46 protein-coding genes (1 of these 46 cut by a window edge) are annotated in these 57671 nt (G+C 51.6%); 23 read left to right on the top strand and 23 right to left on the bottom strand.

The window, feature by feature from the left end; translation table 11 throughout:
• Positions 1–42: 42 nt before the first annotated feature.
• Complete coding sequence (dnaK, locus tag HF324_RS08130; RefSeq protein ID WP_168811240.1) at positions 43–1947, bottom strand: molecular chaperone DnaK; 1905 nt, start codon at positions 1945–1947, stop codon at positions 43–45.
• Between the two features lie 306 nt (positions 1948–2253).
• Here dnaK and HF324_RS08125 point away from each other — a divergent pair, with 306 nt between their 5' ends.
• From HF324_RS08125 to argS, 4 genes are all read left to right on the top strand, one after another.
• Complete coding sequence (locus HF324_RS08125) at positions 2254–3615, top strand: OmpA family protein (protein ID WP_168811238.1); 1362 nt, start codon at positions 2254–2256, stop codon at positions 3613–3615.
• Positions 3616–3737: 122 nt separating this feature from the next.
• Positions 3738–4214: a GNAT family N-acetyltransferase gene (locus HF324_RS08120; protein ID WP_168811236.1), complete on the top strand. Its 477-nt coding sequence runs from the start codon at positions 3738–3740 to the stop codon at positions 4212–4214.
• An 82-nt stretch (positions 4215–4296) separates the two neighbouring features.
• Positions 4297–4878, top strand: a complete 582-nt coding sequence (locus HF324_RS08115; protein WP_168862259.1) for a porin family protein — start codon at positions 4297–4299, stop codon at positions 4876–4878.
• 152 nt (positions 4879–5030) lie between these two features.
• Positions 5031–6959, top strand: coding sequence for an arginine--tRNA ligase (gene argS / locus HF324_RS08110; RefSeq protein WP_168862258.1), 1929 nt, complete (start codon positions 5031–5033; stop codon positions 6957–6959).
• Positions 6960–7309: 350 nt separating this feature from the next.
• Here the strand turns inward: argS and HF324_RS08105 are convergent, their stop codons facing one another.
• The 5 genes from HF324_RS08105 to HF324_RS08085 form a co-directional block, all read right to left on the bottom strand.
• Complete coding sequence (locus tag HF324_RS08105; protein WP_168862257.1) at positions 7310–8224, bottom strand: tetratricopeptide repeat protein; 915 nt, start codon at positions 8222–8224, stop codon at positions 7310–7312.
• 90 nt (positions 8225–8314) lie between these two features.
• Positions 8315–8806, bottom strand: a complete 492-nt coding sequence (locus tag HF324_RS08100) for a cytidine deaminase (protein ID WP_168811226.1) — start codon at positions 8804–8806, stop codon at positions 8315–8317.
• 134 nt (positions 8807–8940) lie between these two features.
• The gene (lepB, locus tag HF324_RS08095) at positions 8941–10128 is read right to left on the bottom strand and encodes a signal peptidase I (protein ID WP_168862256.1); all 1188 of its coding nucleotides are present in this window, start codon (positions 10126–10128) and stop codon (positions 8941–8943) included.
• A gap of 200 nt (positions 10129–10328) precedes the next feature.
• Positions 10329–10982 (bottom strand): alpha/beta hydrolase, encoded by a 654-nt coding sequence (locus tag HF324_RS08090; RefSeq protein ID WP_168811222.1) that lies wholly within the window; start codon positions 10980–10982, stop codon positions 10329–10331.
• A gap of 12 nt (positions 10983–10994) precedes the next feature.
• Entirely contained in the window at positions 10995–12179 is a 1185-nt protein-coding gene (locus tag HF324_RS08085; protein ID WP_168811220.1) for a sigma-54-dependent transcriptional regulator, read from the bottom strand.
• Between the two features lie 288 nt (positions 12180–12467).
• On the opposite strand from HF324_RS08085, the gene HF324_RS08080 reads away from it, so the two are divergent.
• Together HF324_RS08080 and cysM are read left to right on the top strand one after the other, a co-directional pair.
• The gene (locus HF324_RS08080) at positions 12468–13280 is read left to right on the top strand and encodes a serine O-acetyltransferase (RefSeq protein ID WP_168811217.1); all 813 of its coding nucleotides are present in this window, start codon (positions 12468–12470) and stop codon (positions 13278–13280) included.
• 9 nt (positions 13281–13289) lie between these two features.
• Positions 13290–14162 carry a cysteine synthase CysM gene (gene cysM / locus HF324_RS08075; protein ID WP_168862255.1) on the top strand — a complete coding sequence of 291 codons (873 nt, stop codon included), beginning with the start codon at positions 13290–13292 and terminating at the stop codon, positions 14160–14162.
• Positions 14163–14311: 149 nt separating this feature from the next.
• Here cysM and HF324_RS08070 read toward each other — a convergent pair whose 3' ends face one another.
• Positions 14312–15295 carry a pyruvate dehydrogenase complex E1 component subunit beta gene (locus HF324_RS08070; RefSeq protein WP_168811213.1) on the bottom strand — a complete coding sequence of 328 codons (984 nt, stop codon included), beginning with the start codon at positions 15293–15295 and terminating at the stop codon, positions 14312–14314.
• 255 nt (positions 15296–15550) lie between these two features.
• Between HF324_RS08070 and HF324_RS08065 the strand changes: the two genes are divergently transcribed.
• Complete coding sequence (locus HF324_RS08065) at positions 15551–16171, top strand: hypothetical protein (protein WP_168811211.1); 621 nt, start codon at positions 15551–15553, stop codon at positions 16169–16171.
• 94 nt (positions 16172–16265) lie between these two features.
• Here HF324_RS08065 and HF324_RS08060 read toward each other — a convergent pair whose 3' ends face one another.
• Positions 16266–17438, bottom strand: coding sequence for an acetyl-CoA C-acyltransferase (locus HF324_RS08060; protein WP_168811209.1), 1173 nt, complete (start codon positions 17436–17438; stop codon positions 16266–16268).
• A 257-nt stretch (positions 17439–17695) separates the two neighbouring features.
• On the opposite strand from HF324_RS08060, the gene dnaG reads away from it, so the two are divergent.
• The gene (gene dnaG, locus HF324_RS08055; RefSeq protein ID WP_168811207.1) at positions 17696–19669 is read left to right on the top strand and encodes a DNA primase; all 1974 of its coding nucleotides are present in this window, start codon (positions 17696–17698) and stop codon (positions 19667–19669) included.
• A gap of 3 nt (positions 19670–19672) precedes the next feature.
• Here dnaG and HF324_RS08050 read toward each other — a convergent pair whose 3' ends face one another.
• Together HF324_RS08050 and HF324_RS08045 are read right to left on the bottom strand one after the other, a co-directional pair.
• Positions 19673–20167: a dihydrofolate reductase gene (locus HF324_RS08050; RefSeq protein WP_168811205.1), complete on the bottom strand. Its 495-nt coding sequence runs from the start codon at positions 20165–20167 to the stop codon at positions 19673–19675.
• A 1-nt stretch (position 20168) separates the two neighbouring features.
• Complete coding sequence (locus HF324_RS08045) at positions 20169–20990, bottom strand: thymidylate synthase (RefSeq protein ID WP_168811203.1); 822 nt, start codon at positions 20988–20990, stop codon at positions 20169–20171.
• A gap of 327 nt (positions 20991–21317) precedes the next feature.
• Here HF324_RS08045 and HF324_RS08040 point away from each other — a divergent pair, with 327 nt between their 5' ends.
• A complete protein-coding gene (locus tag HF324_RS08040; protein WP_168811201.1) occupies positions 21318–24311 on the top strand; it encodes a SusC/RagA family TonB-linked outer membrane protein in 2994 nt (997 codons plus the stop codon).
• Positions 24312–24340: 29 nt separating this feature from the next.
• Positions 24341–25654, top strand: coding sequence for a RagB/SusD family nutrient uptake outer membrane protein (locus tag HF324_RS08035; RefSeq protein WP_168811199.1), 1314 nt, complete (start codon positions 24341–24343; stop codon positions 25652–25654).
• 88 nt (positions 25655–25742) lie between these two features.
• Here the strand turns inward: HF324_RS08035 and HF324_RS08030 are convergent, their stop codons facing one another.
• Positions 25743–26921, bottom strand: a complete 1179-nt coding sequence (locus HF324_RS08030; protein WP_168811197.1) for a proline dehydrogenase family protein — start codon at positions 26919–26921, stop codon at positions 25743–25745.
• Between the two features lie 317 nt (positions 26922–27238).
• On the opposite strand from HF324_RS08030, the gene HF324_RS08025 reads away from it, so the two are divergent.
• Both HF324_RS08025 and HF324_RS08020 read left to right on the top strand, forming a co-directional pair.
• The gene (locus HF324_RS08025; protein ID WP_168862254.1) at positions 27239–28033 is read left to right on the top strand and encodes a FecR family protein; all 795 of its coding nucleotides are present in this window, start codon (positions 27239–27241) and stop codon (positions 28031–28033) included.
• A 141-nt stretch (positions 28034–28174) separates the two neighbouring features.
• On the top strand, positions 28175–29020 hold the full coding sequence (locus tag HF324_RS08020; RefSeq protein WP_168811194.1) for a dienelactone hydrolase family protein: 846 nt from the start codon (positions 28175–28177) through the stop codon (positions 29018–29020).
• 177 nt (positions 29021–29197) lie between these two features.
• Here the strand turns inward: HF324_RS08020 and HF324_RS08015 are convergent, their stop codons facing one another.
• The 6 genes from HF324_RS08015 to HF324_RS07990 all read right to left on the bottom strand — a co-directional run bounded on the left by HF324_RS08015 (position 29198) and on the right by HF324_RS07990 (position 35710).
• Positions 29198–30223 carry a sugar phosphate isomerase/epimerase family protein gene (locus tag HF324_RS08015; RefSeq protein ID WP_168811192.1) on the bottom strand — a complete coding sequence of 342 codons (1026 nt, stop codon included), beginning with the start codon at positions 30221–30223 and terminating at the stop codon, positions 29198–29200.
• 132 nt (positions 30224–30355) lie between these two features.
• Positions 30356–31231: an alpha/beta hydrolase gene (locus tag HF324_RS08010; protein ID WP_168811190.1), complete on the bottom strand. Its 876-nt coding sequence runs from the start codon at positions 31229–31231 to the stop codon at positions 30356–30358.
• Between the two features lie 60 nt (positions 31232–31291).
• On the bottom strand, positions 31292–31882 hold the full coding sequence (locus HF324_RS08005; RefSeq protein ID WP_168862253.1) for a TetR/AcrR family transcriptional regulator: 591 nt from the start codon (positions 31880–31882) through the stop codon (positions 31292–31294).
• Positions 31883–32248: 366 nt separating this feature from the next.
• Entirely contained in the window at positions 32249–32956 is a 708-nt protein-coding gene (locus tag HF324_RS08000) for a LytR/AlgR family response regulator transcription factor (RefSeq protein WP_168811186.1), read from the bottom strand.
• 32 nt (positions 32957–32988) lie between these two features.
• Entirely contained in the window at positions 32989–34194 is a 1206-nt protein-coding gene (locus HF324_RS07995) for a DUF4407 domain-containing protein (protein WP_168862252.1), read from the bottom strand.
• Between the two features lie 4 nt (positions 34195–34198).
• A complete protein-coding gene (locus HF324_RS07990; protein WP_220100700.1) occupies positions 34199–35710 on the bottom strand; it encodes a sensor histidine kinase in 1512 nt (503 codons plus the stop codon).
• A gap of 125 nt (positions 35711–35835) precedes the next feature.
• Here HF324_RS07990 and HF324_RS07985 point away from each other — a divergent pair, with 125 nt between their 5' ends.
• Positions 35836–36243, top strand: a complete 408-nt coding sequence (locus tag HF324_RS07985; protein ID WP_168811182.1) for a Dabb family protein — start codon at positions 35836–35838, stop codon at positions 36241–36243.
• Between the two features lie 14 nt (positions 36244–36257).
• On the top strand, positions 36258–36752 hold the full coding sequence (locus HF324_RS07980) for a DinB family protein (protein WP_168862251.1): 495 nt from the start codon (positions 36258–36260) through the stop codon (positions 36750–36752).
• Between the two features lie 162 nt (positions 36753–36914).
• Here HF324_RS07980 and HF324_RS07975 read toward each other — a convergent pair whose 3' ends face one another.
• Entirely contained in the window at positions 36915–38387 is a 1473-nt protein-coding gene (locus tag HF324_RS07975; RefSeq protein WP_168811173.1) for a sialate O-acetylesterase, read from the bottom strand.
• Between the two features lie 167 nt (positions 38388–38554).
• On the opposite strand from HF324_RS07975, the gene HF324_RS07970 reads away from it, so the two are divergent.
• Complete coding sequence (locus HF324_RS07970; protein WP_168811171.1) at positions 38555–40486, top strand: gamma-glutamyltransferase family protein; 1932 nt, start codon at positions 38555–38557, stop codon at positions 40484–40486.
• Between the two features lie 112 nt (positions 40487–40598).
• On the opposite strand, the gene HF324_RS07965 is transcribed toward HF324_RS07970, so the two are convergent.
• The 4 genes from HF324_RS07965 to HF324_RS07950 form a co-directional block, all read right to left on the bottom strand.
• Positions 40599–41294, bottom strand: a complete 696-nt coding sequence (locus HF324_RS07965) for a membrane or secreted protein (RefSeq protein WP_168811169.1) — start codon at positions 41292–41294, stop codon at positions 40599–40601.
• Between the two features lie 52 nt (positions 41295–41346).
• Positions 41347–41931, bottom strand: a complete 585-nt coding sequence (locus HF324_RS07960) for a GrpB family protein (protein WP_168862250.1) — start codon at positions 41929–41931, stop codon at positions 41347–41349.
• 29 nt (positions 41932–41960) lie between these two features.
• Complete coding sequence (locus HF324_RS07955) at positions 41961–42653, bottom strand: SH3 domain-containing protein (RefSeq protein ID WP_168862249.1); 693 nt, start codon at positions 42651–42653, stop codon at positions 41961–41963.
• A 138-nt stretch (positions 42654–42791) separates the two neighbouring features.
• Positions 42792–43193, bottom strand: coding sequence for a VOC family protein (locus HF324_RS07950; RefSeq protein ID WP_168811163.1), 402 nt, complete (start codon positions 43191–43193; stop codon positions 42792–42794).
• Positions 43194–43485: 292 nt separating this feature from the next.
• Here HF324_RS07950 and HF324_RS07945 point away from each other — a divergent pair, with 292 nt between their 5' ends.
• From HF324_RS07945 to HF324_RS07910, 8 genes are all read left to right on the top strand, one after another.
• Positions 43486–44094 carry an RNA polymerase sigma factor gene (locus tag HF324_RS07945; protein WP_168862248.1) on the top strand — a complete coding sequence of 203 codons (609 nt, stop codon included), beginning with the start codon at positions 43486–43488 and terminating at the stop codon, positions 44092–44094.
• Between the two features lie 51 nt (positions 44095–44145).
• Positions 44146–45324: a FecR family protein gene (locus HF324_RS07940; RefSeq protein ID WP_168862247.1), complete on the top strand. Its 1179-nt coding sequence runs from the start codon at positions 44146–44148 to the stop codon at positions 45322–45324.
• Between the two features lie 172 nt (positions 45325–45496).
• Complete coding sequence (locus HF324_RS07935) at positions 45497–48832, top strand: TonB-dependent receptor (protein WP_168862246.1); 3336 nt, start codon at positions 45497–45499, stop codon at positions 48830–48832.
• Between the two features lie 24 nt (positions 48833–48856).
• Positions 48857–50317 carry a RagB/SusD family nutrient uptake outer membrane protein gene (locus HF324_RS07930; protein WP_168811155.1) on the top strand — a complete coding sequence of 487 codons (1461 nt, stop codon included), beginning with the start codon at positions 48857–48859 and terminating at the stop codon, positions 50315–50317.
• 125 nt (positions 50318–50442) lie between these two features.
• Positions 50443–51018: an RNA polymerase sigma-70 factor gene (locus tag HF324_RS07925; RefSeq protein ID WP_168862245.1), complete on the top strand. Its 576-nt coding sequence runs from the start codon at positions 50443–50445 to the stop codon at positions 51016–51018.
• A 92-nt stretch (positions 51019–51110) separates the two neighbouring features.
• Complete coding sequence (locus HF324_RS07920) at positions 51111–52073, top strand: FecR domain-containing protein (protein ID WP_168811151.1); 963 nt, start codon at positions 51111–51113, stop codon at positions 52071–52073.
• A gap of 158 nt (positions 52074–52231) precedes the next feature.
• Complete coding sequence (locus HF324_RS07915; RefSeq protein ID WP_168862244.1) at positions 52232–55729, top strand: SusC/RagA family TonB-linked outer membrane protein; 3498 nt, start codon at positions 52232–52234, stop codon at positions 55727–55729.
• A gap of 10 nt (positions 55730–55739) precedes the next feature.
• Entirely contained in the window at positions 55740–57308 is a 1569-nt protein-coding gene (locus HF324_RS07910; RefSeq protein ID WP_168811147.1) for a SusD/RagB family nutrient-binding outer membrane lipoprotein, read from the top strand.
• 55 nt (positions 57309–57363) lie between these two features.
• Here the strand turns inward: HF324_RS07910 and HF324_RS07905 are convergent, their stop codons facing one another.
• Positions 57364–57671, bottom strand: the 3' end of a protein-coding gene (locus tag HF324_RS07905) for an amidohydrolase family protein (RefSeq protein WP_168862243.1). Its footprint extends 1687 nt past the window's final position; the window shows 308 of its 1995 coding nt (coding positions 1688–1995); its start codon lies beyond the right edge, outside the window; the stop codon is at positions 57364–57366.

Genomic DNA, 57671 nt, shown 5'->3' with positions numbered 1-57671 from the left:
TACGACATCAAAAATCGTAAATCAAAAAATCCGTCAATGGATTTATTTTACTTCTTCAAACTCCGCATCGGTTACACCGTCTCCGCCTGCGTTAGGCTGGCCTTGTTGCTGGCCCGCACCGGCAGTAGCGCCTTCCGGCTGACCCTGGGTGGCTTTGTAGATTTCTTCAGAAGCAGCGGTCCATGCAGCTTCCAGTTCAGCGGTTGCAGCGTCGAGCTGTGCACTGTCCTGGGATTTGTGGGCTTCTCTCAGTTTATTAAGCGCTGTTTCGATAGTAGCTTTTTTATCAGCAGGCACTTTATCGCCGTATTCCTTCAGTTGTTTTTCTGTCTGGAAGATCAGGCTGTCTGCTTTATTGAGTTTTTCGATTTTTTCGCGTTGTTCTTTATCGGATGATTCGTTGGCTTTCGCTTCCGCTTTCATTTTTTCGATCTCATCTTTACTCAGGCCGCTACCAGCTTCGATTTTGATATTCTGCGTTTTACCGGTGCCTTTATCTTTGGCAGTAACGTGCAGGATACCGTTGGCGTCGATATCGAAAGTTACTTCGATCTGCGGAACGCCGCGCGGAGCCGGAGGAATGTCACCGAGGATAAAGCGTCCGAGGGTCCTGTTCTGGTTAGCCATAGGCCTTTCACCCTGCAATACGTGGATTTCCACGCTTGGCTGGCTGTCGGCGGCTGTAGAGAAGGTTTCGGATTTTTTGGTCGGGATGGTAGTATTGGACTCGATCAGTCTGGTCATCACACCGCCCATGGTTTCGATACCGAGAGACAGCGGGGTTACGTCCAGCAGCAGTACATCCTTTACTTCACCTGTCAGTACACCACCCTGGATAGCAGCACCTACGGCTACCACTTCGTCAGGGTTTACCCCTTTATTTGGTTTTTTGCCGAAGAATTTCTCTACCACTTCCTGAATTTTAGGGATACGGGTAGAACCGCCTACGAGGATGATCTCGTCGATTTCGGAGGTGTTCATGCCTGCATCTTTCAGGGCTTTACGGCAAGGCTCCAGTGTTCTTTCCACCAGGCTGTCGCTCAGCTGCTCAAATTTAGCGCGGGTCAGTTTTTTCACCAGGTGTTTAGGCACGCCGTCAACAGCGGTGATATAAGGAAGATTGATTTCCGTTTCAGCAGAAGAAGACAGCTCGATTTTTGCTTTTTCGGCAGCTTCTTTCAGACGTTGCCAGGACATCGGGTCTTTGTGCAGGTCTACCGCTTCATCTTTTTTGAATTCGTCGGCCAGCCAGTCCATGATCACCTTGTCAAAGTCGTCACCACCGAGGTGCGTGTCACCGTTAGTGGATTTTACTTCAAATACACCGTCGCCCAGTTCGAGGATGGAGATATCGAAGGTACCGCCACCGAGGTCGAACACAGCGATTTTAGTATCGGTGTGTTTTTTATCCAGACCGTATGCCAGGGCGGCTGCGGTAGGCTCGTTGATGATACGGCGAACAGTCAGACCGGCAATTTCACCGGCTTCTTTGGTCGCCTGACGCTGTGCGTCGTTAAAGTAAGCAGGAACGGTGATGACCGCTTCAGTCACTTCCTGGCCGAGATAGTCTTCAGCCGTTTTTTTCATTTTCTGCAGGATCATTGCGGAAATTTCCTGCGGCGTATATAATCTGCCATCAATATCAACGCGGGTGGTGTTGTTATCACCTCTTACCACTTTGTAGCTAACGTGCGTCAATTCGTTGGACACCTCGTCAAAATGACGGCCCATGAAACGTTTCACTGACATAATGGTATTAACGGGATTGGTAATAGCCTGACGCTTTGCAGGGTCACCTACTTTCCTTTCTCCGTTTTTCAAAAATGCCACTACAGACGGGGTCGTTCTCCTTCCCTCATCATTGGCAATCACTACCGGTTCGTTACCTTCCATAACGGCAACGCATGAATTGGTAGTTCCTAAGTCAATGCCTATTATTTTTCCCATAGTATTAAGATTCTCCTTTAGTTGTAAGTTAAAAGTCGTATTTGTCTTAGGTTTGTCAATGATTATGCCAAGCAAAAAAATATGAAATTATGTCAGTCAGGTGTCCTATATTTGAACAAGTTGATTGATTATTTGGTTATTTAGTCATTTGCGGAACCCGACAAAATGGCCAGACAGAAGGCCATCTGTGCAGTAATGTTAACCGTTCTTAACCTCGCCTTTCTTTAGCTGCTATTCATCTCTAAGCCTGTATTTTGATCATTTTATCAGACAAAAAGCAAATTGTATAACCTAAGTGTTTTCTTTATGAACAAATCCATTATCTGGCGGGCATCCTGTGCCCTGATGGCCCTTTTGCCCCTCTTTAGCAACGCCCAGGACCAAACATCCACTTCAGCTGTTCCCACCGTACAGTTATTTAAAGGCCCCCAGGAATACAAAACTTGGTCTATTGGCGTAAACGGTGGTATCCTGGCCCCTGTGGCTGCCACCGGTGGCAGTAACGACTTTACCAAATGGAAAGCATCCGGCGGTTATGGCGCCTATGTAAAATACCAGCTGCTTCATTTTATGGCCCTCCGGGCCGATTATGTGGGTGGCAAACTACAGGCTGATAACAGCAAAAACTGGGGCAACGGCCAGGCCCCTATAAGCCCCTACAGCTCCTTTGAAACAAAATTAAAATGGTCGGCCTCCCTGAACGCGGTATTTAATATTACGACGGTCAACTGGCTGTTCCGCAAGAACTTCGTAATGCTCTACGGGTCCGTAGGCGGCGGCATCGCCGGTTACAGTCCGACTCTTACCCGGACCGGCAGCAATACATCTTTTGATTATAAGCCTGACGGCACCATCAAGGAACTGATCATCCCGGTAGGCGCCGGTCTGAAGTTCAGACTGTCTGAATTCATCAACCTGGACTTGGGTTACACCATGTATTATGTTGACGGCGATAACCTCGACGGCCGTGTGTATGGTCCTAACAAGGACAAATTCTCCTATGGCTACGCCGGACTGGAGTTTGCTCTTGGCAAAAAAGGCAAACCACAGCTGCAATGGCATAATCCTGCCGCCGCCACCTACGATGAGCTGGAAGCCCAGAAAGCCGCACTGCGTGCCAACCTCGATGCTGTCACCCAGAGCAATGCAAGGCTGACAGCCGATGTGGATAAACTGACCAAAGACAGTGACGGCGACGGCGTTTCCGACTTCTTCGATAAATGCCCGGGCACACCGGCCAATACTGCAGTAGACGGCGCCGGATGCCCCCTGCCCGCTCCTGTTATCGAGAAAAAAGAAGAAAAGGTGGTCATCACAGAAGAGGATAACCGCATCGTAAAAGAAGCTATCCAGAACCTGGAATTTGATTTCGCGAAAGCAACCATCAAACCACACTCCTATCCGGCGCTCGACAGGGTGGCAGAACTGCTTAAACGCAAAAACCTGAACCTCAAACTCAGCGGCCATACCGACAACGTAGGCAGCAAAACACGCAACCTGGCCCTCTCCAGGGAAAGAGCCGAAGCGGTAAAAGCTTACCTCGTAGGCCAGGGCGTTAACGCCTCCAAAATAGAAGCCGTAGGTTATGGTATGACACAACCCATCGCCAGCAATAAAACAGCTGCCGGCAGACAGAAAAACAGAAGAGTGGAATTCACCATATTCTAATTACGAATTACGAATTACGAATTACGAATTGAGGGCTCCTTTATAGAGCGGGTTTTTAGTAACCGTTCCAAAAGGGAGCCCTCAATTCGTAATTCGTAATCCGTAATTCGTAATTTTACCAAATGATTATCAGAACAATTACACCTGCGGACAACCCGACACTGGCCAACATTATCAGGACCTCTCTGGCAGAATTTGGTATGGACAGGCCCGGCACCGTTTATACCGATCCTACGACCGACCACCTGTCGGACATCTACAGTAAACCACGGGCCACCTATTTCGTAGCAGAAGAGAACGGCGTGGTCCTCGGCGGCGCCGGCATCCATCCGCTGGATGGCGGAGAAGCCCACGTCTGTGAATTGCAGAAGATGTACCTCGTCCCCGCCGCAAGAGGCAAAGGCCTCGCCGGTAAACTGATCACCATGTGCCTCGAATATGCGAAGGCCAACGGCTACACCCACTGTTATCTGGAAACAGATCCTCAACTGGCCCGGGCGAGACAGGTATACGAACAATTCGGCTTCCGGTACCTGACAGGCCCCATGGGAAACACCGGTCATTTTGGCTGTGACAGCTGGATGCTGAAAGATTTATAGGATTCCCCGTTCCGTAGTTTTTTATGCACTGAGGAAAACCGGCATATTTCTTGGTATGAGGGCGAAGCAAAAAACTCATATCATGAAAAAACTTATTCTGTCTGGTATACTCGCCATTGGTACTGTACTGGCAGTAAAAGCACAAACCGTAAAATTCGGTGTTAAGGGCGGTCTTAACCTGGCTAAAATCACCAACGAAAGCTCGTCTAAAACCCGTGCGTCTTTCTATGCCGGCGGTTTGGTAAACATCGCACTGGACCAGCACTGGGCCATCCAGCCGGAACTGCTGTACTCCGGGCAAGGCACCAAAATGAAATCCAGCTACCTCGGCGGCCTGATCTCTGCTGAAAGCTCCCTCAAAACAGATTATATCAATATCCCTGTGATGGTGCAATACTCCATCGTTCCGGCATTTTACCTCGAAGCCGGTCCGCAGCTGGGCATCCTCGCCGGCGCCAAACTGAAAGGCGGCAGCGTGTCAGTAGACGTGAAAGACCAGATGAAAAGCATCGACTTCGGTATCGGCGTAGGCTTTGGTTATAAGTTTGATATGGGCCTCGGCGTTTCCGGCCGCTACAATTTCGGACTGACAAACCTCAATGAATCCGATAAACAAACCAACAAAAACTCCGTAGCGCAGATAGGCCTGTTCTATATGTTTTAATTACGAATTACGAATTACGAATTACGAATTGAGGGCTCCCTTTTGGAACGGTTACTAAAAACCCGCTCTATAAAGGAGCCCTCAATTCGTAATTCGTAATTCGTAATTGTTTAATTGAACTATCTTTGCTGTTCGTATTAATCATTTTCAGCATGAGTGTTGTACAATCTATCAGAACGGCTGCCGTAGCCGCTATAAAATCACTTTATAACCAGGATATCGCACTGGCCGACGTTTCGATCAATGTGACCAAGCCTGAGTTCCAGGGTGAGTATACCATTGTTGTTTTCCCGTTCACGAAATTCAGCCGGCAAAAACCTGACGAAACCGCACAAAACATCGGCACATGGCTCGCTGCCCACCAGCCCGAACTGATCGCCGGTTTTAACGTGGTAAAAGGCTTCCTGAACCTGGACATCAACCAGGACTACTGGACCGCTTTCCTGCAAGACAACTATAATAACGACAACATCGGCATACAGCCCTCCAACGGTAAAAGGATCATGGTGGAGTACTCCTCCCCCAATACCAACAAACCGCTGCACCTCGGGCACCTGCGTAACAACTTCCTCGGTTATTCCATCGCCGAGATCCTGAAAGCCAACGGCTACGAGGTGATTAAAACCAACCTCGTCAACGACCGCGGCATCCACATCTGTAAGTCCATGCTCGCATGGCAACTGTTTGCACATGGCGATACCCCCGCATCCACCGGTATCAAAGGCGACCACCTGGTGGGCGACTACTACGTGAAATTTGAAAGCGTAGTGAAAGAACAGGCAGAACCCATCATCGACAGAGTACTGGAAAACGACTTCCAGGACTTTGAAGGCGCTGACGTGGAAAAACTCACCAAACTGGTAACCGCCCTGCATAAACCGGAAGTAAAAGCCGATGCAGACAAGACCGCCAAAATTATGGGCGACATCAAAGAGATGGCCCGTAATAAAACGGAGATCATGCAACAGGCTAAAATCATGCTCCAGCAGTGGGAAGCCGGTAACCCGGAAGTGCGCCACCTGTGGGAAACCATGAACAGCTGGGTATATGAAGGCTTCGAGAAAACATACAAACGCCTGGGCATCGACTTCGACAAAATGTACTACGAAAGCGATACCTACCTGCTGGGTAAAGACCTCGTGGCAGACGGCCTCGCCAAAGGCGTGCTGTTCAAAAAAGAGGACAACTCCGTATGGATAGACCTCACCGCCGACGGACTGGATGAGAAACTGCTGCTGCGTGGCGACGGTACTTCCGTATACATGACACAGGACCTGGGCACCGCCCGGCTGAAATACAACGACTATCACATGGAACAGAGCATCTATGTAGTAGCCGATGAACAAAACTATCACTTCAAAGTGCTGCAGCTGATCCTGGAAAAACTGGGCGAACCTTCCGCCCCCGGTATCTTCCACCTCAGCTACGGCATGGTGGAACTGCCCCATGGCCGGATGAAAAGCCGCGAAGGCACCGTAGTGGATGCAGATGACATGGCGGAAGAAATGGTGAATACCGCTAAAGAAGCGACAGAAAAAGCTTTCCAGCGGTACAACGATATTACCGAAGCAGAACTGCAAGGGCTGTACGAAACCATCGGCCTGGGCGCCATGAAGTTCTTCCTGCTGCGGGTAGACCCTAAGAAAAAAATGATCTTCAACCCGGAAGAATCCATCGAACTGCAGGGATTCACCGGTCCGTTCATCCAATATGCACATGCCCGTATCAAATCTATTTTAAGAGAGGTGGGTCCGGTGGAAGGCCTCGAAAATTTCCGGTACAACGGCGAACTGCTGCCGCTGGAAAAAGAACTGATCGTGCTCAATGAGCAGTTCTCCGGCGTGGTGGCAGAAGCGCACCGCGAAATGAGCCCGTCTGTTATCGCCAACTATGTGTTCCAGCTGGCGCAGGTGTTCAACTCTTTCTATGCAGAAAAAGTAGAAGGCGTATACACTTATTCTGTACTGCGGGAAGAAAACCAGGACAAGAAAAAATTAAGGCTGCAACTGATCACCCTTACCGCACGCACAATCCGCCAGGGAATGAAGCTGCTGGGTATCAACGTGCCTGAGCGTATGTGATCACGCGGAGTTCACGCAAAGCACGCAAAGGAGCAAAGAGCGCAAAGATCATATAAGCGAGCAGAGAAAGCAAAGGAGCGGAGATCAAATTTGATCTCCGCTCCTTTGCTTTCTTATTTAAACTTAAAAAAATCTTTGCGTTCTTTGCTCCTTTGCGTGCTTTGTGTGAACTTCGCGTGAAAATAAACGCTGCGGTCCTCGCGGGCCGCAGCGTTAGCAGCTTACGGCCGCCGTGGCCGAAACTGCCGAAGAAAATACCACAGCTGGCAGCAACGAAAAAGGAGCTTGCCATTCCCTGATACGTTGTTTTCTAATCCTTCCTTCACTGTGGCAAACAGGTTTGCCGAATATTATCTGATAGTGCCGGTAGCCGTGGCTTTGTCACAAAGGGCCATGCCTTTTTCCATCTCACCCTTACCCATATACGACTTTCCGAGCATAAACATAGCAAAAGCATTTGTAGGTTGCAAGCGTAAAACCTTTTCCCACTGAGAAACCGCTGCTTCATAGTCTCCTTTGCCATAAAAAGCCTGGGCGAGGTTGAACCCAATCTGTTCATCGTCCGGCTGCTGTTCCTGTGCTTTCAGCAGGCAGGCGATGCCTTTCTCTGTGTGTTGCAGCTGCAGCCATGCCACGCCGCTATTGAACAGGAAGACCGCATCCTGCCGGCATCCCAGCACGGCAGCTTTTTCGAAGGCCTGTACCGCTTTGGCCGGTTCGGCCACATTAAACCACATCATACCCAGTTCGTACCACGCAGCGATGTGCGTACTGTCTATCGACAGGTCCTGCTGATAATAGTGTATGCTTTCCCGGTAGTTGCCCAGCTGTGCATAGAGTTGCGCCAGCTGATACGGCACCATTTTATTTTCCGGTTCTTCCTGCAAAGCCTGCTGCAGCGCTTCCAGCGCATTATCATACTGGTGCAGATAGTAGTAACTCAATCCTATCTGCCGGCTCAGGTTAGCTGCACCCAGTTGCTGCGCTTTGCGGCAACAGACCAGCGCTTCCGCATATGATTTCTTCTCAAAGTAAAGCTCTCCCAGCGCACTATAGGCAGCAGTAAACGCACTGTCAGCCTTGATGGCCGCAGCAAAGCGCTGACGGGCAGCTTCGTGCTGACCGGATTTTCTGAAGGCCATGCCTTCCCGGTAAAGATCACGGGCTTTATCGTACGGGGTGTTCAGCGGCATTGCGCTGACAGTGTGCAGCACCATGGTGAGCAACACCATGGGCAAACATAGGATAAGGCGACAGGTCATCATGTGTAGGCTTCCCTACAAAGATAACATTATTTAAATATTTGTATATTTTATTATTTAGATAGTAAATACTTGGTTATCAGCCTTATGCGATTATTTCTCCGACATATCGGAAGCGGAGAAGCCCAGTGGCAGCAGGTGATTGGCTTTATGGATAACATATACCTTTCCGCTAAGGCCGCCCAGTATCAGGCGGATAGGGCTTTCCTGCCGCAGTTCATATTCTGCCAGCGTCTGGCGGCATACACCGCAGGGAGAGATAGGATGGTTACTCTCGCCATGCATATTGTTGTAACTGATGGCGATGGTGTCTACCGGCACATCGGGATAAGCCGAGGAAGCGGCTGACAATGCCACTCTTTCCGCGCATAAACCGGCAGGGAAAGCGGCGTTTTCCTGGTTGGAACCGGCTACAATTTCCCCGTTGACCAGCCGGATCACTGCGCCCACCTGGAAGTGGGAATACGGCGCATAGGCGTGGCGGGTTACATCGCGGGCTTCCTTCAGCAGCCAGGCGTCCCTGTCATCCAGGCCGGTAATATCATTATATACAAAGTATTCGAATTGCTGCAGTTGTTTCTCCATAAAAAAGTGTGAAGCTGTTACGTATGGCCTTTACCGCGATACGCCTGCTATGGGGCTGTAAAGGGGTAAAGACAACTACGGACAGGCAATATGCCAGTCCGTAATTTACTTTAAAAAATATTTTCAGCCAGTGCTTATTTGATACCTCTGAAAAGACGGCTCCAGCGGATGCCGTGTTCTCCGTAACTCATCCAGATCAACCATGCCTTACCCACCACGTGGTCTTCCGGTACAAATCCCCAGAAACGGGAGTCGAGGGAATTGTTGCGGTTGTCCCCCATCATCCAGTAGTAGTTCATTTTAAAAGTATAGGAGTCTGCAGGCTGACCGTTGATGAAGATTTTACCATCTTTCCGTTCCAGCGTATTGCCTTCATACACACGGATGGCGCGGTCATAAATGGCGAAGTTGCTGTCATCCAGTTTGATGGTAGCCCCTTTCTTCGGGATATACAGCGGTCCGAAGTTTTCCTCTGTCCATTTGACATGCGTGGTATCGTGCGGGAACACCATGTTGTAGTTAAAATCAACATAGTTGGACTCTTCGTAGACCGTAATGTTTTTTACGATCGGGAATTGTTTGAGTGCCGTTACGTTCTCCGGTGTAAGGTTATACACATACTTGTTGTTATCGAAAGTATATTCAGGGCCAACGATGCCCAGTTCTTCCAGGCGGCTGGAATTCAGCTGGTCGCCGGTGGTTTCCACCACGTATTTGTGCTGGCTGCCGGGAGGCACCGGGGCTGGCTGACCATTCACATACACAACACCGTGTACGATTTTAATGGTATCGCCGGCTTCCGCCATACAGCGTTTGATATAGTTTTCCCTTTTATCTACCGGGCGATGAATGATCTGATAGGAATTGTTGACTGCCTGCCAGCCGGCCTGTCTTACCATGTTGTAATAACTTGGGTCCGGCGCATCGATGGCTACCGTGTCCCCCTCCGGGAAGTTAAATACCACTACGTCATAACGTTTGATATCGGAGAAGCCGGGGAGGCGTTTGTATTTCCATTTAACGGCTTCGGAGTAAGCTTTGGTGGATTTGGTGAACGGCATGGTGTGATGCACAAATGGCATGGCCAGCGGCGTCATTGGAATACGGGGCCCGTAGCTGATTTTGCTGACAAAGAGGAAGTCGTTTACCAGCAAGGTCTTTTCCATGGAAGGTGTAGGAATGGTATAGGCCTCAAAAATAAAAGTGCGGATAAGCGTGGCTGCTATGATAGCAAAGATACCAGCGTCCAACCATTCTCTCGCCGTAGATTTCTTTTTCTTTGGCTGACCTTCTTTATTTTTTTTCCAAAATGCCAGATTCATTCAAATACGCTTATTAGATGCTTAAAAAGGCAAATATAATATTCTGTTGTTAGTGAGTAGCTTTTCGCGGGGAAAAGTTTTCTTAAAAATAGCTTAAATAATACTGCTATAGCTATTAAAATTAAAAATAATGTTATGAAACGGCAGGGCAAATTCCCTGGAGGGCGCGGGGGGCTGATAAGCGGTACTGCCGGCGGCGGCTAGCGGAGCAGGGTTTCTGTCAGTATCCGGTTCATCTCCGTGGCGCGGTTGAGCACCATAAAGTGGCCGCCATCGGGGATAACATGGGTAGGCTTTACGAAACGGATGGGAAAGGGCATGTCTTTGCCTCCGTGGATATGCACCAGGTTGGGAGGTATGACGTCGTTTTTCCAGTGCAGGATCGTGTTTACCGCCCACCGGGTATAGGTGAAGTCTTTTTTGGAGAGATATTCCTTTACCAGCTGTCCTTCTGCTTTCGATTCGATGTTGAGGAACTTTTTCACGACCATGCCCCGTTGCCGGTAGATGATGGCGTCGGGCAACTGATGGAGCCGGAGCCGGCGTACCCAGTTGTAATACGGCGGCTTTTCGGCCGTGTGCTTAATGCTGGAAACGAGGATATTTTGTGCGATGGGCCGCACGCGGGCGATCTCCAGGCTCATGATACCGCCAAAAGACACGCCCAGTAAAGAAATGGGCCCATCGGCCGTGATGCCTTCCGCCATGCGGGTGGCATAACTGCTGATGGGCTCATCGGGAAGCGGTGCTATCCACTTCAGGTGGTGTATGTCATAGCCGGCCGGGAAACGCAGGTTGTCGAAGATGCGTTCGTCGGCCCCGAGGCCGCTGATGAGATACAGATGTCTGGGCATATGGTTTCAGATTCAGGAACCTGCTTTTTTTCTTTCGCGGACAGGCACTACAAAGTCTTCTACATCTTCTGTCGTGATGGTCTTACCGGAGAGGATCACCAGTCTCTCCACCACGTTGCGCAGTTCGCGGATATTACCGGACCAGTTGTGGTTTTGCAGCGCTTTCATGGCGTCTTTGTCAATTCCTTTGCGGGCGATGCCGTACTCGCTGCACACGGCGTCGAGGAAGTTGTCCACCAGCAGCGGCACATCTTCGCGGCGGTCGTTGAGGGACGCCACATGGATGAGGATCACGCTCAGGCGGTGGTAAAGGTCGAGGCGGAAGTTTTTATCTTCCACTTCTTTCAGGAGGTCTTTGTTGGTAGCGGCCACCACGCGCACGTCGACACTGATTTCCTTGTCGCCACCCACGCGGGTGATCTTTCCTTCCTGCAGGGCACGGAGCACTTTGGCCTGTGCGCTGAGGCTCATATCGCCGATTTCGTCCAGGAAAAGGGTGCCACCGCTGGCCTGTTCAAATTTGCCGATGCGTTGTTTTACTGCGGAGGTAAAAGAGCCTTTTTCATGGCCGAAAAGTTCGCTTTCTATCAATTCACTGGGAATAGCGGCGCAGTTCACTTCCACCATTGGTCCGGAGGCGCGGTTGCTGCGTTCGTGGAGCCAGCGGGCCACCAGTTCCTTCCCTACTCCGTTTTCACCGGTGATCAGTACGCGGGCGTCGGTAGGCGCCACTTTTTCGATCGTTTCCCGGATTTTAAGGATGGGAGCGGAATCGCCGATCATTTCCGGCACCTTGTTCACCTTGCGGCGCAGGGTTTTGGTTTCTGTCACCAGCTTGGTTTTATCCATAGCGTTGCGCAGGGTGATCAGCAGGCGGTTCAGGTCCGGCGGTTTGGAGATATAATCATACGCGCCTTTTTTCACAGCGTCGACGGCGGTATCGATGTTACCGTGGCCGGACACCATGATAATAGGTACGTCCTGGTTGATTTCCCTGGCTTTCTCCAGGAATTCCAGGCCATCCATTTTAGGCATTTTGATATCACACAATACGGCATCGTATTGTTTTGCCTGGAACATTTTAAATCCTTCCAAGCCGTCCGCAGCCTCTTCTACCTTATAACCTTCATAGCTCAGAATTTCAGTGAGTGTTTTACGGATGCTTTTTTCGTCGTCAATAATTAAAATGTTAGCCATAGCGATTGTTGAGATTTATGATACCGGTGTAGCCCGGTAGTAATCAGCGCCAAAAATAACGGAGATTTAGGTATTTTTTGATTTTGTTATTTAGTTATTTGATTATTGTCCGGAAGAATAGCCGCATTAAATCTACGTAATTTCAAATACTTATAATCTCCGCTGCATTTTATTAAATATCTAAATAACAAAATTTGAAAATTCCTGAATGAAAAGTCTACTACCTTTACAGGGAATATGAGTAATTTTAGCATACAAACGAATACAGATCTGTAATTCCTTCCGCATATGAGCGATTTTTTGGAAGAACTGGCGCGAAGACACCAATTGGCTGCTGCAAATGCTTATCCCGCCACCAGTGTTGTAAGTGATTTTGCCAATAGTCTGATTAATTGGTTATTCCCCGAACATACCGGCCACGTAATGGCCGACCCCGTACTTTTGAAAGAGTACGGCCGCAAGCTGGAGAAACAGCTGGAGACATTACTGCTGCCGATGCAGCATCAGTTGCCCGAAGAAGCGGGCCATATCAGCCGGGCTTTTATGAGCAGGGTGCCAATGATATACGATGAGCTGACCAAAGATGCGAACGCTATTTTCCAGGGCGATCCGGCGGCTACCTGTCTGTATGAGGTGATACGTGCCTACCCCGGGTTCTACGCCATCGCGTTTTACCGGATGGCGCATGCCCTGTATGAACTGAAGATCCCGCTGTTGCCCAGGATGATCACGGAGCTGGCGCATGCCCGTACCGGTATTGACATCCATCCGGGCGCGGTGATAGCGCCGTTCTTCTGTATAGATCACGGTACGGGCATCGTCATCGGGGAAACGACCGTTATCGGTCAGCATGTAAAGCTGTACCAGGGCGTAACCCTCGGCGCGCTGAGCATTGAAAAAACCATGGCGCGCAGCAAGCGGCACCCTACCATCGAAGAACATGTAGTCATTTATGCCGGCGCCACTATCCTGGGCGGCGATACCGTCATCGGCCACCATAGCGTTATCGGCGGTAACGTATGGCTGATACGGAGCGTAGAGCCTTTTTCCCGTATCTATTACAAAGCGGAGCATAAATACCTGGAGAGCAATCACGAATAACTACCGATTATGGCGACAATACTGGACCTCGTTGGCAACACGCCAATGGTGGAATTACAACGGATCCCGGAGAGCCCGGCCGTTAAAATCTATGCAAAACTGGAGGGTACCAATCCCGGTGGCAGTGTAAAGGACCGTGCGGCCTATGGCATGATCAAAGGGGCGCTGGACAGGGGCGAGATCCGCAGCGGCACCCGGCTGATAGAAGCCACCAGCGGCAATACCGGCATTGCCCTGGCCATGATCGCCAATTTATTTGGCATCGAGATAGACCTTGTCATGCCGGCAGACTCCACCCTGGAACGGGTGCAGACGATGCAGGCCTACGGCGCCAGGGTGATACTGGAAGAATCCATGGAGACCTCCATCGACTATGCCAACGCGCAGGTGGCCAAAGGCGGCTACGTGATGCTGAACCAGTTTGCCAACCCTGATAACTACGGGATGCATTATAAAACTACCGGACCGGAAATCTGGCGGGACACGGGCGGCAGGATCACCCACTTCGTGAGCGCTATGGGCACCACGGGCACTATTATGGGCGTATCAAAGTACCTGAAGGAGCAGGACCCGGCAGTGCAGATTGTGGGCTGTCAGCCTACCGAAGGCTCCAAAATACCGGGTATCCGCAAATGGCCGGAGGCTTATCTCCCTAAAATATTTGATAAATCACGGGTAGATGTAACGATGGACATCTCCGAGCAGGAAGCAAGGGAGATGACGAAAAGGCTGGCGAAAGAAGAGGCCATTTTCTGCGGTATGAGCAGTGGCGGCGCCATGGCGGCAGCCCTGCGGCTTTCAAGGGAACTGACCAGCGGCGTGATCGTGGGCATTATCTGCGACCGCGGCGACCGCTACCTTTCCAGTGACCTTTTTGCGTGATTTTGGGATTTACGGATTTTGGGATTTACGATTTTGGGGTTTATAAAAGCGAAGACCTGAGCAAACATAATTCGCTCAGGTCTTCGCTTTTTATATCCAAAAATTTTTACATTTCAAAATCCGTAAATTTCGAAATCCATAAATCCCGGTTATTTCTTCATGTACATTACTTCTTTCACCAGTTTCACAGTACGCTCCACGTCCGGCATGTACAGTTTCACCAGGTTCGGTGCGTAGTGCATGGGAGCATCAGGAGCAGTGATACGGCGGATAGGTGCATCGAGGTAATCGAAACCTTCTTTCTGGATGCGGTAAGCGATTTCAGAAGAAACGCTGGCGAACGGCCATTGTTCTTCCACGATCACGAGGCGGTTGGTTTTCTTAACAGACTCGAGGATGGTGAACCAGTCCAGCGGACGGATGGTACGCAGGTCGATCACTTCCGCTTCGATGCCTTCTTTAGCCAGTTCTTCCGCAGCACCCAGGGCTACTTTCATCATTTTATTGAAAGAAACGATGGTCACGTCTTTACCGGCACGTTTGATATCAGCTTTTCCGATCGGGATGATGTATTCCTCTTCAGGTACTTCGCCCATGTCACCGTACATCACTTCGCTTTCCATGAAAACAACCGGATCGTCGTCGCGGATAGCCGCTTTGAGCAAACCTTTAGCATCGTATGGATTGGAAACGGAGATCACTTTCAGGCCGGGGATGTTAGCATAGTAGCTTTCGAAAGCAGTGGAGTGCTGAGCGCCCAGCTGACCGGCAGAACCGTTAGGTCCGCGGAAAACAATCGGACAGCCAACCTGGCCGCCACTCATGGCGAGCATTTTGGAAGCCGTATTCAGGATCTGGTCTAAAGCCAGTGTTGCGAAGTTCCAGGTCATAAATTCCACTACCGGGCGAAGGCCGTTCTGCGCAGCACCAACGCCAATGGCAGCAAATCCAAGTTCAGCGATCGGCGTGTCGATCACACGTTTTGGACCAAACTCATCGAGCATTCCCTGGCTCACTTTATAAGCACCATTGTATTCGGCTACTTCCTCCCCCATCAGTAATACCCGTTCATCACGGCGAAATTCCTCCTGCAGGGCTTCTCTTAAGGCTTGTCTGAAAGCTATCTGACGCATGCTATTCTTAATAAAGTTTGAAAGTTTAAGTGCCTGATTGTCGTAAGGCAGGGCAAAAATATTGTTTGTTGACGAAAAAGCAAAGGATTAATAATTAATATGACAGCCCGCCTATAATATTTACTTATTTTATTATTTTTATATTTAAAAAAATAACAATATTAATTAGAGGTATAACGGGAATAAAAACAGGATCACTCGATTCCGGCATCCCCCAAATTCCAAAATATCAAAATTCCAAAATAACAAAATAAAATGGTTACCCTTACCATCCTTACCATCTGCTTTCTGACAGCCATCTCCTGTAAGATCAAAAAAATAAAATCACCGGTGGCGCTGGCCCTTACCTGGTACATTCACCTTATTTTCCTGTTCTTTTCCGTCATCTGCCTGTTGCTGATGATCAACGGGTACGGGTTTAAAGGTGCGCAGACGGAAAGGGTCTTCTTCACACTCTATGCCGGCAGCGGCATGGTGCTGTATGGCCTGAGCAAACCCGGGACAGACGCCCGCTACGCCTACCTGACGGTACTTTTCGGGTTTCCGTTTGTACTGTTGCTGGGGCTGATCATCCCTCCCCTGCGCATCCTTACGCTGGTGGCCACGCTTACCCTGCTGTCCGACAGTGACTTTCACCGGTACGCCATCGACGACGACCACGCACTGCAAAGCAAAACCAGCGGCATCCTCTCGGTGACGCCAACCTACAGCATGGTGACAGACAAATACTGGCTGTTTGAAGAAATTACGCCTGATGTGATAAAACCCCAGCGTGCGGTGAGCAACCTGCGTATGAAGAAAAAAGGGACTGACAGCGTACAGATCCAATGGGGCTACGGCAAAATGCGGAAAGACACCGTCATTTTGTTATTTTGATATTTTGTTATTTTGATATTTAATCATTTAAGAACCCTTTATCAGCAGGAATTCTCAAATGACTAAATATCAAAATAGTTAAATGGCTAAATGACTAAATTTTTTCAATAATCATCGCGCTGGCGCCGCCGCCGCCGTTACAGATAGCAGCCAGGCCATAGCGGGCATTATTTTCATGCAGGATGGAATTGAGCGTTACCACGATCCTCGCGCCACTGCAACCGATCGGGTGTCCCATAGACACCGCGCCGCCCCATACGTTCACTTTCTCCAGCGGCATGTTCAGGTCTTTCGCATTGGCAATAGGCACACAGGAAAAGGCTTCGTTCACCTCTGCGAAATCCATATCGGAAATTTTCAGGTTGGCCTTGGCCAACGCTTTCTCTGCGGCTTTTACCGGCGTGGTGGTAAACCATTCCGGCGCCTGGTTGGCATCGGCAAAGCTGATAATTTTAGCCAGCGGCTTCAGGCCCAGCTCTTTCAGCTTCTCTCCGCTCACCAGCACCACGGCAGCAGCGCCGTCGTTGATGTTGGAAGCATTGGCCGCCGTGATGGTACCGTCTTTCTGGAAGGTAGGTTTCAGCGTGGGCACTTTTTCAAGGATCACCTTTTTGTAATCTTCGTCTTCTGATACGGTCACCACCGTTTTACCGGGCACTTCTACCGGCACCACTTCCTTTTTGTAATATCCTTTCTCCCAGGCTACTGCCGCACGGCGATAGCTTTCAATAGCGTAAGCGTCCTGGTCTTCCCGGGTGATCTTATATTTTGCGGCGCAAAGTTCAGCGGCATTGCCCATATGGAAATCCTTGTAAGGGTCCCAGAGGCCGTCGCGGATGATCGCGTCCGTAATAGTGCCATGACCGAGTTTGTAACCGGTGCGGGCCTTATCCAGGTAATAAGGGGCATTGCTCATGCTCTCCATACCACCGGCCACCACGATATCATTTTCTCCCAGCTGGATGCTCTGGGCGCCCAGCATAATGGCTTTCATGCCGGAGGCACATACCTTGTTGACGCCCGTGCAAGGCACCGTATCCGGCAGGCCCGCACCCAGACCGGCCTGCGTGGCTGGCGCCTGGCCCAGGTTGGCACTGAGCACATTACCCATATATACTTCATTCACTTTAGCAGCATCGATCCCTGACTGCGCCAGTGCAGCTTTGATAACGGCAGAACCCAGCTTTACAGCCGAAACGCCGGACAGCGTACCATTCAGGCCTCCGATAGGCGTACGGACTGCGGCTACTATAAAAACTTCTTTCATCTGTTTAATTAAGATTGATTTGGCTTGTTTGGATAATCTACCAAATATAAGAAAACCAGATTTGGAAAAAACCGCAGGCGAATAACGATTTTTGAGCGAAAAACAGCAAAAACTGAAAGCTGTTTAATGTATCGCCGGGTATAGGTGGTCCGCCGGCGTGAAATGCCGCCTTTTATTGAATACTTACCAATTGTTTTTGCCCCGGTTTCCCAGCTCCGGAGAAATTACCGTATGTTTGCAGTTGCATTGATCAGACCGTGATATCTCAACAATCCATACAACAGATCCTCAGCCGCATTGACATTGTGGAGATCGTGGGTTCTTTTGTGAAACTGAAAAAACGGGGCGCCAACTACATGGGGCTTTGTCCGTTTCACAACGAGAAATCCCCGTCCTTCACCGTATCTCCCAGCAAGGAGATCTACAAATGTTTTGGTTGTGGTAAAAGCGGCAACGCCATCAGCTTTGTCATGGAGCACGAGAAGTACTCCTATGTGGAAGCCATCAAATGGCTGGCGCAGAAGTACCAGGTAGAGATCGAAGAGACAGAGGTAAGTCCCGAGCTGCGGCAGCATCAGCTGATGTCCGACAGCCTGTTCATTATCAACAGCTTCGCCCGGGAGTATTTCACCGATACCCTGTTCAACTCGGAAGAGGGACAAAACGTGGGGGTCAGCTATTTTGAAGAACGCGGTTTCACGGAAGAGACGATCCGCAAGTTCCAGCTGGGGTATTGTCTCAATACGCGCGACGCCTTCGCCCAGACAGCCCTCGCCAAAGGCTACAACCTGGAGTATCTCCAGAAAACGGGCCTGGTGACCATCCGCAACGAGCAACCGGCCGACAACTACCGCGGCAGGGTTATCTTCCCGATCCATAACCAGTCGGGCAAGATCCTCGGCTTCGGCGCCCGTATCCTCGTCAAATCGGACCGCGCGCCCAAATACATCAACTCCCCCGAAAACGAGATATACGTCAAGAGCCGGGTGCTGTACGGCACCTATTTCGCGCGGCATGCCATTGACAAACTCAATGAATGCCTGCTCGTGGAAGGGTATACCGACGTGATTTCCCTGCATCAGGCAGGGGTGGAAAACGTGGTCGCCTCCAGCGGCACCTCCCTCACGCAGGACCAGCTGCGGCTCATTAAAAAATACACCAACAACCTCACCATCATCTACGATGGCGACAGCGCCGGTATCAAAGCAGCGCTGCGCGGCCTCGATATGGCCGTAGAGGAAAGCCTCAACGTAAAGCTGGTACTGCTGCCCGATAAAGAAGACCCGGACAGTTATGTGCAACGCATCGGCGCGGCCGCCTTCCGTACGTTCATCGAGGAGAACAAGCAGGACTTCGTGCTGTTCAAGCTGCAGCTGAGCATGCAGGAAGCCGGTAATGACAGTAATAAAAAATCACAGCTGGTCAACGAGATCGCGGAAACTATCTCCAAAATCGACAAGGCCGAAGATTTCACCCGTCAGCAGGATTATATCCGGCAGTGCAGCCAGTTGCTCAGGATCGATGAACAGGGCCTGGTGGCGCTGGTCAACAAGTTCATCCGCGAAAGACTGGTAAAGCGGGAGCAGGCCCATGCCCGCAATACGCCGGCGCCGTCCGAACAGGACGATGTGCTCAGCGAAGAGGCCATCGCCGCCATGGAGGCCGCCGAAACCGGCGTTTCCATTTCCTCGCTGCTCAACAGGGATGAAAAACAGGAGAAAGAGCTGGTGAAAATACTGCTGCGTTTTGGCGACAAGCCTTTCAGCGAAGAAGAGAACAGCACGGTGGCCGATTATGTCTTCCATCTGCCCTATGACTTTGAATCGCTGGCCGACAGTGAGATGGTGAAACGTATCCTGCGGGAATACAAACAGCTGTATGATGAAGGCAGCCTGCCGGATAAAAAATGGTTCCTGTACCACCAGGACCCGGAGATGAGCAAGTATACCGCGCTGATACTGGAAGATAAAGAAGCGGAGCTGAGCACTAACTGGAAGGAGCGGTTCGAGATTGATACCGTTTACGGAGACAATGCCTACCTGAAAGACACCATATCCACTACCAACTATCTGATCCTCCGGAAGATCAAGAAGCTGATCACGGAAAACCAGGAAGAAGCAGAGAGAGCCACCGACATGGAGCAGGTGATGCGCTGCCTGGAGATGCAGGTGCACCTGAAAGCCCTGGAGAAAGAGCTCACCCAGGGCCTCGGTACTGTTATTTTCAAATAAACTTTATTGGTTGCGTTCCCATACCTGGAAGGAGAAAGGATATTCGTCCTTTTCGTCCGCCTCATGGCGTTCATCGCTGACGAGCGTCCATTCGCTGCCGTGTATGGCAGGGAAAAAAGCGTCTCCCGGCACAACAGCGTATACCCGTGTGAGGTAGATGCGGTCAACCAGGTGCCAGGCCTGTTCAAATATCTGGGAACCACCGGTGACAAAGAGCTCATCGCCTTCGAAGGTTTTTGCTTTGGCGATGGCTTCGTCAACAGAAGACACCACATACACGCCGTCGGGCTGGAAATCCGTTTGCCGGGTGATGACGATGTTCGGTCTTCCGGGCAGCGGCTTACGCAGTGATTCGAACGTTTTTCTTCCCATGACAATGGGTTTGCCCAGCGTAGTGCTTTTAAAGTACTTCAGGTCTGTCGACAGGCGCCAGGGCAACTGGTTGTTGATGCCGATCACGTTGTTTTCGGATGCGGCCACTATAATGGATACCCTCATATCAGATCGCTACGGGTGCTTTGATAGCAGGATGAAACTGGTAGTTTTGCAGTTCGAAATCCTCAAATTTAAAGGCGAACAGGTCTTTCACTTCCGGGTTTATTTTCATGACCGGCAGGGGGAAAGGCGTTCTGCCCAGCTGCAGTTGCGCTTGCTCCATATGGTTGCTGTACAGGTGCACATCGCCGAAAGTATGGATAAAATCGCCCGCATCGAGGTCGCATACCTGCGCCATCATCATGGTCAGCAGCGCGTAGGAAGCGATATTGAAAGGTACGCCGAGGAAAACGTCGGCGCTGCGCTGATACAGCTGGCAGCTGAGTTTGCCCCTGGTTTCCCCTTTGGAAGCGTCGGGAGGCGTTACATAAAACTGGAAGAGGCAGTGGCAGGGGCTGAGCGCCATTTTAGGCAGGTCGCCCACATTCCATGCGTTGACAATGATACGACGGGAGTCCGGGTTCTTTTTGATGGTGTCTATCGCAATGCTGATCTGATCGATCACCTCTCCGGAAGTCGTTTCCCAGCTGCGCCACTGTTTACCGTATACCGGTCCCAGATCGCCGTTTTCATCCGCCCATTCGTCCCATATGCTGACGTTATGTTCTTTCAGCCAGGCGATATTGGTATCGCCTTTCAGGAACCATAACAGCTCATATATAATGGATTTCAGATGTAACTTTTTGGTAGTCACCAACGGAAATCCTTCGCTGAGGTTGAACCTCATCTGGTATCCGAAGCAGCTGGTGGTACCGGTGCCGGTGCGGTCGGTTTTAACAGCGCCTTCCTTAATAATATGTTGCAGTAAAGTGAGATATTGTTCCATAATCAGGCGGCAAGTTACGAGAAAAATATAACCTAAATAAGTCAAATAAAAAAGTCAAAGTCAGTCTGAATTTTCGTAAACTGGCGTCCAAAATAGCCAGAAGTTACAACAGCATTTTACAGGAAACTACGAAGACTACGAAGACCACAAAGATCACTGCCGGACGGTGCGCCACGATATTGAAAAGCCTGATATAAGCCTCCCGGCAGCAGACAGATGATAAGATTCAACCAAAATCAAACTCGAACGCCATATTTCCCCATTCACCAAAATCTTAATTACGCTAACGTGATTACGCCATCATTTTAATCTAAACCAATTCGTGCTATGCTTCTACCAAAATCCAGCATGCTGGTGCTGCTTTGCTTATGCAGTACTCTTGCCTTATTTGCGCAACAGAACATCTCGGGCAGGATCAAAGATGCCACCAATGGCAATGCCATTCCCGGCGCTACCGTGCGCGTACCCAACAGCAATAAGGGTACCATTACGGACGCAGACGGTAAATACATGATCAGTGTGCCGGCCTCCGTTTCCCGGCTGGTCGTGAGCTACACCGGCTACAAAACGCAGACCGTGTCTATCCCTCCCGGCGCCACTACCCTGAACGTATCACTGGAAGAGGATTTCGCCCGGCTGGACGAGATCGTGGTGACCGGTTTGGCGACCAATATCAAACGCAGTAATCTGGCCAACGCCGTGGCTACCATTTCAGGTAAGGAACTGAATGGCGTGGCGCCGGCCCAAACTTTTGACGCCGCCCTCAGTGGTAAAGTGCCCGGCGCGCTGATCACCGCCAACTCGGGCGCTCCCGGCGGCGGTATCTCTGTAAAGCTGCGCGGTATTACCTCTGTGTTCGGCAACTCTCAACCGCTGTATGTGGTGGACGGTATCTTCTTCAACAACAGCAGTATCCCCGCCGGCCTCAATGACGTCACCGGCGCCGCTACTTCCGGCAACCCCAATAACCAGGACAACCCGTCCAGCCGTATCGCGGACCTGAACCCGGAAGACATTGAAAACATAGAAGTGCTCAAAGGCGCTTCTGCTGCCGCCCTGTATGGTGCCAAAGCAGCAGCAGGCGTAATCGTGATCACCACCAAGAAAGGTAAAACCGGTAAAACAAAAGTCACCTTCAACCAGGAAGTAGGCTTCGCCAAAGTACGCCACCTGGTCGGTGTACGTAAATTTACCGCCGAAACAGCCGCCGACCTGGGAGGCAGCGCTACCAGCGCCGATCCGGATGTGATCGCAGCCCGCGCCGCCATGAAAGCCCAGTTCGAAGCCGCCCAGGCTGCCGGAAAAATTTATGACTATGAGAAAGAAATCTTCGGCGAGACCGGCCTCATTCTCAATACCGGCGTATCCCTCAGCGGCGGCTCCGAAAAAACCACGTTCTACCTGGCCGGCAACCGCAGGCAGGAACAGGGTATCGTTAAGAACACCGGTTATTTCAACAACTCATTCCGCCTGAACATCAACCACCAGATAAATGATCGTTTGTCCGTTGGCGTTACTACCAATTATATCAACTCCAGCGCAGACAGAGGTCTTGGCAACAACGATAACAACGGCGTGTCTCTCGGCGTAGCCCTTTCCACCACACCGGGCTTTGTGGAACTGCATCCCAATGCCCTCGGCGAATACCCGCGCAACGCATTTGCCGCTTCCAACCCGATAGAAACACGCGACAAAATGATCAACAACGAAGGCGTGAACCGCTTTGTAGGTGGCGGCAACATCGAATACCGCATCCAGCAAAGCGAACGTTCCACCACCAAAGTAGCAGTCAGGGCCGGTGTGGACTACTTCAACCTGAAAACCATCGCCGTATTCCCGCGCGACCTGCAGTTCGAGGAAAAAGCCCAGCAAGGTCACTCCATCCAGGGCAACACCAATAACATCAATACCAACATCCTGGGTTTTGTGGCCAATACCTGGACTCCGGGCGAAAAACTCAGTCTTACCAGCACTGCGGGCGCCACACTGGAAACAGGTTATATGGACAACATCGTGACCGTAGCCACCAACCTGGTGTCCGGTCAGACCAACCTCGATGCCAGCGGCAACACCAACACCCGTCAGTTCCGGCAGAAATACCGGGACAATGGTATTTTTGTGCAGGAAGACCTCTCTTTGATGGACGCCTTCACTATCAGTGCCGGCGTACGTTTTGACCGTTCCACCAACAACGGCGACTATCTCAAATACTACGTGTTCCCTAAAGGCGCTTTCTCCTGGAACATCAGCAAAATGCCTTTCTGGCATGTGGACAAAGTGGACAACCTGAAAGTTCGCATCGCCTATGGCCAGTCCGGCAACGTACCGCCTTACGGCAGTAAATTCACGGGCATGCTGGGCAGCAACATCGGCGGGTTCCCCGGCGTACTGGTAGACAACCTGCTGGGCAATCCGGACATCAAACCGGAAAGACAGTCAGAACTGGAAACCGGTCTCGATGTCAGCATCCTCAACGGCCGTGTATCGCTGGAAGCTACTTACTATAACAAACGCATCTACGACGTATTGTTAAGACACGCTATTCCTTCTTCCACCGGCTACGCCACAGAATGGAAGAACAGCGGCGACCTTACCAACAGCGGCATAGAACTGGGTCTGACCGTTATCCCTGTTAATACCAGCAACTTTAAATGGACCTCCAATATCAACTGGTGGCGGAACCGCTCCAAAATGACCAAGCTGCTTATTCCGCCTTACGCCATTGGCGCGTTTGGCGCGTCACTGGGCACTTTCTACCTGGAAGAAGGCCAACCGGTCACCCAGATCAAAGGTATTGTAGACAACCAGCTGAAACTGATCGGTAATTCAGAGCCGAAGTTCCAGATGAGCTTTTATAATGATCTGACCTTCCTCAAAAACCTGTCGCTGCGTTTCCTTATTCACTGGAAAAAAGGGGGCGACAACATCAACCTGAGCCAGTTGCTGAACGACGGCGGCGCTACCTCACCTGACTATGATGAGATGATCAACGGTATGAAACTTGGCGTATACAGGCCGGGCGCAGGAGCGGGCGTATACCTGCAGGACGCTTCCTATGTGCGTATCCGTGAGATCGGCCTTTATTACAATGTTCCGCTGAAGAACACCAAAACCGTTAAAGGTATCCGGCTGGGTGTTTCCGCCAATAACTTTTTCACCTGGACTAATTATGTGGGGTATGATCCGGAAGTGTCCAACTTCGGCAGCAACACCATTACCACTGCGCAGAGCCGCGGCAGTAACGGTTTGTCTACCGGTGTGGACGTAATGCCTTTCCCGTCCAACAAAAGGGCCAGCTTCCACATCGGCGTCGACTTCTGATCATTATCTGACTATCAAAACTGAAACAAATGAAAAAGCTTATTATATGCCTGTCCGGCGCCCTGCTCGCACTAAGCGCCTGCCAGAAAGGAGAAATCAACAGTCTGAATACGCCGGTGGTGGGCGGCATCGTGGTCAACCCCAGCCGCAGCGACCTCTTTAACCTGGTTACCGGCGCAGAATCCGGGCTCCGTAACAACGCCGGCACATATCTCGACGGCGTAGGCGTGATGGGCCGCGAGGAATACCGATTCTCCGGCTCCGAGCCCCGGTGGACCACCGACATGCTGGGTGGCGGCTCCAAACAACTGGACAACAACACTTTCTATATTACTAACCCATTTGCCGCCCGTTACCAGGTGGCCCGCCAGTGTTTTATCCTCATGCAGGCGCTGAAAACCACCCGTGCGGAAGTGGCCAGCGATGCGCAGAAAAAAGCCTTTCAGGGCTTCGCAGAAACGTTGATCGGTTACCAGTTGCTGATGAACATCAATATGACCGATTCCAACGGCGCCAGGATCCCGGTGGCCGACAACGCCAACCTGGGCCCTATCATTACCAATCCGGGCACCGTGCTGGATTCCGTGATAAAATTCCTGGATGCCGGCAAAACAAGCCTCACCGGGTCTGACGTGCTTTTCCCGCTCTCCGACGGGTTCAAGGATTTCAAAACGGCTGCCGGCCTGCTGAAATTCAACCGTGCCATTGCAGCGAGGGTGCATATTTACCGTAAAAACTGGGCTGCCGCGCTGACCGCCCTGAATGAATCTTTCTTCGACCTGAACGGATCTTTCACCATGGGGGTGTACAGCACCTACTCTACCAATGGCGGCGATCAGATCAACCCTATGTACCTGCAGCCCAATGCTACCGGTGAAGTAAGGGTGGCGCATCCTTCATTTGCTACCGACATCGTCCCCGGGGATAACCGCCTGAGCACCAAAACGGCGCTCCGTAACGCCCCTGTGAGCAGCGTGGGACTTACCGGCAACCGCGATCTGACGTTATGGCCTACGCTCAGCAGCCCTATCTCCATCATCCGGAATGAAGAGCTGATCCTGATTTACGCCGAAGCCAAAATACAGCTCAACCAGCTCCCGGATGCTATCGTGGCGCTCAACAGGATCAGGACCGGCCATAACCTGCCGCCTTATGCAGGCGCCGCTACACAGGACGCGCTCATCAACGAGCTGCTCTATAACCGCCGCTACTCCCTGTTTATGGAAGGCCACCGCTGGATAGATATGCGCCGGTACAAACGGCTTAACCAGCTCCCCATAGACCGCACCGGCGATGACGTATGGTCAAGGTATCCGTTGCCGATGAGCGAAACAAACCAGTAATTACCATCAGGAAAAAGATAAAAAGCGAAAACCGCCTGATACAATTATCAGGCGGTTTTCGCTTTTTATCTTTTTGTTTGGCGTATGATTATATTCCTCTTCTCTTCATTTCTTTTCTTATGAGCGACAGTTCGCGGCCCATCTGGCCGGCGATGGAGGTGTTTTCCTGTGCTCTGCGGATGAGGTAGGGCATTACGTCTTTCACGGGGCCGTAAGGCAGGTATTTGGTGACGGTATAGCCGGCGTGCGCCAGGTTGAAGGTGATGTTATCGCTCATGCCCAGCAGCTGTGAGAAACTCACATGCGGGTGGTTATGCGGAATATTTTTCTCGTCCATGGTACGGGCAGCGAGCATACAGCTGTTCTCGTTATGGGTACCGATAAATACACCCAGTTTATCGAGATGATTGAGACAAAACTGTACAGCAGCGTTGTAATCTTTGTCGGTTGCTTCCTTGCTGGGCTGGATAGGCGTCGGGTAGTTATTTTCCGCGGCGCGTTTGTTTTCCTTTTCCATGTAGGCGCCGCGTACCAGCTTAGCGCCGAGGAGGTAACCTTCTTTTACCGCCTTTTCCAGTGACTGCTGCAGGAAAGGGAAACGATCGTGGCAGTACATCTGGAAGGTATTGTAAACGATCACCTCATTGCGGTTGAAGAGCGACATCATTTCATCCGTCAGGTCGTCGACCGGTTTCTGGATCCAGGATTCTTCCGCATCGATCAGCAGGCCGACTTTATACTGGGCGGCTGCTTCTGCTACGGAATGCACACGGGACCGCACGCGGATGTATTCCTGCTGCTCCTGCGGGGTAAGGGTATCGCCGCGGTGCACTTTTTCCAGCAGTTCAAAGCGTGCGAAGCCGGTGATTTTGATGGCGATGAACGGGATGTCCGGTTTGCTGGCCGCATACTGGATAGCGCGGATGAATTCCGGTACCGCATGATCATAGCTTTCCTCCCCTTCCATGGCTTCCACGCCATAGTCGAGCACTACGCCCACATGGTAATTTCCCAGTTGCAGCGCCGTGTGTGCCGCCTCGTCCAGGGTCTCCCCTCCGCAGAACTGGGAGAATATGGTGCTTTTGATAATGCCTTTGATCGGTAATCTGAGTTTGAACGCCAGCGGAGTGAATACTGCGCCCATTTTGACCAGCCATGGCTTTCCGATGTTGCTGAACAGAAAGTTGGCTTTTTTTAACGCCTTGTCGGTCTTTGCCTCGAATGCAATAGCCGTATTATCGAATGATAAAGTTAGCTGCTTTTCCATGGGGCGCAAAGTTAGGGTGCACCTGCGTTCTAAACAAAAATCATTATAATATCAGCAGATATTTTTAATAGCATAAACGGAAATTGTCTATTGCTTCTCAAAAATTGTTACCCCCGGAAAAGTGGGCTGTTCCGCAGTGGAATTTAATCGCTGCCATTCTATCAAATATGTTTTTATCAGCATATAAAATCTAAACATAATACCGAAAAAAATACCGCGAGGGCACCGGCGGGCCCGGGAATTGACTGTTGAAATCTTGCAGCGACCGGTTAATTTTACTTATTTTTAGGCTTTTCTGCAGACAAACACCCGGAAATATGAAGAAATCCCGTACTTGGCTTTATGCATTGATTTTAGTGGCCTTAGGCGTCGTTGTTCTACTGACCTGGAAACTACGGGAGCCGGCAGCGCCGAAAACGCCGGCAGAAATTGTTGCCGCATTGCAGGTACCGGGCGTTCAGTACCAGCAACACAAGGGCAAGACCGGCGTCCGTACGGAGATCACTTTGCCGGACAGCACGGCGGTGATCCTGAACTCCACGTCTACCCTGTATGTTCCGGCCGATTATGCGTCAGGCCACCGCTCGGTAGTGCTGGACGGGGATGCTTTTTTTGAGGTGAAGCCCGGCAAAGACAGCTTTACCGTCACCAGTTCCATTCTCAAAGCCACCGTGCTGGGCACCTCTTTCCGTATGCGTTCCTTCGCCAGCCAGCAGGGAGCCACCTATTACCAGTTGACAGGTTCCAGCCGGGTGGGCAAATCCTATCACTCCGCTACCGACAACCAGCCGGAGGTGCTGGAACGCGGGCAAATGGTGCTGGCCAACCGCGAGATAGACCTGATGGAGAAAGAAACCTATCAGCCGGATGAACTGGAAACCTGGCTTTCCGACATCCTCAGTATCAAAAATGCCAATCCTATGGCCGTGTCCCGCACGCTGGAGGACTGGTTCGGTGTGGAAGTAGAGATGCGCGGCGATGCCTCCAAAGCCCGCGTTATCACGGAAGCCCTCTATTTCAACGCCACCCTCGAGGATGTGCTCAATGATCTAGGCAACCAGCAGGGCTTTAAGTATAAGATTGATCAGAACAAGGTGATACTCAATTTTTAGTATATCCCTCAACGTTATACAGGCCCGGTGTACCCACACCGGGCTTTTTATTGCTGTGATATAACGGCCTGCACCGCCGACAGTCCGTGCGCGATTCACGTGACATTTTTGTATTTTTAGTACAACCAAAGCGCTCCGTTTATGAAAAAGCTATCCTTACTGCTGCTGATGCTGGGCAGCGCCCTCGGACTGTCGGCACAGACAGCGCCGTGTTGCCATACAGACGCCGTAACAGAATTTACCGGGCTTGCCAACCGGGAAGACTTCCGGATGGCCCACAAAGACCCGCTCCCCTACACTTACCAGGGAACAGCCGGTACCGAAGTCAGCTTTCAGGCGCCCGACGGCAAAACAGCCTACGGCTTCCTGTTTAAGGCGAAGAAGCCTACCGATAAGTACCTGTTCGTATACCAGGAATGGTACGGCCTGAACGACTATGTAAAAAAAGAATCCGAAAAACTTTACAACGATCTGGGCGGGGCCGTGAATGTGCTGGCAGTGGACATGTACGACAAGGTAGTGGCCACCAACCGCGAAGAAGCGGCCAAAACAATGCAGTCAGTCCCCCGGGAACGCCTGAAAGCGATCATGGAAGGAGCCCGCGATTATGCCGGTAAAACCGCGCATATCGTCACACTGGGCTGGTGCTTTGGCGGGGCGATAGCGCTGCAGTCAGCGTTGCTCAACGGAGACAGGAACCTTGGCTGTGTAATGTATTACGGCATGCCGGAAAAAGACGTGAATGCGCTGAAACAGCTGCATGGGCCGGTATTAGGGCTGTTTGCCAATAAGGACAAAGGCATCACCCCACAGGTGGTAGATGAGTTTGAACAAAACATGCAAAAGGCGGGTAAAACGCTGACGGTTAAACGTTACGATGCAGAGCATGCGTTTGCCAACCCCAGCAATCCGATCTATAACAGTGAAGCCACGAAAGATGCGTATACGCATACGTTGGCTTTTCTGAAGAAACAGTTTAGAATTTAGGGATGTTTTGATTTACGATTTTTTGATTTTGTGGATTGAATATAAAGAAGACCGGCACGGTAGATTATGGAGCACCCTTGAAAGTGTTTAAACAGTAAGAAGGCACCATATAACCGCTACGGTCTTTTTACACGTTTCTATCGTCACGAAATCAAAAAATCGTAAATCAAAAAATCTCTAAATCGCCCCGAGGCGCAGCAACAGCTCTTTCGACTTTCTCACCCCTTCTTCTTCAGACAGGCGGGTACCTTCATACTCGATACCGATAAAGCCGCCTTTATAGCCGGCATCTTTTACGATCTGCAGCATGCGTTTATAGTCGATGGTGGTTTCATTGCCGGCATCATCGAAATCGTAGGTCTTAGCGCTGACGCCTTTTGCAAAGGGCATCAGTTCCGTAACCCCTTCATAGCGGTCATATTCTTCGAGGCAGGTAGTTTTAGCCCAGGCTTCCGGTGTGTTGTTTTCCGGTTTGCTTCTCTTGATGCAGAAGTTGCCCAGGTCCGGCAAAGTGCCGCAGTTAGGCATGTTCACGGTTTTCATGATATTGCTCAGCCACTTGCCGTTGGAAGAAAAGCCACCGTGGTTTTCCACGATCACGTTGATGCCGTGGTCTTTTCCGAAAGCGGACAGTTTGGTCAGTGATTCGATCGCCGCTTTAGCTACTTCTTCCGCTTTACCTTCACCGGCAGCGTTTACGCGGATAGCGTGGCAACCGAGGAATTTCGCCGCTTCCACCCATTTGTAGTGGTTTTCTACCGCCTGCATTCTTTTTTTAGCATCGAGGTCGCCCATTTCACCTTCACCGTCGCACATGATCAGGACGCTGCTTACGCCGTTGTCGTCGGCGCGTTTTTTCATGTCGGCCAGGTAAGCCTGATCTTTCGCTTTGTCTTTAAAGAACTGGTTTACGTATTCCACGCCGGTGATACCGAATTCATTTTTAGCGCGGGCTGCAAAGTCGAGGTGGTTCATTTTTCCGGCAAAGAGGGCCTGATGGAAAGACCATTCGGCCAGTGAAATTTTGAAGAACAGTTCCTTCGCTGTTTCTGTACCGGCGCCTGGTTGCGCGGTGCTGTCCTTATCCTTTTTAGTGGACTGCCCTTCATTGCAGGCTGCCAATACGGATGGCAGGAAACCGATGCCCATCGTGTACAGCCCCATTTGGCGCAAAAACTGACGGCGGTTGTTGATGTTACTCATATAACGTGGGTTTTTAAAATTAAGAGTGTCTAAAAATATTGATTTCAGCGGGGTAAAGCAAGTTTGTTGCCAGAAATGATAAAAAAGCCCGGAGCATATGCCCCGGGCTGTGTTTTTATGACAAACAAATTTTCAGTTATTATTATCGAGAAACTGTATCACGCCACGGATCACCGGTTCCTGTCGCATGATACGGAAATGCCCTTCCCCGGTGATCCGCAGCGTGCGGATAGCCGGGTATTGTTCCACAAAAGCGGTGACTTCTTTTTCATTCACCAGCGTGTCTGTAGTATCGTACGCGAAAAATATTTTGTCCGCCTTGATCTGGTTGATATAGCGGTGAAGGTCCATGGTTTCGAGATCGTCGCGCAGCCGTTTGTGTATCAGCCGGCGTAATGGCGGCATTACCACAGGATGTATCCGGAACAGCTGCAGCGCCTCATTAAAAAAAACAGGAGCGCTGAGCGCACAGCTCAGCATCACCAGCCGCGGTACCGCTACCGTTTTACGGGAGAGAGTCAGCGCAGCGTTCAGGCCTCCCAGTGAGTGCCCGATAATGGCATACAGCGGCCCTACCTGTGCGATCACCTGTTCCAGCACATGTCCCCATTGCACAAGATTGGTCCGTTTACCGGCGGAGCCGCCGTGTGCCGGCGCATCGTAGGATATCACTTCATATCCCTGCTGCAACAGCGTGTGGATAAGTTGTTTGAAATGGAACGGGCTGCCGCCCCAGCCATGTAACAACAATATTTTCTTGTCCGAACTGCCCCAGCGATACGTTGTAATGGCCAATGGCCGTTCATCGAAAGGGTAACGGGTAACGGTCAGCTGATGGCGCTTGGCCGTATCACGCAGCTCCAGATGAGACGAGCGGATTTTAGTTCCGGGCGGCGTGCAATACAAGCGGTAAAACAACCGGGCGGTAAGCCCCGGAAAGGGTTTACTCATACCGGATAGCAGGAAGGCTGTCATCCGCAATGACAGCGGTAAAACCTGGTGTTGCATTTTTCAGACCGATTGGTTTATTATTTGGACTAAAAAAATCACTGTGGAAGATGCCCTGCATCATTGACAGTGACGTTTGATTTCCTTTCTCAAAAAATCCAGTACCACCAGCATTTGCCGGTTGCTGTTCATCAGGCCGGTGACGAAAATAGCGCCTTCCAGCATGGTGAACATCAGGACAGCAAACCTGTCTTCATCCCAGTCTTTCCTGAACTCTCCGTTGTCTTTGCCCAGTTGTACCAACAGCCGGATGCGCTGCTGGAAATACTGCACCAGCTCCTGCACTTTCTTTTTCAACACAGGGTTGGTGTCATCGGCTTCTATACCGAAATTGAGCATCGGGCATCCGCCGGCAATATCACGGTTGAGCGGATAACGGGCATAATACGAAAACAAAGCCTCAAATTTCCCGATGGCCGTTGGCTCAGGCCCCGTCACCGCTTTAAGCCGCTGTTTTTCCTGCTCCGCGATGTAGTCGAATACCTCTGCCACCATTTCCTCCTTGGAAGAGAAGTTGCCGTACAACCCTCCCTTGGCCAACCGCGTAGCCTCCATAATATCGCTGATAGCCGTACCAGCCACCCCTTTCTGATTAAAAATGGGCGCGGCGGTTTCGATAATAAACTGCCTCGTTCTCGCTGCTTTGCTCATAATATTAAAATTAGACCTTTCGGTCTTATTTAACAAATAAAAATTTGAAACAATTCAATTATTATGGGGTCCCCGGGCTCACGCCCGGGGCTACAATGTTTGTTCAAATTCTTTTGATGCAGATTGGGAAGGGAGGGAGACCTAATCATTAATCATGATTATGAATTATGATTATGAATTATGATTATGAATTATGATTATGAATTATGATTATGAATTATTGTTATGAATCGTTAGTTATTAAGGGAAACAGACGGATCTGTTCCTGTTTTATAAGTCTTATGACAACGGGAAACGTGAATCCGTTTATGATTCATTTTAAGGGTGATGTTTAAGGGTGGCATTGATTTTTCCGAAGCTGTTGTGTCAGCGGCCGGAAGAGCCCAGTATATTATCAACAGCGGCTCCGTAGGCAGCGCCGATGGGGATAGCTATATTGCGGATATACAGCGAAGCACGGTCTGCCCGCTCTACCTTATCGTTGGCCACGATATAGGAACGGTGCACACGCGTAAAAAGTGCCGCCGGCAGGAGGTCCATAGCCTCTTGCATAGACAGGCGGGAAATCAGCCGCCGGTCTTTCAGGATAAAATTTACGTAGTTGCCGGCGCTTTCGAGGTATAGGATATCCTCCAGCATGATCTTGAACTGTTCGTAACCGCTTTTCAGGAAAATGTAGGCCGGCGCATCTTTGGGCTGGGGGCTCTGTTGTTTCAGTTGCCACAGGCTATGGGCCTTGTTGCATGCTTTGATGAAACGGATCAGGGAAAACGGCTTCAGGAGATAATCGACCGCATCCAGCTCAAAACTTTTTACCGCATGCTCGGAATAGGCGGTAGTGAAGATGGTCATGGGCGGCTGCGGCAGGCTGGCGATAAAGTCCAGGCCGGATATGTCCGGCATTTTGATATCGAGAAAAAGGAGGTCCACTTTCTCCCTGCTCAGAAACTCCATGGCTTCGTAGGCGTTGGTAAAATAGCCTTTCATTTCCAGGAAAGGCACCATGGCGGCGTGATTTTTTATCACGGCCAGGGCGACTGGTTCATCATCAATGGCAATGGCAGCGAGCTTCATAACACTACATTTTCCTGTAACAAGATAGGGATTTACGATATTTTGCCGAGCAACAGGTTTTTCACCTGTTGCCACAGCTGGCGGTACTGCCGGTTTTCCCGGCGCTGCCAGTCTCTGACGATGGCCGCAGCTTCTTCCCGGCGCAACTCCCGGGTGCTTTCAAACACTTCATCCACTATTTCCTTATCGGCCGTCAGCGCCGCTTCCTGGTAATGATGCAGCAGTTCCTTTCCGGCTTCGGTTTCCAGTCTCGCGGCGGTGGTACCCTGCGCCGTGGCGCTGGCCAGCCGCTCTTCGTACTCCCCTTTAGGCATCAGCACTTTGCTGAGCAGCGGCATGATCTCTATCAGCGTAATGATAAATACGATGAGCCGGTACCGTTGTTGCAGGGCCGGATGCTGATCGGTCAGTTCATGCAGGGCTTCCACCTGCGCCAGGAAGCCGTCTGTCAGCGTTCCCTGGTAGATCGTTTCCTTCAGGCTGTCGGCGCTGTGCATGGCCGCTACCTGCGCCTGCAGCTGCTGTTCTTTGGGCTCCCAGTCGTGCCGCATCAGGGCGAGTTCCTCTTCCGACTTCATATACGCCGATTTTTTTACCCGCGCAATGGAAGACTCCCCGATCCGGCCGGAGCCGCCCGTACCGTCTGTTTCTTTGATATAGGCGTCTTTATCAAATTTCAGTTCCCGCTCCTTTTGCTGTATCTGCTGCCGGCCGCGGTCCAGCGCCTGCTGCAGTTCCGCCCGCTGACCGGCATTCATGGCGGTCAGCTGTTTACGGTAAGCATCGAGCTTGCTTTGTTTGCTCAGCTCCAGTTGAGCCGTTATGTCTTTCTTAAACAACATCAGCACGACGGGCTGGGATATAAAAAGCCCGATGGTAACGGCCAGCAATAAACGAAATGCCACCGGCATAAAACGCATATTACCGTTACCACGGGACATGGCTGCAATCAATGTCCTGTCGATCGACAGGATGGCGAAACCGAAGAATAACGCTAACGCCAGCACGATCATATCATCTTTCACAATGGTGGAGAAAAAGTATCCCCAGGCAAGGGTGGCAAACATCCAGGTAACAAAAACGGAGAGCCCGATGATCCGGTACCGCTCCCGCTCCGTCCTGCATTCTGCCAGGATATCGGCATCGGCAGCTGCCAGCCACCACAGGAAGCGGGTGATCCCGTCCGGCGCCGGCAGCGGTTTAACATCTTCTTTCGTATGAACATCTTTCTTCAACATCAGATCAGTCTTTAACGTCTATTGTCAGGTGTACAAAAAATTCGCTGGTAGTATGCCGTATGCTCAGCTCATGGCGGTTGGGGTACAACAGCGCCAGCCTTTCTTTTACATTATTGAGCCCGATGCCCATGCTGTCACGCTCCGGATCGTTCTCCGGACGCTGGTGCACGCTGTTGTACACATCAAAAAAGAGTTGTTCGCTGTTACAGCTGAGCGAGATCACGATGCGTGACCGGTGGCGCAGGCTGATACCATGTTTGAAAGCATTCTCCACAAACGGGATGAGCAACATGGGCGCTATTTCGTGCTGGCACTGGCTCTCGTCAATATTCACTTCGATCAGGATATCGGGGGAAGACAGGACCCGCAGGCGCTGCAGATCAATGTAGTTTTGCAGATAGGCCACTTCTTTGTCCAGCGCTATCTTGGTCAGATGGTTATCGTGCAGCATAAACCGCATCATGTCTCCCAGCTTCTGAATACCTTCGCTGGTACGGGGCGCCTCTTCCTGTAAAGCCGTGCCGTACAGGGTATTGAGAGCATTAAATAAAAAATGGGGATTGATCTGCGCACGTAAAAAGTCCAGGTTGGCGGTGGAATGACCAAGGGCCGTTTGCAGGTTCTTCACCGTGGTGACCTGCTTCTGGCGGGACAGGTAAAAGAACCAGGTCACCGGCAACACGACACCGGCACATATCAACACACCGAAGCTGAGGATAGGGCCTAACAATCCCGCTCCACCATGATGGACCGCCCTGACGATCATCGCCATCAGGAAATTAGCGCCCAGTATCAGCAGCACCACATCGCGGATAAAGATCCTTTTGTTGTGATGTACCAGTTTAAAGTCCGGAATGATTTTATAGAAAAGGATGAAAGCTACACTGATAATAACGGGACCGAAGAAAAACATCAGCCAGAAAGCGTCCCGCGAATCGCTGAACACCAGCGCCATCATCGCCAGCAGTATGCCGGAAAAGATGAGCACTTCCCGGGCGATCTTGCGGTACTGTGCATTGACCAGCATCCGTTGATGCAGGTAATCGAAATAGGCATTACGAACGTAATAATACACCACATACAATACGCCGCAGAAAACGGTGGTGATAAACGCCGATTTGGCGAAGTGCGTATGTGCGCCCCGGACGGTGTCATAAACACCGAACAGGTAACCGTTGTAATAAGAGCCGGCTATCATCATCCCCAGGAAAAATATCAGCCCGGTGAGCAGTAACAGAAAAATGCCCATCCACCATTTCCGCTGTTCCAGGAAGCGGGGAACGATGACAAAGTTCAACATCAGGAAACCGGTGTAAACGAAGACGATACGCGCCATGGACGGCAGCAGGTAGTGGATATAATAATCGAATACCTGATCATACCGGGCAAACTTATGCCCATAGATCTGTTGTAACTCAAACACATTGTAGATAATACTGGGATAAAGCAGGCCGAACATCAGCAACAGGGCAATCCCTGATGCTACGCCGAACTCTAATTTCCTGAACTGGTCCATAAGCGGGAATATTTACGGCAATATTAGCTATTGAAAAGGTGCAGCCGGTCAAAATGGGATGAAAACACCGGATTATGGGACGAATCCCGAATCTTTATTATTTTCAGGTCCACAATTTACACCTTATGAAAACATCCAGCAGAAGAAAATTCATCGGTACCGCCGCCACGCTTTGCGCCGCCAGCGCCGCTACCGCTATGCCACTGTCCGCCGGCAACCACAAATTTCCGATCGCACACCATGTGTTTTTCTGGCTTAAAAACACTGGTTCCACCGCCGACCGCGATAAGCTGGTGGAAGGCATCAAAAAGCTGTCCGCCATCCCGGCGATAGGTCAACTGCACGTAGGCATAGTGGCCGACACCGAAAAAAGAGACGTGGTAGACGCCAGCTGGGCCGTGTCTGAACTGATGTTCTTTAAAGACCTGGCATCGCAGGCTGCTTACCAGACGCATCCTATCCATCTCGATTTTATCAAAAACTACAGCCACCTGTGGGAAAAAGTCGTGGTGTACGACATACAGGAAGTATAAACCGTCCTACTATTATGGCAACAGAATACTGGATGCAGGGGCCTGTAGAAGGCATCCCTGCTTTATTGCAGCCCGTAGCCCATACGTTGCTGCAAGCCCGGGCGGAAATCAACGCCCTGATGGCCGGCTTCCCGGAAGACCGGCTGTGGGAACAACCGGCCGGCGTAGCTTCTGCCGGCTTTCACCTGCAACACCTGCGCGGCGTGCTGGACCGGCTTTTCACCTACGCGCGCGGGCAGTTGCTGTCACTGCAGCAACTGGAAGAACTGAAAGCAGAAGGCCAACCTGTTGCCGACACCGCCACCTTGCTGGCAGCATTTGACCAGCAGGTGGATAAAGCGCTGGCACAGCTGTCGCAGACAGATCCCGCCACCCTGACGGATTTCCGGGGCGTAGGCCGCAAACAGCTCCCCTCCACCGTACAGGGGCTGCTGTTCCATGCCGCCGAGCATACCATGCGGCATACCGGGCAGCTGCTGGTGACGGTAAAGGTGCTTGCTTCAGCTTAATAGTGGAATATGAAAAAAGTGTTTGAAGTAATGAGGATGCAATAGATGCTGAAGTGCTGGCACAATGCGGCCCTTCTCAGTTAATTGTTTAGAAAGCGTTTTGGGGGAGAAAGGAAAAAGCCAGGCGCCCATTAAGGGCGCCTTTGCAAAATAATATTATCATTATCTGTTTCCTGCCTTCGGCAACTGATACACCACGTTCTCGGTCACTCCTTTCCACTGGTCGGTGCGGAAGGGTGCTGCCGGAAGTCCCTCTTTGTTAAAGAGATTACCGTCGGCCGCATCATCGGCCCAGTTGTAGCGCACCGCCACAGGGGTTGTTACCTGCTCGCTGTATACTTCCACTTTTCCATTTACGATCGCAGCTTTGGCATAGTAGAAACGCTGGTCGGCGCCGGCTACTTCGAAGCCTTTCAGGTAGCCGTAGCGGTCTTTGACCACCAGCCCTGATCCCGGATCGGTAAAAGATATCAGCGCTTTGTTACCGCTGATGTCCATGGATTTGTAGGCTGGTCCGGCGGGAACTACCGGTTTGGCATATACGTTTTTCAGTACATTCAGTGCCAGGCGTTTGCCAACGTCCTGTTTGTTCCTGGGATGGATATCATTTCGTTCACCGATATCGGTGGTAACGGCCATGCCTGTATGCGGCAGTGACAGTGTCATGGCCTGTGCTTCCCGCAGTTCCGCCCAGTTGCTGCCGTTGTTGCTGTTACCTTCTCCTTTGCCGCGGGTAGGATCGTAGCTGGCCAGCTGTACAAAATAGAACGGAAAATCGCCCTGTTTCCACTGATTGCGCCAGTCGGTGATCATCAGCGGAAATGACTGACGGTATTGGTAAGCACGGCCGGCATTGCTTTCTCCCTGGTACCAGATAGCCCCTTTGATGCCGTAAGACAGCAGCGGATGTATCATGGCGTTGAACAGGCAGGCGGGATAACCGTTAGGCCCGGTGATGGAATCGATGCCCAGTGGCTCCGACATCATGGCCCGGAAGGTTTCGCTGCCCAGGAACCCTTTCCTGCTGATCCAGGCTTCCACCTGGGTACCGCCCCAGGAGGTGTGTATCAGGCCTATTGGCACCTGCAGTTCTTTATACAGTTCGCGCCCAAAGAAGTAGCTTACTGCACTGAAGTTGCCCACATGTTCCGGCGTGGCCGGCACCCAGGCAGCTTCGGCCACGTTGTCCTGCGGTTCTTTTGCCACGGTTCTCTTCACGGTAAACTCCCGGATCTGCGGATAATCGGCCGCTTTTATCTCTTCTGCGCCTTTGGTGGCGTCTTTTACATGCCATTCCATATTGGACTGCCCGGAACAGATCCATACATCCCCCATCATGACGTTGTCGTAAGTGATATTGTTTTTACCGGTAACGGTCAGCACAAAAGGGCCGCCGGCCTGTTCAGGCTTCAGCTTCACCATCCATTTGCCGTCGCTGCCGGTCTTCACGGACTGCTTTTGCGATTTAAACTGTACCGTCACTTTCTCCCCTTTATCGGCCCAGCCCCAGATGCAGACAGGCTGGTCACGTTGCAGTACCATACCGCTGCCAAAGAATGCGGGCAGGGTAACGTTGGCGGATACACTCGCCGTTATTAACAAACAGGCTGTCAGCAGCCAGGTGTTTTTGATCATGGTTGATAAATTTGCGTGCTTTTGAAAGGTAAAAAGTAATAAAAAGAATTTTCCGGTGCAACCTGTACTCCCACAATCAGGGATACTTTATTATTTTTAGTCTCCCGGCGGCGCAGTCATGTGCTGCCTGCAATCAAAACCAGTATCCAAAATCGCAAATTTGCTTTATGAGACATCTTCTTTTATGGCTGGCCGCCATTCTTTTATGGACAGGCGTACAGGCGCAACAGACGCAGAAGCCACCGTTGCACGGTAAAAAATGGATGGCCGTTACCGGCAAACCGCTGGCGGCTACCGCCGGCGCCATGATTTTCCAGCGGGGCGGCAACGCCGTAGATGCCGCCTGCGCCATGCTGGCAGCGACCTGCACCATGTGGGACGTATTGAGCTGGGGCGGTGAAACACAGGCGCTGATCTACAACCCGAAAACAGGGAAAGTGATCGCTATCAATGCACTGGGCGTAGCGCCCACCGGCGCCACGCCCGCGTTCTTCAAATCCAAAGGATACGATTTCCCACCGGAATACGGTCCGCTGGCGGCCGTCACTCCCGGTACCGCCGGAGGGCTCTGTTATATGCTGGCACAGTACGGCACCATGAGCCTCAAAGAAGTGCTGGCGCCGGCTATGGATATGGCCGCCGGCTACCCCATAGAAGCGCAGACGGCCAACAGCATAGAGCGTGGTAAAAAATACATTCAGCAATGGCCTTACAGCAAAGCTGTTTTCCTTACCCATCCCGGTGAGAAAAGGGAAGCGCCCGAAGCAGGGGAAATGTTTATACAAAAAGACCTGCTGGCCACCCTCACTAAAATGGTGGAAGCCGAACAGGAAGCACTAAAAAAACACAAAAGCCGCAAAGAGGCTATCATGGCGGCCTATGACCGTTTCTACAAAGGAGACATCGCAAAAGAATTTGTACGCGGCTGCCAGGAACAGGGCGGTCTCATTACCCTCGAAGACCTGGCCCGCTGGAAACCCATCGAAGAAGAACCGCTGCATGTCAACTATCGCGGTATTGAAGTATACAAACTGCAGGAATGGACACAAGGACCGATGTTGCTGCAAAGCCTTAATATCCTCGAGAACTTCGACCTGAAGGCCATGGGTTATAATTCACCGCAGTACATCCATACGCTGTACCAGACCATGAACCTTACTTTCGCCGATCGCGATTTTTATTATGGCGATCCTTATTTCAATAAGAACAGGGCTATCATGGGACTGCTGAACAAAGACTACGCAAAGGCGCGGGCCAAACAGATCCTGCCTGACCGCAACGATGTCGCGGCCGGTCCGGGAGACCCGTATCCCTATATCGGTAAAAGCAATCCTTACCTGCATTTCCTGGAAGAGCGCAAAGGTTATATGGATACCACCAACGGCCGCAAGCCCGGTGGCTTTGTGCCCAAACACGACGCCACTACTTTCAATACAGGAAAAGACACAGAACAGTTGTACGCGCAGCAGTCAGCCGACAGCGCCTACCATGACCGGCTGTGGAGGGGCACTACCAGCGTGGAGGCAGCGGATAAAGACGGATGGGTAGTGTCTATCACCCCCAGCGGCGGCTGGCTGCCCGCCTGTATCGCCGGCCGTACCGGCATCGGTATGAGCCAGCGCCTCCAGAGCTTTGTATTGGATTCCGCCATCTGCCCGTTCAATGTAATCGCACCCGGTAAAAGGCCACGTGTAACCCTCACCCCTTCCATGGCGCTGAAAGACGGCAAACCATTCCTTTCGTTCGCCGTTCAGGGCGGCGATACGCAGGACCAGAACCTGTTACAATTTTTTGTGAACGTAGTGGATTTCGGGATGACCGTACAACAGGCCACCGAAGCGGCCAATATCAATACCAACCAGCTGTGGCTGTCACTCGGCGGCAGCAAGGTCAGCGACCGCATGCCACGGCCGGGAAGTCTGTTACTGAACAATAATACGCCTGAAAAAACACGCAGCATACTGGAAAGCATGGGCTATCACCTCAGCTTTGAACAGCGCACCAGCGGCCCTGTCAATGCCATTTATCTTGACAGCAAACATGGTACGCTGTGGGGTGGCAGCAGTAACCATGGCGAAGATTATGGAATAGCCTGGTAAGTCAATTACGAATTACGAATTACGAATTACGAATTGAGGGCTCCCTTTTGGAACGGTTATTAAATACCCGCTCTATAAAGGGAGCCCTCAATTCGTAATTCGTAATTCGTAATTATTTGGTCCAGATTTCATGAATGGGATCACCTTTGGAACTGAGGCCGCTGTGGTCCCAGGAATTGCCGTCCACTTTTCCTTTGAAGGTGAGAGAGGCGCCTACGCGGGAGTTATCGCGGGAGAAGAAATCAATCTTTTCTGTGTACACGCCGTTTTCGAAGGTGTACGTACCGCCGCCGGTGCCGAAGAATTCACCGGTAGCCGTGTTGATGGCCACCCATTGGAAGCGGGTGCCGGTCAGGATTTTAATGGTTTTGCGCGCACCGGGTGTGATGGTATTCATTTTGCCGTTCTGTTCCCTCCCGGTGATCTGCCAGCTGCCGGCCAGCGGACCGTCGCCGTTATCCACGCGGGTCCATTCCACCCGCTGACCGCCGCTCTGGGTGGTGGTGAGTTTTCCATCCGCATAAGAGAGGGGCACGGAACCCTCCCAGCCTACCTGACTACCTTCTTCGGTATTAAATTCTATTTTGATGGCTACGTTATCACTGCCATCGGCTTTCCAGGTACCGCCCATGGTGTCAATAAAACTGGTGTCCTGGTAGGTGGTGATGGAGAAATACCCCGGCGTGATCAGCAGGATGCTGTTCACCCCGCCATGGGAGGACTTCCAGGCGCCCCGGAAGTTTTCCTGTGCTTTCCCGATGGTCGCGAAGGCGCACAGGAAAGACAAAAGAAGGCATAATGTTCTCATATAAGCTGTTTTATAGTGAAAAATATAAGCATCTTATGAGGCGCCCTTCTCCTTACTTCGTTGCCTTGTTCTGCGCCGTAATGTCTTTCAGGACATCCGCTCCCATGCCTGTGTGCGCCAGTATCCCCGTAATAAACGCTGTTTTTCCTTCCACGTAGCTGTCAATATCATGAGGATATCTGGCGGCCAGCTCCTGTTTGAGTGTGCCATACTGCAGCGCTGCTTCCGGATGCTGTCGCAGGTAATTGCGGAGCTCCAGGTGGTTTTTCAGGCTTACGCAGCCTTCCACGCAAACATACAAATTATGCGCCGGCCATACGGTGCCCTCTCCGTCGAGCGGCGAAGTGCCTGCATTTCTGCCGAAAGCCTCCCTGCCCGGGATGCCCAGATCCCCTCTCCATGTGTATCCCAACCGCTCCAGTCCCACCACCACCGGAGGCAGGCCGGCAGCCTCCTTTATCAGGATATCGATATCGATGACAGGCTTCGCTGCCAGGCCGGGTACGGAAGTACTGCCAACATGTTCAATACCTGTGATAAGATTACCCAGCTGTGCCCGGTAAAGTGCTGCCAGCTGCCGGAAGGTATCGGCCCATTCGGGGGTATAAGGCACTACGGTAATCGTTCTCTTTTCCATGGCGGTTGGTTTATTCAATGATAAAGGTCCTAAAATCCGTAGTAAATCGCTCTTTTTGTATATACGCCATGATCAAACCGGAATAATACCTCGTAGCCGCCGGCGCCATCGCTGTTGCTGGCGGTGATATAAAGCCGGTCGTTTTTACGGTCATAAAACACCTCCGTCAGTTCAGGGTTCGGCTGGTACAGATCGCGTATAGCCTTCTCCGGTACCACCACGGCGCGATTACCGATTTGTATCGTAAAAGTGTTGTATTCCCGTGTGGGCAAGCCGCCGTCACAACCATAAAAATCGTTGCCGTCTATTTTTTCGACAAAAGAGAATCCCTCCTCCGACTTACCATGGTGCACCTGGTGGTCTTTTTCCACAAAAGGCCGCGTTGTGAACATCACCGTCACCGAGTCCTCCTGGAACACCACGTTGGTTTCCGTCTGCTGCCTGACTTTGATCTTTTCAAAAGTACTGATCATTTTTATACGGGACCGGTGCACAAAACCACTTTCAATTTCGTTTTTCCGGTGATAATTGATATTACACCATTCCCCCTCCTGCTCCCACGTATACACGACTTCACCATCCTGTACCTTGTCTGCTATCTTCCGGGAGATGCCTGCGCCCTCCCTTACATTGGTATAACCATCTTTGTCCTGTATCACGCCAAATTGCGCCTGCGCCTGCATTCCTATGGACAACAACATTACTGCGCCGATATATTTCATCCTGCTATATTAAACGAAAAAGAAAAAGAAAAACTCAACAGGAGCTACCCTACCGTTGTCTTCCGGCGGATATTCATGGATATTTCCGATAAAGGACGGGGATGGCATACTGTCAGGGATATACGGCGCAAGATACATTTATTCACCGAACAGCGTTGATTTTTCAAATAATGTGAGTTGCATGCCCGCAGGGTCTTTCAGCCGTACCACCCTGCTCCACGGAGCGGTAGTGACCGGGCTCAGTGCCTCAGCTCCTGCTGCTGTCAGCGCATCTGCGGCAGCCGTTATCCCGTTGCCTACATTCAGCGCCAGCCGTACCGGGCCTGCCACCCTGTGTCCCACTTCAAGCGCATCGATGGTGGTGGCATGTTTGGCATCGATCAGTTCCAGCGACGCCAAACCGGCTTCCAGGATAATACCGTTGCCGGTTTCTTCATTCCATGACTTGGAGACAGGCAGGCCCACCGTATCCCGGTAAAACCGGATGACCTCTTCCAGGTTCTCGACTGTCAGTACCAGCCGTAGTTCTTTTACTTTCAAATAATCATCGTTTTAAAGATCAAATATAAAACAGGAGGTCAGCGGGTACCAGGTACAAATAGAGGATGTTCCGGTACGCCGGCAGGTTCCCTGGTAAAATACCGGATTTTTTGTCGTATTATGGCATCCTGTAACCACGTTTTAAAGGAATGGAAAGCGAACAATGAAGCCACAGACCGCCATCAACCCGGTCATGTAAAGTTTCTGTTAAGACTAACGCACGGTAGGGGAATATGCCCGTGGAGATACTACTTTTATTTTTTGTTTTTTCTTTAAAGGCGCATCGCAGTTCATGATCTCAGGAAAAGATTTAAAGAAAGAATGGGGGGAATTTGCAACACAGGAAAGCCCGGAAGCTTTCTACAGCATCTACATGCACTATTACCACTACCTGGCTTATGTGGGCCTGAAAAAAGGATTTGACAGCGAGCAGGTTAAAGACATCGTCAACGATGTTTTCCTGAAGCTCTGGGAGGGACGCCACAAACTGCAGCAGGTAACGCATTTCCACAATTATATCGTGACCATCTTCCTGCGGGCCCTGTTCCGGCAGGAAAGCGCCGCAATGGACGTCACCGTAATGACGGCCGAAGTACCGGACTGGCTGCTGTCCGACTCGGCGGAAGAGCAGCTGATAGCCCGGGAACAAAGCGCGCAGCTACAGCAGACGGTCAGCCGCCAACTGGAAAGCCTTCCCTCCCGGCAGCGGCAGATGATCTACCAGAAATTTTTCCTGAACCTCTCCTATGCCGAAATAGCCACGGCCAACGACGTGTCTGTCAACACTGTTTATAATACCATCTACAAAACGCTGGACAAGCTAAAAGCCAGTATCAACAAGGAGCTGATCACGGTGCTGATCTACCTGCTTTTCTTCTTTCACATTTTATTTTCCCACTGAGTAGTGAAAATGAATTTTTTCCTGCTCTATTGATTAAACAGCGGATGACATATGTCTGAAAATGACTTCTCCTACCTCGTTCACGACGAGCGATTCATCAACTACTGCCTGCAGCGCAATGCCGCTGACGTGCGGTATTGGGAAGAGCGTCTTCGTCAGGACCCGGTGCTGGCCAGAGAAGCCGTAGCGCTCAAGCCGCTGGTCGTAGCCCTCGCCACCGCCTCGCAGCAACAGGAGGCGCAACAGCAATGGCAGCTGCTGCAACAGCAAATGGGCAATACCCCCGCACTGCTGCCACGCCAAAGTAACCGCTCCTGGTACCGGATACCGGCCGCGGCCGCCGTATTGGCGTTGCTGTTATGGGGCGCTTACACGCTGACAAAACCAGCAGCGTTGCCCGTTCCCACCGCGCATCGCAACAAAGTACAGGACATTCCCGCCGGTGGCAACAAAGCCACCCTGACGCTGGCCAATGGTGCCCGCATTGTGCTCGATGACGCTGCCAACGGCACCGTCGCCAGCCAGGGAGGCGTCAGCATCCGGAAAACCGCCAACGGTCAACTTATCTATACTGTTACCGGTAACAACCGGCCTGCAGACACCGGCTATAACACCATCCGGACGCCCAAAGGCGGCCAGTACCAGGTGAACCTGCCCGATGGCAGCAAAGTATGGCTGAACGCAGCAACTTCGCTGACATTCCCTGCCGCTTTCGGCGCCAGCGACCGTACAGTAGCACTCATCGGGGAAGCCTGTTTTGAAGTCGCCGCCACTACCAGCGCGCAACCATTTACCGTCAAAGTCAACGACCTGTCCATCGACGTGCTGGGCACCCAATTCAACGTGATGGCCTACGCCGACGAACAAAACAGTCACACCACCCTGCTGGCAGGCGCCGTACGCGTCACCAAAGGCAACGTCAGCAAAGTGCTGCAACCCGGACAGCAGGCGGTTGCCGGTAGCAATATACAGGTGCGGGCAGCGGACACCGAAGCAGCAGTAGCATGGAAAAACGGGATGACCGTTTTCACCGATGCCGATATCCACAGCATCATGAGGCAGATATCCCGCTGGTATGATGTGGACATCATATACCAGGGAGAGATACCACAACGGCGGTTCACCGGCAAAATACCCCGCAACGCCAATGTGTCCAAAGTGCTGAAGATATTGGAACTAAGCAACATTCATTTTACCATAGACGGACGAAAGATCATTGTAACACCTTAACCAGCCTGATATGAAATAAGATTACCATACCAATAACACATGCTGTTCAAAAAAAATCCGGTAGTGCTGGGAACACTACCGGTGGGAGCTGTTTTCTCAAAACTGCCCTTTTGAGCGCATGTTATCCATCTGCAACAGACGATTAAACACTTCACTCAAACTTTTCAAAAGTATGAAATTTTCTACGCTTTATGTTCCTCCAAAAGGACAATGGAAGAAGCATTTCAAAATCCTGATGATCATGAAACTGACGGTATTTTTACTCCTTGTCGCCTGCCTGCAGTTAAGCGCTGCCGGCTATGCACAGCAACTCACGTTGTCTGAGCAGCATGTGCCACTGGAGCGTGTCTTCAAAAAAATCGAGCAACAGAGCCGCTATCTCTTCTGGTTCGAAAATACCAGCCTCCATCACACGAAGCCTGTCAGCATACAGGTGAAAGAGGCCTCGCTGCAACAGGTGCTCGACGCCTGTTTCAGAGACCAGCCCCTCACCTACAGCATCGTAGACAATGTGATCGTGGTGACCGCCAAACAACCCGCCCCCTTTAATCCGCTGACACTCCTGCAGGTAAAAGGGAAGGTCACCGACGAAAAAGGGAATGGCCTTCCCGGCGCCATCGTCCGCATCAAAGGCAGCACTGCCGTCACCACTACCAACAGCAACGGCGAATTTGTATTTAAGGAAGCGGACAATCGCGCCGTACTGGTGGTGTCCTACGTAGGTTATGTCACCCAGGAGGTCCCCTACAGCGGCCAGGATGGCTTCATCATCGTACTGAAAGAAAAACCTACCGGGCTGGATGAAGTGATCGTGGTAGGTTATGGCCAGGTAGCCAAAAAAGATCTTACCGGCTCCGTAGCCACTATCAAAGGCGAGACCTTTGAAAATGTGCCCATCCTCACGCTGGACCAGATGCTGCAAGGCAAAGCGCCTGGCATGCAGGTCACTTCCATCAGCGGGCAGCCCGGCGACGGTACCAGTATCCGCATCCGTGGGGGTAACTCCCTCAGCGCCTCCAATGAGCCGCTGTACGTGGTAGACGGCATCATTGCCGCCGGCGACGAATTTAACCTGAACCTGCTCAACCCCGAAGATATCGCCTCCATCGACGTCCTGAAAGACGCCTCCTCCACCGCCATCTACGGCGCCCGTGGCTCTAACGGCGTTATCCTCATCACCACCAAAAAAGGGAAGACAGGGAAAGACCGTGTATCCGTTAACGTTAACTCCGGTTACCAGGAGCTGCCGAAGTTCATCGACATGATGAGCGGGCCGGAATATGCGCAGATGGTCAACGATCAGCTGGCATCGCAAGGCAAAGCGCCCTTTTATCCCGATGTGAACAACGTACCCAATACCAACTGGCAGAAAGAAATTACCCGTGCGGCAAGGCAGAACAGCATCACCGCACAGGCCTCCGGCGGCGACGCTAAATCCAGCTACATGATCTCCGGCAACTATGCCGACCAGGAAGGTATCATCCTCAACTCCGGTTTCAAACGTTACCAGTTCCGCCTGAATTATTCCCGTAACATATCTTCCAAAGTACAGGTAAGCACCACCCTGAACGCCGGCAGCGGCCTCACCAAAAACAACCCTGTTTCCCTCGGCGGCCTCGATTACTATTCTTCCGCACTGGGCGTGGCGCCTACCATGCCGGTGTATAAAGAAGACGGCACCTTCGCGCTGAAAAGGGAATACAGCTCCGGTAACCTCAACCATCCGCTCGCACAGGCCACCTATATCAGCAACCCTGTCCGCAGGAACAACCTGCTGGGCAATGTGACCATCAACTATAAACCCATCAAAAGCCTGACCTTTAAAACTTCTTTCGGCACAGAACTGAACTTTACCAAAAACAACTCCTACTCCTCCGGTCAGCTGCCTGTGGCCAAAAACGGGAACGGCGGCGGCGTAGCCAGCGTAGCCACTACACAGGACATGATGTACCTGCTGGAAAACACGGTGTCCTATAACCAGACGTTCCGCAAACACCACCGCGTGGACGCCGTGGCCGGTATGACTTTCCAGAGCGCCAACACAGAATACGTACGGGCACAGGGCTCCAAATACCCGACAGACGGCATGGAATACAACAACCTCAATGGTACCGATCAGAGTACCTTTATTATCAATTCCTCTTATTCCCAGTTTGCCATTGTTTCCTATCTCGGCCGTGTCAACTATGGCTACAAAGACCGCTACCTGCTTACACTCACCGGCAGGGTGGATGGCTCTTCCCGCTTTGCCACGAACAACAAATACGCTTTCTTCCCCGCTGTGGCAGTGGCATGGCGCGCTATAGAAGAACCATTCATCAAAAACCTGCATGTCTTCTCCAACCTGAAACTGCGTGCCTCCTATGGTAAAGTAGGCAGCCAGGCGATTGCGCCCTATGGCTCCCTTCCCACCCTCAGCGGCTCCCGGTACATACTCGGCAACAATATCAATACCCTCGGCTATGTACAGGGCAACTACGGCAACGCCGATCTCCGCTGGGAAACGACCGGTCAGTACGATCTCGGCATTGAAGCCGGTTTCTTCAACAACCGCCTCACCATCGAAGCCGACTTCTATACCAAACGTACCAACGACCTGCTGAATAACAAACAGCTGCCCGAACAAACCGGCTACTCCAGCATCCGCACCAATATCGGCGCTATCCGCAACAGCGGCGTGGAACTGATGGTCAACACCGTTAACATCGACCGGAAAAATTTTAAATGGAATACTTCTTTTAACATCGCCCACAACAAAAACAAAGTGGTAGACCTGGGCGGCGTGGATTATATTCTCACACAGAACGTTTCTTATGCCGGCAACGTAAGCCGCCTTACCCTCAACGATCCTGTGGGCACCTTCTGGGGAGCGGACTATTACGGCACCCGTAAAACGCTGGATAAAATACCCGGCGCCGTTTCTCCCAATGCCACCCCGAGGCTGGGAGAAGCGCTGTACGCAGACCGCAACGGCGATGGTAAACTGAGTGTTGACGACTATCATGTGATCGGCGACGCCAATCCCCGCTTCTTTGGCGGTATGGCCAACAACCTTACCTATAAACGGTTTACACTCAATTTCTACATCTCCTATTCAGAAGGCAACCAGATCATGAACATCGCCGACGCATTTTATAACTCCGGCGATCTGCTGTCCAACCAGTACAAAACGCTGGTCAACCGCTGGTCCCCGCAGAACCCGACGTCAGATATACCGGCCTTTTCAAGAGATTATATTCCCAATACCCGCTGGGTATATGACGGCTCTTTCCTCCGTCTGAAATCGCTCACGCTGGGATATAACATTCCTGCCAAAGCGCTGCATGCCAGCTGGTTCCAGAACATCAACGTATACCTTTCCGGTTCCAACCTGTTCCTGATCACTTCCTATCCGTACTTCGACCCGGAAACCAATGCTTATGGCAGAAGTTCCACCGTACGCGGGTTTGACGCGACCAACTACCCACAGAGCAGGACCTATGTGGCAGGCATCAAAATAGATCTTTAATCTCTCCGAAATCAGCACAAAAACATGAAAAAGATATATATCCTCTTTAGCGCCTGTGTATTGCTGGCTTCTTCCTGTGGGAAGCAGCTGATAGAAAATCCGAAGAGCGCGATTGGTACCAACACCTTTTATTCCAACGATGCAGAAGCCGTGCTCGGCGTCAATGGCGTTTATTCCTGGCTGGGCACTTCCGGTGGCTTCAAGAGCAGCTTATGGCGCGCGCTGGATGAAGGTACCGACGTTATCCGGGGCCGTATCTGGGCCAACGACCCTGTGCCTACCTACCAGCTGACATCTTTTAATCCCGGGTATACTTCCGCCATCTGGACCACTATGTACCGCGGCATCAGCAATGCCAACCTGGTGATCGACAAAGTGAGCAAGTCCGCCGGTGTCAGCAAAAACATCAAAGACCGGGTGATCGGAGAAACCAAATTCCTGCGTTCCCTGTATTACTATTATCTCACCGGTCTCTTTGGCGATGTAGTGTATTATGACGAAACCAATTACACCATCGAATACACGCAAAGCCTGCCGCGTGTATCCGCTGCCGATATCCGGGAGAAGCTGGTAGACGCGCTGACAGACGCCGAGAGTAAACTGCCCGCCAAATATTCCGGCGCCGATGCAGGCCGCGCCACCAAAGGCGCCGCACAGACGCTGCTCACCAAAATTTATCTCTGGCAGCAGAAATGGGACCTCGCACAGAAAAAAGCGCAGGCCATCGTGGACAGCAAGACTTATGTGCTGCAGGCCAGCTACGCCGATATCTTTCTCGAGACCAGCGAGTTTGGCCCCGAAATTATTTTTGAGGTAGACTTTGAGCCGGTGCTGAACGGTCATGACCACTCCGCCTGGTACCAGCCGCAGAAACAGGTAGGCGTAAGCCCTTTTGCCAGCCGCTCCTGGTATGGCACCTATATTCCGTACACCACTTTTGTGAACACCATTGAGGAAGACGACAAACGCCGCGCCTCCATCATCGCGACCAGTTACAACAACCAGCCTTTCCAGGTAGATCCCGTGGAGCAGATCAAGGTATGGAGCGGTCCTAAATTCTGGCGGCTCAACACCCAGCAGGACAACGACGGCGGCCTGGACATGTACGTGTTCCGCTATGCTGACGTGCTGTTGATGCTGGCCGAAGCCGCCAATGAAAACGGCGATGCAGACAAAGCGCTGTGGGCTGTGAATGAAGTACGCAAGCGGGCATTCGGCGCCGCCGGCGTATTTACCGCTCCCCTGGGACAGCAGGCCATGCGGGATTACCTGTTCAGGGAACGTGCGGTAGAACTGTATGGAGAAGGACAACGCCGGCTGGACCTGATCCGCTGGGGTAAACTGGTAGCAGCCGTGAAAACAGCTGCCGCCACAGAAGACGCCTATATCGCCAACAACATCCAGGATTTCCACATACGGTACCCGATACCCGCCATTGAAATACAGAAAAACCCGAACCTCGCTCCCAACAACGAGGGATATTAGCAACAGCGGCGCCTTCAAACGGCGCCGCTGCTGTTTTAGTCCTGCCCTTTTTCCTTCGTTCTGCCCAAAAAAACCGGGTCTGTTAACTAAAATCCCTATTTTGGCTTTGTGAAATGGAGTTCCAGATGCCAAAATCAAATCGTGATTTCCCGGATGACTATGGGAAAGAGTTATGGGAAGAGATGCGGGCCGGAGGCGATCAGTCTGTCTTTGCAAATTTCTATCATCACTATGCCAGCCGGCTTTTTCACTTCGCCTGCACCTTGCTGGGCGCAAGGGAACCGGCGGAAGAAGTGGTAAACGATGTGATGCTCTGGACCTGGAAAAACAGGCACACCTTGCCGGCAGTGGAAAAAGTAAGCGTATATCTCTATACCGCTACCCGGAATGCCGCCTATAACTATCTGAAAAAAAATGCACGCAACGCCACCGATCCGCTGGACGATATTCAGCCGGAGCTGTTGCAGTTTTCCCCCTCCCCGGAGCAGTTGCACCTTTCTTCTGAAGCCATCAGGAAGATAGAACAGGCCGTGAGCGCCCTTCCCGGCCGTTGCCGTCTCGTGTTCAAGCTTATCCGGGAAGATGGCCTGAAATACAGGGAGGTGGCGGACGTACTGGATATTTCCGTAAAAACGGTGGAGGCCCAGATGGCCATCGCCATCAAAAAACTGCATGAGCAACTGCAGGATAAGAACAACTGAAAAAATTTTTTTGTCCCCTTTAGGGGTTTTTGAATAAACAGGTTGCCTTATAAACAGAGGCATCTTTTGACAGAGCTATCAGAACCAAGGATATGTTGCCTGAGAATATTTGGGAAATAGTAGCCCGGAAACTGTCCGGAGAAGCCTCCGAAGCGGAAGAACAGGAGTTGCAGGACCTTATGGACCAGCACCCCGCGCTGCGGGAAACCATACTGGCTGCCGAAGCGCTGCAGCTCACCCCACAGGTGGAACATGCAGCAGCAGCCATGGGTTTGGATGGCTGGCAACAGCTGCAACAGGAGATCGGCGAAGCGCCCGCCCCTGCCCGCTCCAACATCCGTCGTTTGTTAATCCGTACCGGATGGGCTGCCGCCATCCTGGTGATGGGAATATTATCCTATAACTGGTGGCTGGGCCATACCTGGCAAACGCTGGCCACCACCGGCAGCAAAGACAGCCTGCTACTGCCGGATGGCTCGCGGGTATTCCTGAATGCCAATACCACGCTGCGTTATGCCCGCAACTATGGAAACGGCAGCCGGGAACTGATACTGGACAGCGGCGAAGCCTATTTTGAGGTAGCCCCGCAACAGAACAGTCCTTTTACCGTACATGCCGCCGCCGTAGATATTAAAGTGCTGGGAACCGCCTTTAACGTGCATCGCTCTGCTAACGGCCAGGTAGATATTTTCGTGACCAGCGGCAGCGTTAAAGCGGAGAACAAAAGCGGTAAAAGCATGGTGCTGATCGCCGGCGCACAGGTCACCTCGTCGGATAAAACACCGGACATCAGACCGGTATCCACTTCCACCGAAAACGTACTGGCCTGGAAAACAAACCGCCTCGTGTTCAACCGCATGCCGCTCAGCGAGGTCGCCGTAGTACTGGCCAATTATTATCAGCTCGATGTGGTGGTGACAGACAGCGTAGTGTCACACAAAGTATTACAAGCTACTTTTAACAATAAACCACTCGACGAAGTATTGGATGTCATCGGGAAAGCATTAAATGTCAATATTACCAAAAAGCAAAAAACACTTGAATTCCATCAGTAACATTCAACCAAAAGTAACCGCCGAAGCAACGAACAGTGAACTAACACCCTGCTATCCGGCATCAATGTAAACAACCATTTCAATCGTAATTCCAGGCCATCCGTGATGCATTGCCATGCATCCGACGGGACCTCATTCACCTAAAAAAACCAGCTCTAATGAAAAGAGTGCTATTAAGCATGCCACCGCGCCGCCGCGGAGGCAGGAAACTCCTTTGCCTGTTACTGACAGGCTCCCTGTTGACCTGGCATAACCTGGTGTATGCCGGCGCCAACAGCCAGCAACAGGACCCCGAAAATCCAAGGGTATCCCTGCATATGACCAGAGCCAGCATGGCGGAAGTGATCTCACAGATCGAAAAACAGACCCGCCTGTCCTTTGCCTACGATGTCAGCATGCTCCCGCCGCGGGAAATCAACCTGAACATCGATGCACAACCCCTGAAAGAGGTACTGACCAAACTTTTCCCTGCCGACAAGTTTGACTATACCATCAAAGGCGACCAGGTGATCATCTCGGTGCGTCCTCCCAAAACCAATGCAGGCACAGGAAACGGCAATGGCAGCAGCAGCACCGCACAGGAAAAATTCATCGTCACCGGTAATGTCACCGACGGCGCCAACGGCCTCCCCGGCGTGACCATACTGGAAAAAGGCACCCACAACGGTACCAGCACCGATGAAAACGGCCGTTTCCGCCTCGCCGTGAGCGATAAAAACGCCGTGCTGCTCATCAGCTTCATCGGCTATGAGCCCCGGGAAGTGGGCATCAAAGGCAGCGCCACCATTCACGTGCAGCTGCAGACAGACCAGAAAAAACTGGATGAAGTGGTGGTGACCGCCCTTGGTATCAAAAAGGAGAAAAAAGCCCTTGGTTATGCTGTACAGGAAGTAAAAGGCGAAACGGCGGTGAAAGCCCGTGAACCCAATGCGGTCAACTCCCTCGCCGGTAAAGTGTCCGGCCTGGTGATCACCACGCCCACCCGTTTATTCCAAAACCCCGGCATCTACCTGAGAGGCGTAAAGCCGCTGATCGTAGTAGACGGTGTGCCCATCAACTCCGATTCCTGGAATCTCAGCGCCGACGATATCGAATCCTACAGCGTGCTTAAAGGCCCTAACGCCGCGGCCCTCTACGGCTCACAGGGACAAAACGGCGCCATCCTCATCTCTACCAAAAAAGGCACTACCGATAAAAGAGGCATCTCTGTGGAACTGAACTCCAGCACCCAGTTCCAGATGGGCTTCCTCGCCATCCCCGCCAAACAGGAAGAATACGGCCCCGGCTCCAACTTCCAGTACGAATATGTAGACGGTATGGGCGGTGGTACCAACGACGCCGACTACGACATCTGGGGACCTAAATTCGAAGGACAGCTCATCCCGCAGTATAACAGCCCGGTAGACCCGCAGACAGGTAAACTGATACCTATTCCCTGGGAGCGCCGCGGTCACGACAACCTACGTAACTTCCTGCGTAAAGGCCTGCTGTCTTCCAACAACATCGCTATCTCTGCCAACAACGACAAAGGCAATATGCGCATGTCGGTAACACAGCTGTACCAGAAAGGCGTAGTGCCCAACACCAAACTGGGCGGCACCAACGTCAATTTTTCCGGTACGCTGAACGTCAGCAAAAAAATGACACTGTCTACTGCCATCAACTACGACAAACAGTATACGCCTAATTATCCCGATGCCACCTATCAGCCCTCCAGCCCTATTTATACCCTGATGCTCTGGAGCGGCGCCGACTACGATATCCGCGATCTCAAAAACTACTGGATACCCGGCAAAGAAGGGATACAGCAACGCAACTTTGAATCCTACCAATATACCAACCCGTACCTCACCGCTTATGAGGCGCTGCACGGCTACTACAAAAATGACCTGTACGGGCACATCAAACTGAACTATACTTTCAACGACCACTGGAGCGCCTATTTCCGCACCAACGTCAGTACCTACGATCTCTCTGAAAGCAAACGCTATCCTATCTCCGGCTCTTACCGTTCCGGCGATGGCGGTTACTTCATCAAAGGTGGTTATAATGAATCCGGTGAAAACTACTGGGACAACAACACCGATGTGTTGCTGAGCTACAACAATAAAATCGGTAAGTCCTTCGACGTAAAAGCATCTGCCGGTGGTAACCTCCGTACGGTGAAATACAACAGGCTGTATGCGCACACCAACAACGGCCTGCTGCTGCCGCAGCTGTGGACCGTAGACAACAGCGTAGACCCGCCGGGCGCCACTTCCGTGAAAAACAAACGCCAGGTGAAAAGCGCCTATGCATCCGTTGACTTTTCCTTCCGCGATTATCTCTTCCTGGGAATGACCGGTCGTATGGACCAGTCCAGCACCCTGCCGGCCAATAAGAACGCCTACTTCTACCCGTCCGTTTCACTGAGTGCAGTGATGTCAGACATCATCCGTTTGCCCAAAGCAATTTCCTTCTGGAAAGTGCGCGCTTCCTATGCCAATGTAGGCGGCGACATGGTGAACGACGACGGCACCGCCAAATACAACCTGTACCCCAGCTACACCGTAGGCAGCCGCTGGGATGGCAATCCTGCTGAAGTGTTTGGCGATATTCTCTACAATCCGAACATTAAGCCAGCCTTCAGTAAGTCGTATGAAGTGGGCACCGATATCCGCCTGCTTGATAACCGCCTCGGTCTCGACGTATCTGTTTATAAGACGCTGGACGGCCCCCAGATATTCTACCCGGCCATCTCCGAAGGCTCCGGCTTCAAAACCCGCCAGATGAACGGCCTCGTGACCATGCGTAAAGGCATCGAAATATCGCTGAACGCATCGCCTGTTCGTTCTGCCGGTGGCTTTAACTGGGATGTGCTGGTGAACTGGTCTACCTTCCAGAAATATCTCAACAAAGTATACGACACGCTCAACGTGTACAACCGCGTGAAAATCGGCGAACGTATGGACCAGATCTTCATGACCGACTTCCAGCGTACGCCCGACGGAAAGCTGGTACTGGGCTCCAACGGCCAGCCACGCTCCAACTCCTACGTTTCCATGGTAGGACATGCCAACGATAAATGGGTAGCCAGTGTGATCAACACCTTCTCCTACAAAAACGTCTCCCTGAGAATACAGGTCGATGGTCGTTACGGTGGTAAGATCATCAACTACCTCGATCAGAAAATGTGGCAGGGCGGCAACCATCCGCTTTCCGCCAGCCAGTACCGTCAGGCCGACTGGGAAAACCGCAACACTGCCGGCTACAAAGGCACCTACGTACCGGAAGGCATGCAGGTGACCGGCGGCTCCCTGCAGGTAGACGGCGACGGCAACGTGATCTCCGACACCCGAAAGTTCGCTCCCAACACAACCCCGGTGCTGTGGCAGACATGGTCTAAAAACTATTACGGCAACGCCATCACCAACCTGTACGATCGTTCTTATCTGAAAATACGCGAAGTGGTGCTGACCTACAACCTGCCCTCTTCCCTGCTGAAACAAGCGAAAGTCATTAACAGGGCCAGCATTTCCGTGGTAGGCCGTAACCTGTACTATCTGGCGCATAAAGGCGTAAGAAATATCGACGTAGACCAATGGATAGACCAGAACGCCGGACTGGAGATGCCTTCCACCCGCAGCGTAGGTTTTAACCTTAACCTTGTTTTCTAAAAAATCAGACATGAACCGTACAACCAGAAATATACTAGCCGCCTGCCTGCTGCCATTGGCGATGACAGGCTGTAAAAACTTTGACGACCTGCGGGTAAACCCCAACGTGTCTGTGGTAGGCACGCCAAAACTACTGCTGACAGGGCTGGAGATGGATATGATCGGCGGACAGGGCTCTGCGCGAAGTGGTTTCTCTTCCGGCAGTGACCTCAGCGGCGACATGAGCAACAGCCCCTGGAGCTATACCCATATGAGCAACCAGTTCCTCGTGCTCGGCCACGATTATTACGGTAGCCAGGACTATGCGTGGGATAACGGCTCCAGCTACTATGGCAGTCTCCGTAACTCCGCACAGCTCGACCTCGAAGCGGCCAAGCAGGGTGCGGAACTGGCGGCTCCTTATTACGCTGTCAACAAGTTTATCCGCACGTTCTATTATCTGTCGATGACGTCACAGATGGGCGACATTCCTATGTCTGAAGCCATCAAGGGCGCTACAGACGGCATCTACGCCCCCCGCTACGATGCACAGAAAGACGTGTTCCTGCAGTGCTTTAAATGGCTGGAAGAAGCCAACGACTCCCTCGCGGCCATCAGTCAGCGTAACGCCAAAGCCACCGTAGACGGCGACATCTTCTATGCCGGCAACCTGCTCAAATGGAGAAAGGCCATCAATACCTGCTACCTCCGTGAGCTGATGAACCTGAGCATTAAAGTCAACGATGCTTCCCTCGACCTGAAAGGACGGTTTAACCGCATCATCAGCAATCCGGCGAAATACCCGCTGATACTCGATAATACGGACAACCTGCAAATGAACTACAACGCCAGCCAGAAGAGCAACAACTATCCGTTGTACCCGATGGAAGTAGGTATCCTGTCAGCCAAAAGAAATGCACTGGGCGCCACTTACATCAACATCCTGGATTCCCTGCGCGATCCCCGTGTGTTTATCGTGGCGGCTCCTGCCGATTCGTTGCCTGATGTTCCCGGCAATCCTTTTGCCCGCTACAAAGGCGCCAATACCGGCGACCGCCAGGACCAGATCTATATCGATATCAACAAAGGCCAATACAGTACTTTTAATATCAACTACTGGTTGAGCAGTCCCGCCGGTGTGCCCAATATCCAGCTGGGCGCTTCGGAGACGCACTTCCTGATCGCAGAAGCGATCAACCGTGGCTGGACCGGCGGCGACGCTGCGCAGCATTACCAAGACGGTATCACCGCCTCCATGAAGTTCTATGGTGTCAGCGATGCAGACATCGCCACCTTCCTCGCACAGCCGGCGATGCAATATGCCGGCAATAACGACACAGGGCTGAAGCAGGTGCTCACGCAGAAATATGTGGCCTTCTTCAACAATGCGGGATGGCAGGCATATTACAATTATCGTCGTACAGGCGTACCCGTATTCTCCATCGGTCCTTCTAACCAGAACGGTGGAAAAATACCTGCGCGGTTCATCTATCCGCAGTCGGAATACCAGAACAACAAAGCGAATCTGCAGGAAGCGCTGAAGCGGCAGTTTGGCGGGTCTGATACCCGAAATGATGTGATGTGGATGCTGAAGCCTTAAAATAAAAAAGCTGGTCTGTTGGTACAGACCAGCTTTTTTATCAGTTAAAAAATATTTAAAACGGCACTACTGAAATAGCCTTGTACAGCTTCGCAGGGTCATAGATCACACCGTTTTTAATCACCATTTTCGTTTTCCGGACATTGCTGATATTTTCTACCGGGTCGCCTGCCACCATCACCATATCTGCTGTTTTCCCAACTTTGATACTGCCCAGCTCCTTGCTTTTGCCGGTATATTCTGCCGTACCAAACGTAGCCAGCTGCAACACTTTCTCTGCCGGAATACCTGCCTTAACATACAGCTCCAGCTCCCGTTGATAGTCAAACCCCGCTGTACCATCGGTACCGGCAACGATGCGGA

Source organism: Chitinophaga oryzae (assembly GCF_012516375.2).
Classification (GTDB): Bacteria; Bacteroidota; Bacteroidia; order Chitinophagales; family Chitinophagaceae; genus Chitinophaga; species Chitinophaga oryzae.
This window is presented reverse-complemented; position numbering and strand designations above follow the sequence as displayed.

What these genes read in the sequence shown, in the direction of transcription:
- dnaK (WP_168811240.1), bottom strand. Translation starts at nt 1,947, where the DNA reads ATGGGAAAAATAATAGGCATTGACTTAGGAACTACCAATTCATGCGTT.
- HF324_RS08125 (WP_168811238.1), top strand. Translation starts at nt 2,254, where the DNA reads ATGAACAAATCCATTATCTGGCGGGCATCCTGTGCCCTGATGGCCCTT.
- HF324_RS08120 (WP_168811236.1), top strand. Translation starts at nt 3,738, where the DNA reads ATGATTATCAGAACAATTACACCTGCGGACAACCCGACACTGGCCAAC.
- HF324_RS08115 (WP_168862259.1), top strand. Translation starts at nt 4,297, where the DNA reads ATGAAAAAACTTATTCTGTCTGGTATACTCGCCATTGGTACTGTACTG.
- argS (WP_168862258.1), top strand. Translation starts at nt 5,031, where the DNA reads ATGAGTGTTGTACAATCTATCAGAACGGCTGCCGTAGCCGCTATAAAA.
- HF324_RS08105 (WP_168862257.1), bottom strand. Translation starts at nt 8,224, where the DNA reads ATGATGACCTGTCGCCTTATCCTATGTTTGCCCATGGTGTTGCTCACC.
- HF324_RS08100 (WP_168811226.1), bottom strand. Translation starts at nt 8,806, where the DNA reads ATGGAGAAACAACTGCAGCAATTCGAATACTTTGTATATAATGATATT.
- lepB (WP_168862256.1), bottom strand. Translation starts at nt 10,128, where the DNA reads ATGAATCTGGCATTTTGGAAAAAAAATAAAGAAGGTCAGCCAAAGAAA.
- HF324_RS08090 (WP_168811222.1), bottom strand. Translation starts at nt 10,982, where the DNA reads ATGCCCAGACATCTGTATCTCATCAGCGGCCTCGGGGCCGACGAACGC.
- HF324_RS08085 (WP_168811220.1), bottom strand. Translation starts at nt 12,179, where the DNA reads ATGGCTAACATTTTAATTATTGACGACGAAAAAAGCATCCGTAAAACA.
- HF324_RS08080 (WP_168811217.1), top strand. Translation starts at nt 12,468, where the DNA reads ATGAGCGATTTTTTGGAAGAACTGGCGCGAAGACACCAATTGGCTGCT.
- cysM (WP_168862255.1), top strand. Translation starts at nt 13,290, where the DNA reads ATGGCGACAATACTGGACCTCGTTGGCAACACGCCAATGGTGGAATTA.
- HF324_RS08070 (WP_168811213.1), bottom strand. Translation starts at nt 15,295, where the DNA reads ATGCGTCAGATAGCTTTCAGACAAGCCTTAAGAGAAGCCCTGCAGGAG.
- HF324_RS08065 (WP_168811211.1), top strand. Translation starts at nt 15,551, where the DNA reads ATGGTTACCCTTACCATCCTTACCATCTGCTTTCTGACAGCCATCTCC.
- HF324_RS08060 (WP_168811209.1), bottom strand. Translation starts at nt 17,438, where the DNA reads ATGAAAGAAGTTTTTATAGTAGCCGCAGTCCGTACGCCTATCGGAGGC.
- HF324_RS08050 (WP_168811205.1), bottom strand. Translation starts at nt 20,167, where the DNA reads ATGAGGGTATCCATTATAGTGGCCGCATCCGAAAACAACGTGATCGGC.
- HF324_RS08045 (WP_168811203.1), bottom strand. Translation starts at nt 20,990, where the DNA reads ATGGAACAATATCTCACTTTACTGCAACATATTATTAAGGAAGGCGCT.
- HF324_RS08040 (WP_168811201.1), top strand. Translation starts at nt 21,318, where the DNA reads ATGCTTCTACCAAAATCCAGCATGCTGGTGCTGCTTTGCTTATGCAGT.
- HF324_RS08035 (WP_168811199.1), top strand. Translation starts at nt 24,341, where the DNA reads ATGAAAAAGCTTATTATATGCCTGTCCGGCGCCCTGCTCGCACTAAGC.
- HF324_RS08030 (WP_168811197.1), bottom strand. Translation starts at nt 26,921, where the DNA reads ATGGAAAAGCAGCTAACTTTATCATTCGATAATACGGCTATTGCATTC.
- HF324_RS08025 (WP_168862254.1), top strand. Translation starts at nt 27,239, where the DNA reads ATGAAGAAATCCCGTACTTGGCTTTATGCATTGATTTTAGTGGCCTTA.
- HF324_RS08020 (WP_168811194.1), top strand. Translation starts at nt 28,175, where the DNA reads ATGAAAAAGCTATCCTTACTGCTGCTGATGCTGGGCAGCGCCCTCGGA.
- HF324_RS08015 (WP_168811192.1), bottom strand. Translation starts at nt 30,223, where the DNA reads ATGAGTAACATCAACAACCGCCGTCAGTTTTTGCGCCAAATGGGGCTG.
- HF324_RS08010 (WP_168811190.1), bottom strand. Translation starts at nt 31,231, where the DNA reads ATGCAACACCAGGTTTTACCGCTGTCATTGCGGATGACAGCCTTCCTG.
- HF324_RS08005 (WP_168862253.1), bottom strand. Translation starts at nt 31,882, where the DNA reads ATGAGCAAAGCAGCGAGAACGAGGCAGTTTATTATCGAAACCGCCGCG.
- HF324_RS08000 (WP_168811186.1), bottom strand. Translation starts at nt 32,956, where the DNA reads ATGAAGCTCGCTGCCATTGCCATTGATGATGAACCAGTCGCCCTGGCC.
- HF324_RS07995 (WP_168862252.1), bottom strand. Translation starts at nt 34,194, where the DNA reads ATGTTGAAGAAAGATGTTCATACGAAAGAAGATGTTAAACCGCTGCCG.
- HF324_RS07990 (WP_220100700.1), bottom strand. Translation starts at nt 35,710, where the DNA reads ATGGACCAGTTCAGGAAATTAGAGTTCGGCGTAGCATCAGGGATTGCC.
- HF324_RS07985 (WP_168811182.1), top strand. Translation starts at nt 35,836, where the DNA reads ATGAAAACATCCAGCAGAAGAAAATTCATCGGTACCGCCGCCACGCTT.
- HF324_RS07980 (WP_168862251.1), top strand. Translation starts at nt 36,258, where the DNA reads ATGGCAACAGAATACTGGATGCAGGGGCCTGTAGAAGGCATCCCTGCT.
- HF324_RS07975 (WP_168811173.1), bottom strand. Translation starts at nt 38,387, where the DNA reads ATGATCAAAAACACCTGGCTGCTGACAGCCTGTTTGTTAATAACGGCG.
- HF324_RS07970 (WP_168811171.1), top strand. Translation starts at nt 38,555, where the DNA reads ATGAGACATCTTCTTTTATGGCTGGCCGCCATTCTTTTATGGACAGGC.
- HF324_RS07965 (WP_168811169.1), bottom strand. Translation starts at nt 41,294, where the DNA reads ATGAGAACATTATGCCTTCTTTTGTCTTTCCTGTGCGCCTTCGCGACC.
- HF324_RS07960 (WP_168862250.1), bottom strand. Translation starts at nt 41,931, where the DNA reads ATGGAAAAGAGAACGATTACCGTAGTGCCTTATACCCCCGAATGGGCC.
- HF324_RS07955 (WP_168862249.1), bottom strand. Translation starts at nt 42,653, where the DNA reads ATGAAATATATCGGCGCAGTAATGTTGTTGTCCATAGGAATGCAGGCG.
- HF324_RS07945 (WP_168862248.1), top strand. Translation starts at nt 43,486, where the DNA reads ATGATCTCAGGAAAAGATTTAAAGAAAGAATGGGGGGAATTTGCAACA.
- HF324_RS07940 (WP_168862247.1), top strand. Translation starts at nt 44,146, where the DNA reads ATGTCTGAAAATGACTTCTCCTACCTCGTTCACGACGAGCGATTCATC.
- HF324_RS07935 (WP_168862246.1), top strand. Translation starts at nt 45,497, where the DNA reads ATGAAATTTTCTACGCTTTATGTTCCTCCAAAAGGACAATGGAAGAAG.
- HF324_RS07930 (WP_168811155.1), top strand. Translation starts at nt 48,857, where the DNA reads ATGAAAAAGATATATATCCTCTTTAGCGCCTGTGTATTGCTGGCTTCT.
- HF324_RS07925 (WP_168862245.1), top strand. Translation starts at nt 50,443, where the DNA reads ATGCCAAAATCAAATCGTGATTTCCCGGATGACTATGGGAAAGAGTTA.
- HF324_RS07920 (WP_168811151.1), top strand. Translation starts at nt 51,111, where the DNA reads ATGTTGCCTGAGAATATTTGGGAAATAGTAGCCCGGAAACTGTCCGGA.
- HF324_RS07915 (WP_168862244.1), top strand. Translation starts at nt 52,232, where the DNA reads ATGAAAAGAGTGCTATTAAGCATGCCACCGCGCCGCCGCGGAGGCAGG.
- HF324_RS07910 (WP_168811147.1), top strand. Translation starts at nt 55,740, where the DNA reads ATGAACCGTACAACCAGAAATATACTAGCCGCCTGCCTGCTGCCATTG.